54 protein-coding genes and 1 riboswitch are annotated in these 53932 nt (G+C 58.8%); of the genes, 19 read left to right on the top strand and 35 right to left on the bottom strand.

Annotation, left to right across the window (positions count from 1 at the left end; translation table 11 throughout):
• The 3 genes from ACLTXB_RS08840 to ACLTXB_RS08830 all read left to right on the top strand — a co-directional run.
• Window positions 1-467 (top strand): TrkA C-terminal domain-containing protein (locus ACLTXB_RS08840; RefSeq protein WP_428226701.1); only part of this gene is annotated, 467 nt, incomplete at its 5' end.
• Window positions 457-1893 carry a TrkH family potassium uptake protein gene (locus tag ACLTXB_RS08835; RefSeq protein ID WP_428226700.1) on the top strand — a complete coding sequence of 479 codons (1437 nt, stop codon included), beginning with the start codon at window positions 457-459 and terminating at the stop codon, window positions 1891-1893. The genes ACLTXB_RS08840 and ACLTXB_RS08835, both read left to right, overlap by 11 nt.
• Before the next feature lie 193 nt (window positions 1894-2086).
• A complete protein-coding gene (locus tag ACLTXB_RS08830) occupies window positions 2087-4165 on the top strand; it encodes a sodium-translocating pyrophosphatase (protein ID WP_428226699.1) in 2079 nt (692 codons plus the stop codon).
• 33 nt (window positions 4166-4198) lie between these two features.
• Here ACLTXB_RS08830 and ACLTXB_RS08825 read toward each other — a convergent pair whose 3' ends face one another.
• A complete protein-coding gene (locus ACLTXB_RS08825) occupies window positions 4199-5674 on the bottom strand; it encodes a hypothetical protein (RefSeq protein WP_428226698.1) in 1476 nt (491 codons plus the stop codon).
• Complete coding sequence (locus ACLTXB_RS08820; protein WP_428226697.1) at window positions 5667-6212, bottom strand: RNA polymerase sigma factor; 546 nt, start codon at window positions 6210-6212, stop codon at window positions 5667-5669. Before ACLTXB_RS08820 ends, ACLTXB_RS08825 begins: the two co-directional genes overlap by 8 nt.
• Before the next feature lie 212 nt (window positions 6213-6424).
• Between ACLTXB_RS08820 and ACLTXB_RS08815 the strand changes: the two genes are divergently transcribed.
• A complete protein-coding gene (locus tag ACLTXB_RS08815) occupies window positions 6425-7372 on the top strand; it encodes an L-lactate dehydrogenase (protein WP_428226696.1) in 948 nt (315 codons plus the stop codon).
• 45 nt (window positions 7373-7417) lie between these two features.
• Here ACLTXB_RS08815 and ACLTXB_RS08810 read toward each other — a convergent pair whose 3' ends face one another.
• Window positions 7418-8452: a threonine aldolase family protein gene (locus tag ACLTXB_RS08810; protein ID WP_428226695.1), complete on the bottom strand. Its 1035-nt coding sequence runs from the start codon at window positions 8450-8452 to the stop codon at window positions 7418-7420.
• A 266-nt stretch (window positions 8453-8718) separates the two neighbouring features.
• Here ACLTXB_RS08810 and glsA point away from each other — a divergent pair, with 266 nt between their 5' ends.
• On the top strand, window positions 8719-9636 hold the full coding sequence (gene glsA, locus ACLTXB_RS08805) for a glutaminase A (RefSeq protein ID WP_428226694.1): 918 nt from the start codon (window positions 8719-8721) through the stop codon (window positions 9634-9636).
• Window positions 9637-9682: 46 nt separating this feature from the next.
• Here the strand turns inward: glsA and pap are convergent, their stop codons facing one another.
• The 8 genes from pap to ACLTXB_RS08765 all read right to left on the bottom strand — a co-directional run bounded on the left by pap (window position 9683) and on the right by ACLTXB_RS08765 (window position 17336).
• Window positions 9683-11152 carry a polyphosphate:AMP phosphotransferase gene (pap, locus tag ACLTXB_RS08800; RefSeq protein ID WP_428226693.1) on the bottom strand — a complete coding sequence of 490 codons (1470 nt, stop codon included), beginning with the start codon at window positions 11150-11152 and terminating at the stop codon, window positions 9683-9685.
• Between the two features lie 111 nt (window positions 11153-11263).
• Window positions 11264-11962 carry an ABC transporter ATP-binding protein gene (locus ACLTXB_RS08795; protein ID WP_428226703.1) on the bottom strand — a complete coding sequence of 233 codons (699 nt, stop codon included), beginning with the start codon at window positions 11960-11962 and terminating at the stop codon, window positions 11264-11266.
• A gap of 12 nt (window positions 11963-11974) precedes the next feature.
• On the bottom strand, window positions 11975-12826 hold the full coding sequence (locus ACLTXB_RS08790) for an ABC transporter ATP-binding protein (RefSeq protein WP_040649730.1): 852 nt from the start codon (window positions 12824-12826) through the stop codon (window positions 11975-11977).
• Window positions 12823-13881 (bottom strand): branched-chain amino acid ABC transporter permease, encoded by a 1059-nt coding sequence (locus ACLTXB_RS08785; RefSeq protein ID WP_428226692.1) that lies wholly within the window; start codon window positions 13879-13881, stop codon window positions 12823-12825. The genes ACLTXB_RS08790 and ACLTXB_RS08785 overlap by 4 nt, the downstream gene beginning before the upstream one ends.
• 10 nt (window positions 13882-13891) lie before the next feature.
• A complete protein-coding gene (locus ACLTXB_RS08780) occupies window positions 13892-14803 on the bottom strand; it encodes a branched-chain amino acid ABC transporter permease (RefSeq protein ID WP_040649867.1) in 912 nt (303 codons plus the stop codon).
• A 162-nt stretch (window positions 14804-14965) separates the two neighbouring features.
• Entirely contained in the window at window positions 14966-16144 is a 1179-nt protein-coding gene (locus ACLTXB_RS08775; protein ID WP_428226691.1) for an ABC transporter substrate-binding protein, read from the bottom strand.
• Window positions 16145-16233: 89 nt separating this feature from the next.
• A complete protein-coding gene (locus ACLTXB_RS08770) occupies window positions 16234-16494 on the bottom strand; it encodes a hypothetical protein (RefSeq protein WP_428226690.1) in 261 nt (86 codons plus the stop codon).
• A 149-nt stretch (window positions 16495-16643) separates the two neighbouring features.
• The gene (locus tag ACLTXB_RS08765) at window positions 16644-17336 is read right to left on the bottom strand and encodes a hypothetical protein (RefSeq protein ID WP_428226689.1); all 693 of its coding nucleotides are present in this window, start codon (window positions 17334-17336) and stop codon (window positions 16644-16646) included.
• 177 nt (window positions 17337-17513) lie between these two features.
• Between ACLTXB_RS08765 and ACLTXB_RS08760 the strand changes: the two genes are divergently transcribed.
• From ACLTXB_RS08760 to ACLTXB_RS08720, 9 genes are all read left to right on the top strand, one after another.
• Window positions 17514-18374, top strand: coding sequence for a class I SAM-dependent methyltransferase (locus ACLTXB_RS08760; RefSeq protein WP_428226688.1), 861 nt, complete (start codon window positions 17514-17516; stop codon window positions 18372-18374).
• Window positions 18375-18409: 35 nt separating this feature from the next.
• On the top strand, window positions 18410-19258 hold the full coding sequence (locus tag ACLTXB_RS08755; RefSeq protein ID WP_428226687.1) for an energy-coupling factor transporter ATPase: 849 nt from the start codon (window positions 18410-18412) through the stop codon (window positions 19256-19258).
• Window positions 19259-19295: 37 nt separating this feature from the next.
• Window positions 19296-19553: a hypothetical protein gene (locus tag ACLTXB_RS08750; protein ID WP_428226686.1), complete on the top strand. Its 258-nt coding sequence runs from the start codon at window positions 19296-19298 to the stop codon at window positions 19551-19553.
• Window positions 19554-19624: 71 nt separating this feature from the next.
• Window positions 19625-20488: an energy-coupling factor transporter ATPase gene (locus ACLTXB_RS08745; protein ID WP_428226685.1), complete on the top strand. Its 864-nt coding sequence runs from the start codon at window positions 19625-19627 to the stop codon at window positions 20486-20488.
• On the top strand, window positions 20489-21298 hold the full coding sequence (locus tag ACLTXB_RS08740) for an energy-coupling factor transporter transmembrane component T family protein (RefSeq protein WP_428226684.1): 810 nt from the start codon (window positions 20489-20491) through the stop codon (window positions 21296-21298).
• 23 nt (window positions 21299-21321) lie between these two features.
• Entirely contained in the window at window positions 21322-22074 is a 753-nt protein-coding gene (gene truA, locus ACLTXB_RS08735; protein ID WP_008981497.1) for a tRNA pseudouridine(38-40) synthase TruA, read from the top strand.
• Between the two features lie 39 nt (window positions 22075-22113).
• On the top strand, window positions 22114-23280 hold the full coding sequence (locus ACLTXB_RS08730) for a DUF5711 family protein (protein WP_428226683.1): 1167 nt from the start codon (window positions 22114-22116) through the stop codon (window positions 23278-23280).
• A gap of 36 nt (window positions 23281-23316) precedes the next feature.
• Complete coding sequence (locus ACLTXB_RS08725) at window positions 23317-24042, top strand: CvpA family protein (RefSeq protein WP_428226682.1); 726 nt, start codon at window positions 23317-23319, stop codon at window positions 24040-24042.
• An 82-nt stretch (window positions 24043-24124) separates the two neighbouring features.
• Window positions 24125-26431: an AAA family ATPase gene (locus ACLTXB_RS08720; protein WP_428226681.1), complete on the top strand. Its 2307-nt coding sequence runs from the start codon at window positions 24125-24127 to the stop codon at window positions 26429-26431.
• Between the two features lie 98 nt (window positions 26432-26529).
• Here the strand turns inward: ACLTXB_RS08720 and ACLTXB_RS08715 are convergent, their stop codons facing one another.
• The 6 genes from ACLTXB_RS08715 to dinB all read right to left on the bottom strand — a co-directional run bounded on the left by ACLTXB_RS08715 (window position 26530) and on the right by dinB (window position 33572).
• Window positions 26530-28101 carry a copper amine oxidase N-terminal domain-containing protein gene (locus ACLTXB_RS08715; RefSeq protein WP_428226680.1) on the bottom strand — a complete coding sequence of 524 codons (1572 nt, stop codon included), beginning with the start codon at window positions 28099-28101 and terminating at the stop codon, window positions 26530-26532.
• A gap of 131 nt (window positions 28102-28232) precedes the next feature.
• Complete coding sequence (locus ACLTXB_RS08710) at window positions 28233-30794, bottom strand: M56 family metallopeptidase (RefSeq protein ID WP_428226679.1); 2562 nt, start codon at window positions 30792-30794, stop codon at window positions 28233-28235.
• Window positions 30795-31175: a BlaI/MecI/CopY family transcriptional regulator gene (locus tag ACLTXB_RS08705; protein WP_428226678.1), complete on the bottom strand. Its 381-nt coding sequence runs from the start codon at window positions 31173-31175 to the stop codon at window positions 30795-30797. It abuts the gene before it with no gap.
• A gap of 91 nt (window positions 31176-31266) precedes the next feature.
• Window positions 31267-31476 (bottom strand): inorganic phosphate transporter, encoded by a 210-nt coding sequence (locus ACLTXB_RS08700; protein ID WP_428226677.1) that lies wholly within the window; start codon window positions 31474-31476, stop codon window positions 31267-31269.
• A 20-nt stretch (window positions 31477-31496) separates the two neighbouring features.
• Window positions 31497-32297, bottom strand: coding sequence for an anion permease (locus ACLTXB_RS08695; RefSeq protein ID WP_428226676.1), 801 nt, complete (start codon window positions 32295-32297; stop codon window positions 31497-31499).
• A gap of 30 nt (window positions 32298-32327) precedes the next feature.
• On the bottom strand, window positions 32328-33572 hold the full coding sequence (dinB, locus tag ACLTXB_RS08690) for a DNA polymerase IV (protein WP_428226675.1): 1245 nt from the start codon (window positions 33570-33572) through the stop codon (window positions 32328-32330).
• A 221-nt stretch (window positions 33573-33793) separates the two neighbouring features.
• On the opposite strand from dinB, the gene ACLTXB_RS08685 reads away from it, so the two are divergent.
• On the top strand, window positions 33794-34213 hold the full coding sequence (locus tag ACLTXB_RS08685) for a YjdF family protein (RefSeq protein ID WP_110442005.1): 420 nt from the start codon (window positions 33794-33796) through the stop codon (window positions 34211-34213).
• 25 nt (window positions 34214-34238) lie between these two features.
• On the opposite strand, the gene ACLTXB_RS08680 is transcribed toward ACLTXB_RS08685, so the two are convergent.
• Window positions 34239-34928 carry an ECF transporter S component gene (locus tag ACLTXB_RS08680; RefSeq protein WP_020989862.1) on the bottom strand — a complete coding sequence of 230 codons (690 nt, stop codon included), beginning with the start codon at window positions 34926-34928 and terminating at the stop codon, window positions 34239-34241.
• A 113-nt stretch (window positions 34929-35041) separates the two neighbouring features.
• Window positions 35042-35167, bottom strand: a riboswitch (FMN riboswitch).
• A 154-nt stretch (window positions 35168-35321) separates the two neighbouring features.
• Between ACLTXB_RS08680 and ACLTXB_RS08675 the strand changes: the two genes are divergently transcribed.
• A complete protein-coding gene (locus ACLTXB_RS08675) occupies window positions 35322-35834 on the top strand; it encodes an SLOG family protein (RefSeq protein WP_428226674.1) in 513 nt (170 codons plus the stop codon).
• Window positions 35831-36412, top strand: coding sequence for an epoxyqueuosine reductase QueH (locus ACLTXB_RS08670; RefSeq protein ID WP_428226673.1), 582 nt, complete (start codon window positions 35831-35833; stop codon window positions 36410-36412). The genes ACLTXB_RS08675 and ACLTXB_RS08670 overlap by 4 nt, the downstream gene beginning before the upstream one ends.
• Before the next feature lie 80 nt (window positions 36413-36492).
• Here the strand turns inward: ACLTXB_RS08670 and gltS are convergent, their stop codons facing one another.
• The 12 genes from gltS to rimI form a co-directional block, all read right to left on the bottom strand.
• Window positions 36493-37731, bottom strand: a complete 1239-nt coding sequence (gene gltS / locus ACLTXB_RS08665) for a sodium/glutamate symporter (protein WP_428226672.1) — start codon at window positions 37729-37731, stop codon at window positions 36493-36495.
• A 277-nt stretch (window positions 37732-38008) separates the two neighbouring features.
• A complete protein-coding gene (locus tag ACLTXB_RS08660; RefSeq protein WP_008981483.1) occupies window positions 38009-38845 on the bottom strand; it encodes a DNA-binding domain-containing protein in 837 nt (278 codons plus the stop codon).
• Window positions 38842-40146: an ATP-binding protein gene (locus ACLTXB_RS08655; RefSeq protein ID WP_008981482.1), complete on the bottom strand. Its 1305-nt coding sequence runs from the start codon at window positions 40144-40146 to the stop codon at window positions 38842-38844. The genes ACLTXB_RS08660 and ACLTXB_RS08655 overlap by 4 nt, the downstream gene beginning before the upstream one ends.
• 154 nt (window positions 40147-40300) lie before the next feature.
• Window positions 40301-40657, bottom strand: a complete 357-nt coding sequence (gene rplT / locus ACLTXB_RS08650; protein WP_008981481.1) for a 50S ribosomal protein L20 — start codon at window positions 40655-40657, stop codon at window positions 40301-40303.
• A 20-nt stretch (window positions 40658-40677) separates the two neighbouring features.
• Window positions 40678-40887 carry a 50S ribosomal protein L35 gene (rpmI, locus tag ACLTXB_RS08645; RefSeq protein ID WP_008981480.1) on the bottom strand — a complete coding sequence of 70 codons (210 nt, stop codon included), beginning with the start codon at window positions 40885-40887 and terminating at the stop codon, window positions 40678-40680.
• A gap of 21 nt (window positions 40888-40908) precedes the next feature.
• On the bottom strand, window positions 40909-41439 hold the full coding sequence (gene infC, locus ACLTXB_RS08640; RefSeq protein WP_428226702.1) for a translation initiation factor IF-3: 531 nt from the start codon (window positions 41437-41439) through the stop codon (window positions 40909-40911).
• Window positions 41440-41925: 486 nt separating this feature from the next.
• Entirely contained in the window at window positions 41926-42936 is a 1011-nt protein-coding gene (tsaD, locus tag ACLTXB_RS08635) for a tRNA (adenosine(37)-N6)-threonylcarbamoyltransferase complex transferase subunit TsaD (RefSeq protein ID WP_428226671.1), read from the bottom strand.
• A gap of 33 nt (window positions 42937-42969) precedes the next feature.
• On the bottom strand, window positions 42970-43827 hold the full coding sequence (locus ACLTXB_RS08630) for a MurR/RpiR family transcriptional regulator (protein ID WP_428226670.1): 858 nt from the start codon (window positions 43825-43827) through the stop codon (window positions 42970-42972).
• Between the two features lie 139 nt (window positions 43828-43966).
• On the bottom strand, window positions 43967-45163 hold the full coding sequence (locus ACLTXB_RS08625) for a pyridoxal phosphate-dependent aminotransferase (protein ID WP_428226669.1): 1197 nt from the start codon (window positions 45161-45163) through the stop codon (window positions 43967-43969).
• A 40-nt stretch (window positions 45164-45203) separates the two neighbouring features.
• Window positions 45204-46463, bottom strand: coding sequence for a dicarboxylate/amino acid:cation symporter (locus ACLTXB_RS08620; RefSeq protein ID WP_191905346.1), 1260 nt, complete (start codon window positions 46461-46463; stop codon window positions 45204-45206).
• A gap of 75 nt (window positions 46464-46538) precedes the next feature.
• The gene (locus ACLTXB_RS08615; protein WP_008981474.1) at window positions 46539-47237 is read right to left on the bottom strand and encodes an RraA family protein; all 699 of its coding nucleotides are present in this window, start codon (window positions 47235-47237) and stop codon (window positions 46539-46541) included.
• A gap of 185 nt (window positions 47238-47422) precedes the next feature.
• Window positions 47423-47872 carry a ribosomal protein S18-alanine N-acetyltransferase gene (gene rimI / locus ACLTXB_RS08610; protein ID WP_020989855.1) on the bottom strand — a complete coding sequence of 150 codons (450 nt, stop codon included), beginning with the start codon at window positions 47870-47872 and terminating at the stop codon, window positions 47423-47425.
• 296 nt (window positions 47873-48168) lie between these two features.
• On the opposite strand from rimI, the gene ACLTXB_RS08605 reads away from it, so the two are divergent.
• Entirely contained in the window at window positions 48169-49131 is a 963-nt protein-coding gene (locus ACLTXB_RS08605) for an S-layer homology domain-containing protein (protein ID WP_428226668.1), read from the top strand.
• Between the two features lie 55 nt (window positions 49132-49186).
• Here ACLTXB_RS08605 and ACLTXB_RS08600 read toward each other — a convergent pair whose 3' ends face one another.
• On the bottom strand, window positions 49187-50401 hold the full coding sequence (locus ACLTXB_RS08600) for a peptidase U32 family protein (RefSeq protein WP_428226667.1): 1215 nt from the start codon (window positions 50399-50401) through the stop codon (window positions 49187-49189).
• Between the two features lie 54 nt (window positions 50402-50455).
• A complete protein-coding gene (gene mltG / locus ACLTXB_RS08595; RefSeq protein WP_008981470.1) occupies window positions 50456-51583 on the bottom strand; it encodes an endolytic transglycosylase MltG in 1128 nt (375 codons plus the stop codon).
• A 212-nt stretch (window positions 51584-51795) separates the two neighbouring features.
• On the opposite strand from mltG, the gene ACLTXB_RS08590 reads away from it, so the two are divergent.
• Window positions 51796-51939, top strand: coding sequence for a hypothetical protein (locus ACLTXB_RS08590; protein ID WP_302667946.1), 144 nt, complete (start codon window positions 51796-51798; stop codon window positions 51937-51939).
• 53 nt (window positions 51940-51992) lie between these two features.
• Here ACLTXB_RS08590 and ACLTXB_RS08585 read toward each other — a convergent pair whose 3' ends face one another.
• From ACLTXB_RS08585 to ACLTXB_RS08575, 3 genes are read right to left on the bottom strand one after another with little or no spacing between them, the layout of a single operon-like run.
• Window positions 51993-52580 (bottom strand): 5-formyltetrahydrofolate cyclo-ligase, encoded by a 588-nt coding sequence (locus ACLTXB_RS08585; protein ID WP_428226666.1) that lies wholly within the window; start codon window positions 52578-52580, stop codon window positions 51993-51995.
• On the bottom strand, window positions 52555-53100 hold the full coding sequence (locus ACLTXB_RS08580; RefSeq protein ID WP_151076347.1) for a DJ-1 family glyoxalase III: 546 nt from the start codon (window positions 53098-53100) through the stop codon (window positions 52555-52557). The genes ACLTXB_RS08585 and ACLTXB_RS08580 overlap by 26 nt, the downstream gene beginning before the upstream one ends.
• A 35-nt stretch (window positions 53101-53135) precedes the next feature.
• Window positions 53136-53804, bottom strand: coding sequence for a dTMP kinase (locus ACLTXB_RS08575; RefSeq protein WP_428226665.1), 669 nt, complete (start codon window positions 53802-53804; stop codon window positions 53136-53138).
• Between the last annotated feature and the right edge of the window lie 128 nt (window positions 53805-53932).

The following is a 53932-nucleotide window of genomic DNA, read 5'->3' as shown; positions in this document are numbered from 1 at the left end:
CCCTGTACGCCATGCAGCAGGGCATGCACAAGGTGGTCACCAAGTGTAACCGCCAAAACTATACCGGCATTGCCCGGGCCGTGGGTCTGGACAGCGTCATCTCCCCCAAGCTTATCACCGCCGCCCAGATCCTTCAGCTGGTACGCGGCATGCAGAACTCCCAGGGCAGCGTGATGAACACCCTCTACCGCATTGCCGACGGTAAGACTGAGGCCATGGAGTTTACCGTTGGCCCCTCCACCCGTCATCTCAATGTGCCCCTGCGGGATCTGCACCTGCACAAGGGCATCCTCATCGCCGTCATCATGCGGGACGGCGAGATCATCATCCCCGAAGGTTCCTCCTGCATCCAGGAGGGTGATTCGGTCATCATCATCTCCCGTGACCGGCCCATCCAGGATCTCAATGACATCTATGCCGAGGAGGAAGGAAGTTTTCTCCTGACTGGAGGCAAGGATGAACATTAAGCTGGTTTTTAAGCTGCTGGGCCGGATTTTGTCCATGGAGGCCGCCGTGCTAGTGCTGCCCATGGCAGTAGCTCTGCTCTACCACGAAAGCCCCATGCCCTTTGTCTGGAGCATTCTGGTCATTTTGTGCATCAGCCTTCCCCTGTCCTTTCTGCCCGCAGAGCGGCACTTCCACGTGCGGGAGGGCTTTGTGTCGGTGGGACTGCTGTGGCTGCTCACCGGCGTGGTTGGCGGACTTCCCTTCTATTTTTCCGGCTATTTCAACTCCTTTATCGACTGCGTGTTTGAGGCCTCTTCCGGCTTCACCACCACCGGAGCTACCATTCTCACCAACATTGAGGCCCTGCCCTACGGCATCCTCTTCTGGCGCGCCTTCACCCACTGGCTGGGCGGCATGGGCGTGCTGGTGCTGGTCACCGCCATCGTCCCCTCCCTGGGGGTGCGTCCCCACTACCTCACCCAGGCGGAGACCCCCGGTCCGGTCTTTTCCAAGCTGGTGCCCAAGCAGTCTCAGACCTCCAAGATTCTCTATCAGATGTACTTCGCCCTCACGCTGGCAGAGGTCATTTTGCTGAAGATCTGCGGTCTGCCTCTGTATGACGCCCTCATTCACTCCTTCTCCACCGCCGGCACCGGCGGCTTCTCCAACCGCAATCTCAGTGTGGGCGCCTACGGCAATCCCACTGCCGAAATCATCATCGCCATCTTCGCCTTGCTCTTCTCACTGAACTTTGGCCTGTATTTCCTTCTGCTTCAGCGCCGGTTCAAGGAGGCGCTCAAGAGCGATGAGGCCCGGTTCTTCCTGCTGCTGGTGGCGGGCTCTACCGCGCTGATCACCATCAATATCATGCCCATCTATGAGAACGTGTGGGACAGCCTGCGCTACGCCTTCTTCCAGGTGGCGTCCATCATTTCTACCACCGGCTTTGCCACGGCGGACTTTGTGCTCTGGCCCCACTTCTCCCAGATGATTCTGGTAATCCTCATGTTCTGCGGTGCCTGTGCCGGCTCCACCGGCGGCGGCATCAAGTGCTCCCGGGTGGTCATGCTGCTGCGCTCCATCCGCCGGGAGCTGCACCGCATCGCCCATCCCCGCTCGGTGGAAGTGGTGCGTCTGGACGGAAAGCCGGTGGATGAGAGCACTCTGCACTCCGTGCTGGTGTTTATCGGCTTTTACATCATGATTATCCTCACTGCCGCTTTGGTGGTCTCTCTGGATAACGTCCCCTTTGACGTCTCCTTCTCTGCCGCCCTCACCTGCGTGAGCAACGTAGGTCCCGGTTTGGCAACCATCGGCCCCTCCGGCAATTTTGCCGCCTTCTCCCCGCTGAGCAAGGTGGTCCTCTCCCTGTGCATGATCATCGGCCGGTTGGAGATCTTCCCCATCCTGGTTCTGTTCAGCCGCCACACCTGGCGCCGCAATTAGCATTTCGCCTGTTTCTGCCCGCAGTGTTCTGCTGCGGGCATTTTTTATACCTCGAGACTGTGTTTTGCAGAATCCGCCCTTGCATTCTATCCCCGGTATGGTAAAATGATGATAAGGAGCCTGTAATTTTCTATATTTTTTGGTTGTTTCCAACAAGCGCAGGCTTCTATATCCAAAGAAAGGGCGTGTTTTCATGGAGAACCTGTACTGGCTGGGCTTTGCGGGCGCACTGGCTGCCCTCCTTTTTGCTCTGCAGCAAAAGGGGCGGGTCATGTCCTATTCGGAAGGGACCCCCACTATGCAAAAAATTGCCGGGGCTATCCGCTCCGGCGCCAATGCCTACCTCAAGCACCAGTACGCCACGGTGGCCAAGGTCTTTGCTGTGGTCTTTGTTCTGCTTCTGGTCATGGCCTTCGGCACGGGCGGACAGATGCTCTCCCGATTCACTCCCTTTGCCTTTCTGACCGGCGGCATCTGGTCCATGCTGGCCGGTCTGGTGGGCATGAAAATTGCCACCAATGCCAACGCACGCACCGCCCAGGCCGCCAGCGAGAGCCTGAACCGGGGACTGCGGGTGGCCTTCTCCTCGGGCTGTGTCATGGGCTTTACTGTGGTGGGCCTGGGACTGCTGGACATCTCCCTGTGGTTTGTCATCCTGCGCCTGGGGGCCGGGATCGACAACCCGGTGACTCTGGGCAATATCATGGTGATGAACGGCATGGGCGCCTCCTTTATGGCTCTGTTCGCCCGGGTGGGCGGAGGCATCTACACCAAAGCTGCCGACGTAGGCGCTGACCTGGTGGGCAAGGTGGAGGCGGGCATCCCGGAGGACGACCCCCGCAACCCCGCCACCATTGCGGACAACGTGGGCGACAACGTGGGCGACGTGGCCGGCATGGGCGCTGACCTGTACGAGTCCTATGTGGGCTCCATCCTGGCCACTTTCGCTCTGGGCGCCAGCGCCGGCTACGGCTGGAATGGGCTGATTTTGCCCATCCTGCTGGCGGTGTGCGGCATTTTGTGCTCCATCGTGGGCAGCTTCTTTGTCAAGACCGAGGAGAACGCCTCCCAGAAATCCCTGCTGCGCTCCCTGCGCACCGGCACCTATCTGGCCGCTGCTCTCTCCGCCATCGCCGCCGCTCCCCTCACCTATTTCCTGCTGGGCCACTGGGGCGTCTATGTGGCCATTCTGGCCGGACTGGCTGGAGGCTGCGCCATCGGCTACTTTACCGAGTACTACACCTCCGACACCTATAAGCCCACCCAACGGCTGGCTGCCGCCTCCGAGACCGGCGCGGCCACCGTGATCATTGGCGGCATCTCTCTGGGAATGCTGTCCACCATTGCCTCCATCCTGGTGGTGGCTATCGCCATTCTGGTCAGCTTCTACGCCGCCGGGGGAGCCGCCTCCTTTAACCAGGGGCTCTACGGCATCGGCATTGCCGCCGTGGGCATGCTGTCCACCCTGGGCATCACCCTGGCCACCGACGCCTACGGCCCCGTGGCCGACAACGCGGGCGGCATTGCCGAGATGTCCGGCCTGCCCGAGTCGGTTCGGGAGCGCACCGACGCTCTGGACTCCCTGGGCAACACCACCGCCGCCACCGGCAAGGGCTTTGCCATCGGCTCGGCCTCTCTCACCGCCCTGGCCCTGCTGGTGTCCTACGTGAACATCGTGCAGACCAAGACTCCCGAGGTGCTGGACCTCACCCTCACCAACCCTCTGATGCTGGTGGAGCTCTTCATCGGAGCCATGCTCACCTTCGTCTTCTCCGCCCTCACCATGAACGCGGTGCAGACTGCCGCCCAGTCCATTGTGGTGGAGGTACGCCGCCAGTTTAAAGAGATTGCGGGAATCATGGAACACAAGACCGACCCGGACTACGCCTCCTGCGTGGCTCTGTGTACCAAGGGCGCGCTGCGGGAGATGGTGGTCCCCGCCCTGCTGGCCATTGTGGTGCCCATCCTCACCGGCCTTATTCTGGGCCCCATCGGCGTGGTGGGTCTTCTGGGCGGCGTATCGGTGACCGGCTTTGCCATGGCGGTATTCATGTCCAACGCGGGCGGCGCCTGGGACAACGCGAAGAAGTACATCGAGGCGGGCCATCACGGAGGCAAGGGCTCCGACTGCCACAAGGCCGCCGTGGTGGGCGACACGGTGGGCGACCCCTTTAAGGACACCTCCGGTCCCTCCCTGAACATCCTCATCAAGCTGGTGTCCACGGTGTCCATCGTGTTCTCCGGATTGGTGGTGGCCTTTCACATTTTGTAATGTTTCTCCCTGATATCACAAAGAGGACCCGGCTCAGGCCGGGTCCTCTTCTGTTTCCTCACTGATCCAGTTAATGGAGGCCTGGGCTGTCTGGAAACTTCCTGATCTCCAAATTCCAAGCTTTTCATACTCTTCCGCCGTCATCAGGGGGTAGTTCCAAAATCCCACCTGGTGAGTATAATTCATCCAGGACTGCAAAATCTTGTTGTCCTCCCCGGTACTCATGGGATAGGTGAGATAGCCCCGGCAGTTCTCCCCACCCAGCGGGATAGAAAACAGCGCCATGAACAAGTGCTTTTCTGTCGGGCTCCAGAAGATAGAATTTGTAGTGAACACTTCCTCCTCCAGGCGGTAGTAGTCCCCCAGATAGGTCGTTCCATCCTTGTCATAGAGCAGCCGCCCGGTAACGGTTCCCTCCATGTGAACACTCTCTACGCCTGTGTGTGCCGCAGACTTGAGAGCAATGCACTCGGTGGTGCGGTACTTGGGCTGGACCTGCCACTGGAAGTGGTGGATGATCTTCCACTGCCTGCCCGGAAGCTCCACCGCCAGGTTGGTCACCTTCAGCTCTTTTACTACATATTCGCTGTAATAGACCCCCGTGGAGGTGTACATCATCTTCCCATTGTTAAAGGGCGCTTCAGTTACCTCCGCCTCCACTCTCAGGGCCCCCTCCAGGCTGAACAAGTCCTCCGCTGACAGGTCGTCCGCCACCTGCTCCGGCACCCCCAGCTCCACCAGGTGGGAGCGGATCTCCTCCAGGCCCGCCTGCTCCCCCTCCGGCCTTGGCGACCACTCCATGGGATAGCGGCTAAAAAGGAGGGTGGCCGCCGAAATGCACACCAGCAGAGCAGCGAACCAAGTGATCCAGATACTTCGGTCAGACACCCGCACCGGGGCAGGCTGCACCTGATAACCTGCCTCGTCCAGCAGATGGGCAAACTTACTCAGGCTGCGCATGATCAGGATATAGACCACCAGGAGAGCTCCTACAACAATCAGCCCCTGGACATTCAGCAGGGCAAATGCAGCCAACACCAGATAGAACCAGATGAGCGCTCCGGCGGCTCTCGCCTCGGCCGGCTGTCCCGCCCGGCGGCGTACTTCTATGATACCCTGCCACAGGCAGATATACTGGATCAGCGGAAGCATCAGTCCAGAATAGGACAGCCAGCTAAGGGGCTGTTCTGAAACCCAGATGGTGGCATTGAGTATCAAACCAGCAAACTGAAATGCCGCCTGGATCAAACTGATGACCCAGCAGGCAGTAAAGCACCGATTCTCCCGCCGCAATGCCCGAAGCCCCAGCCACAGCAGCACCGTACCCACAGCCAGCATCAGATACTTTACGATCCAAACATTCAAGGTACACGTGGTCAGTCCGATGCCCCAGACAATGCGGTATATTGCCCGCTTCCAGGGCGTGATCGCCTCATCCACCACCGGGGGAGGGGGCAGCTCCCCCGCCTCCTGAGTCAGCAAAACGTCCAGCTTGTCCTCCTCACGCATCAAACTCACCTCCCAGCGCCTTCTGCAGCTTTTTGCGCAGGCGGTACAGCTTGCCCTCCACCGCCCGCTCGCTGGTACCCAGCTCCGCGGCGATCTGCCGGGTGGACTGCAAGTAGTAATATTTCCGGTAAAACAATATCTGCTCCTGGTGGGACAAATTGCGGATCGCCTGCTGAAGCCGCTCCCGCTCCTCGGCTTTCAAAAGCTGCTCCTCCGGGCCGTCCCCGGGGTGGGGCAGCTTCTCATCCCACTCCGCTCGCCCTGCCTCCCGGCGGCGCTGTGCTCTTTTTCGGTTGAGGGCCGCGTTCCGTGCCAGGGTGGTAAGCCAGGTGGTGAAGCTGCCCCGTTTCGCGTCAAACTGTTCCCGTGCCTGCCACACCTGGTGGAGCACGTCGGCCAGGCACTCCTCCCGCTCCTGCTTATCTTCCAGAATGGCAAAAATCACATAGTTCAAAAGCGGTGTATAGGCCGCCGACACCGCATCCAGGGCATCCGGCTCCCCGGCTGCCAGACGGCGTACCGCCTCCTCTCCCTTCATGGCCCTCACCTCCTCCTGTGCGCCTTTATTTTATTATACACGGCCCGCCCGGTTACCCCACGGCGTTTTTCCAAAATATTCGTTTCTCGCCTCCATTTTCTTGGTTCTTTTTCCTCTTGTTATTTTCCTACTAATTTTGTAGGATAATAGTACCGAATGGCACTCCGAAAAACGGGCAACACTACTGCCAACTGGAAAGGAGCGTTTATACTATGATCAACGTACGAAAGGCCGCGGTGATCGGCTGCGGTTTTGTGGGAGCCTCTATCGCTTTCAGTCTGATGCAGAAGGGCATTTTCTCCGAGCTGGTGCTCATCGACGCCAACCGGGAGAAGGCGGAAGGCGAGGCCATGGACCTGAGCCACGGTCTGCCCTACACTGCCTCCATGCGCATCTACGCCGGAGACTACGACGACGTGGCCGACTGCGCCATGGTCATCGTCACCGCCGGAGCCAACCAGAAGCCCGGCGAGACCCGCCTGGACCTGATTGGCAAGAACGTAGCGATTTTGAAAAGCATTATTCCCCAGCTCACCAGCCGGAATTTCAAGGGCATCCTGATGATCGTGTCCAATCCGGTGGATGTGCTCACCTACGCCGCCTGGCGGCTGTCCGGACTGCCTGCCCACCGGGTGATCGGCTCGGGCACTGTGCTGGACACTGCCCGCCTCAAGTATCTGCTCAGCCAGGAGTTGGGGGTAGACAGCCGCAATGTCCACGCCGCCATCATCGGCGAGCACGGGGACAGCGAGCTGGCCGTGTGGAGCAGCGCCAACATTTCCAGCGTGGATCTGGCCCAGTTCTGCACCCTGCGCGGCATCCAGGACCAGGCCGCCCTGCGGGACAAGATCTACCACGAGGTGCGGGACAGCGCCTATGAGATCATCCAGCGCAAGGGTGCCACCTACTACGGCATCGCCATGGCGGTCTCCCGCATCGCCGAGTGTGTGATGAAGGACGAGCACGCCATGCTCCCTGTGTCGGTGCTGCTGGAGGGCCAGTACGGCCTGGACGGCCTGTGCCTGAGCGTTCCCTCCATCGTGGGAGAGAACGGCGTGGAAACCGTGCTGGAGATTCCTCTGGACGAGAAGGAGCACCAGGCCCTTCTGTCCTCCGCCCAGCAGCTCAAAGAGGTCATCGCCACCTTGGACCTGCCCTAATTTTCATCAAAAAGCCGGAGAGCGACGTGCTCTCCGGCTTTTTGATTATAGATTCTGGATGTCCGCCACCAGCGCATCCACATCCTCCTCCCGGGTGGCCCAGCTGGTGCAGAAACGCACCGCTGCCCGGTCCTCGTCCACGCTCTGCCAGAAAGAGAAGGCGTACTTCTCCCCCAGCTTATCCCGCTGGGCCTGGGTCAGGACGGGGAACTGCTGGTTGGTGGGAGATTTATGGAGCATGGAGATGCCCTTTGCCCCAAACGCTGCCGCCAGCTTCTGGGCCAGAGCCACGGTGCGGCGGCCCAACTGTTCATAGAGGCCGTCCTGGAACAGGACCTCAAACTGGATTCCCAGCAGCCGGCCCTTGGCCAGCATACCGCCCATGCGCTTGATCATATAGCGGAAATCTTTCTGAATGGCCGGGTCGGGGATGACCACCGCCTCTCCGAACAAGGCGCCCACCTTGGTGCCGCCGATATAAAACACATTGGCCAGCCGGGCCAAATCGGCCAGGGTCACGTCGTTCTCCGCTGCACCCAGGCCATAGCCGCACCGGGCCCCGTCGATGTACAGGGGCAGGTGGTACTCATCGCAGGCCGCACGGATGTCCTCCAGTTCGGAGCGGGTATAGAGGGTACCCTCCTCGGTGGGCTGGGAGAGATAGACCAGACCGGGCTGGACGATATGCTCATGGGTGGCGTCCTCCCAGTGGTCCCGGCAGGCGCGGCGGATTTCCTGAGCGGTGATTTTCCCCTCCTTGGCAGGCAGAGGCAACACCTTGTGGCCGCTTGCCTCAATGGCTCCCGTCTCGTGGACGTTGATATGTCCCGTCTGGGCGCACAGGGCGCCCTGGTAGGGCCGCAGGATGGCGGCAATCACGGTGGCGTTGGCCTGGGTACCGCCCACCAAAAATTCCACCGCCGCATCCGGGGCCTGGCAGGCCTGGCGGATAAGTTCCCGGGCGTGATCGCAGTGGGGGTCCAGGCCGTAGCCCGCCGTCTGCTCCAGATTGGTCTGGGTCAGGGCCTCCAGAATTTTGGGGTGAGCCCCCTCCCCGTAGTCACATTCAAAGCGTATCATGTTCTTGCTCCCTTCCCGCCCTTTGGAAAGGGCGCTTGTTTTTTCTTATCATACCGCGCCCGCCACAACGGCGCAAGAATCCGCCCCTCATTTTTTGTGATTTTGCATATTTTCTTTGTTCCCTCTTCCTTTTTTGTGGACAATCTGCTACAATAAGGTCAGCAAATTGTATGACAAAAGACACGGGTCCGGACTCTCTGCCCTTCTGTGCGGAGGCCCGGCCTTTCTGCGCCTGAGGCAGAGATACCATCAGAGGAGGAATTACCATGGACGAACTTCTGGAGCAGCTGATCGAGGAGAATCGCCATTATACCAAGGAAGGGCGCTTGGCCAATTACATCCCTGAGCTTGCCAAGGCCAACCAGGATGACCTGGGCATCTACGTAGTCTCCAGCGACGGCAAGACCAGCTTCGCCGGGGACTTTCAGAAGCGGTTTACCATCCAGAGCATTGTAAAGCCGCTCTTTTTACTCCTGGCTCTGATGGACTACGGGGAGGAGATGGTCCGCGCCCACGTGGGTGTGGAGGCCACGGGAAAGCCTTTTGACGCCATCAACTACACCGACCAGGCCCTGCTCAGCGAGCATCTTAACCCCATGGTCAATATGGGCGCCATTCTGCTGTGCACCCTTATCAAGGGTGAGACCTATGAAACGCGCTTTCAGCGTCTGCTGGAACTGACCCGGAAGGTAGCGGGCAACCCGGACATCGACATCAGCCAGGCCGTCTATGAGTCGGAGAAGCGTACCGGCAGCCGCAACCGTGCCCTGGCCTTCCTGCTCAAGAGCCATGGCCTTATCCAGGATGACGTGGAGGAGGTGCTGGACTGCTACTTCAAGGCCTGCTCCATCCTGGTAAACTGCAAGGACCTTGCCAACATCGCCTTCGTCTTTGCCAACCGGGGCCGCCGCCCGGTGTCGGAGGAGCGTGTGTTCTCCAGCCGCTACGCCCACTATGTCAATGCCATCCTCATGACCTGCGGCATGTACAACGGCGCGGGCGACTTTGCCATCAAGGTGGGACTGCCCGCCAAGAGCGGTGTTGGCGGCGGCATTATGGCCGTCTCCCCCACCCGTATGGGTATCGGCATCTACTCCCCCGGCCTGGATGACAAGGGCAACAGCCTGGCTGGAATCCACGTACTGGAGGACCTGAGCCGCAAGCTCTACCTCAGCGTATTTTAACCGCAAAAAATTGCCGCCCATATGGGCGGCAATTTTTTATGCCTCTCTAGTCCAGGGCCTGCTCCAGAGCGTGGATGACGATTTTCATCGCTTTGATGCGGGCGTAGCGCTTGTCCACCGACTCCAGGATATGCCAGGGGGCATTCTCCGTGTTGGTGCGGGCAAGCATCTCGTTGACCGCCACCTGATAGGCATCCCACTTCTCCCGGTTGCGCCAGTCCTCATCGGTGATCTTCCAGCGCTTCTCCGGGGTGTTCTCCCGGGCCTGGAAGCGCTGGAGCTGGGTGTCCTTGTCGATCTGCACCCAGAACTTCAGCACCACCGCGCCTGCGTCGGTGAGCTCCCGCTCAAACTCATTGATCTCATCATAGGCCCGCTGCCAGTCCTCAATCGTACAAAAACCCTCCAGACGCTCCACCATCACTCGGCCGTACCAGCTGCGGTCAAAGATGGCGATGTGGCCCGTCTTGGGCAGCTTGCGCCAGAAGCGCCAGAGATAATGGCGGTGCTTTTCATCCGGGGTTGGGCTGGCGATGGGCACCACTTCATAGCCCCGGGGGTCCAGGGCGGAGGCCAAGCGCTTGATGTTGCCCCCCTTTCCGGCGGCGTCCCATCCCTCGTAGGCGATGACCACGGGAATCTTCTTGCGGTAGAGCTGGTTGTGCAGGTCCTCCAGCTTCTCCCGGCATGCCTCCAGCTCCCGCTGGTACTTCTCCTTATCCAGCGACTTGTCCAGCTTCACCTTCTCCAGGGACTGGATGTCCACCAGAGGCCAGCGGTGCACCGGCGGCTCCGCTGTGGGCGGACAGCGCAGGGCGGCGGTAATCTGCTGGTACAGCCAGTCGGCCGCCGCCAGCTGGGCCCAGGGACCGGAGGTGGCGTCGATCACCTTCCAGGGAGCCCAGTCGGTGTGGGTGGCCTGCATGAAGTCGTCAAAGGCCTCCTGGGTGCGGCGGTAGTTCTTGTTCTGCCGCCAGTCGTTCTCCCCCGCCCGCCAGGCGGTGTCCTTGTGCTTTTCCAGCTTCTCCAGGCGCTTGCGCTGGGTGTCCTGCTCGATGTGCAGAAACAGCTTCACCAGCAGGTAGCCTCCTGCCGCCAGCTGCCGTTCAAAGAGGTTCACACTCTCCAGCCGCCGCTGGTACTCCCCGTCGGACAGGTCGCCCCGCAGCCGCTCCCGCACCGTCTCGTCCATCCACCCGGAGTCCAGTAATAAAATTTTCCCCTGCTCCGGAATAGCCTCAAAGTGGCGCTTGAGGAAGGGCCAGCGCCGCTCCTCCTGGGTGGGCATGGTCACGCTGCGCACCAGAAACCCCCGAGGGTCCAGCTCCCGGATGAGGGAGCGGATCATGCTGCCCTTGCCGGAGGCCCCCCAGCCCTCGATGAGCACGATCACCGGCAGGCCCGCCCCCTTGATGGGCTGCTGCAAACCGGCCAGATCCAGCCGCCGGGCCTTCAGACGGACTTTGCACTCCGCCTCGTCCAACTTTTTCCAGTCAAATTTCCACTCCTCAAGCATAAAAAGCGCCCCCTTTTGTTTTTTCTTTAGTGTATACGCACAGGCTGAAAATTACAATGAAAAAACGCGTCAAAAAGAGGTGATTTTCCTCTTTTTGACGCGCAGCTGGGCTTAGCCGCCCAGATAGGCTTTTTTGATCTCGGGGCTGCGGATGAGCTCCTCGCCGGTACCGGTGGTGACGATCTTTCCCGTCTCCAGTACATAGCCGCGGTGAGCCACGGACAGAGCCATCTGGGCGTTCTGCTCCACCAGCAGAATGGTGGAGCCCTGCTTATTCAGGTTCTTGATGATCTCAAAGATCTGCTCCACCAGCAGGGGGGCAAGGCCCATGGAGGGCTCGTCCAGCATCAGCAGCTTGGGGTGGGACATCATAGCCCGGCCCATGGCCAGCATCTGCTGCTCGCCGCCGGACAGGGTGCCCGCCACCTGGTTGCGCCGCTCCTTCAGCCGGGGGAACAGCTCAAAGACCATCTCCAGATCCTTGGGCACTCCGGCCTGAGGCTGGTAGGCTCCCATCTCCAGGTTCTCCTGCACCGACATCTGCAAAAAGACCCGCCGTCCCTCGGGAACCTGAGCCAGGCCCCGGGAGACCAGCTTGTCCGCCCGGATGTTGGTGATGTTCTGGCCCTGGAAGGTAATGCTTCCGGTGCGGGTATGCAGCAGGCCGGAAATGGTCTGCAAGGTGGTGGTCTTGCCCGCGCCGTTGGCGCCGATCAGGGTGACGATCTCCCCCTGATTTACCTCAAAGGAGATGTCCTTGATGGCGTGGATGGCGCCGTAGTAGACGTTGATCCCCTCAACTTTCAAAATGGTCTCCATGGATCACGCCTCCTTCTGCTTGCCCAGGTAGGCCTCAATGACCACCGGGTCGTTCTTGATCTCGTCAGGGGTGCCCTTGGCGATGATCTGGCCGAAGTTGAGTACCGCGATACCCTCACAGATGCCCATGACCAGGTTCATATCGTGCTCGATGAGCAGGATGGCGATGCCGAAGGTGTCCCGGATCTTGACGATGTTCTCCATCAGCTCCGCCGTCTCAGAGGGGTTCATGCCGGCCGCCGGCTCGTCCAGCAGCAGCAGGCTGGGGTTGGTGGCCAGGGCGCGGACGATCTCCAGGCGGCGCTGGGCGCCGTAGGGCAGGGAGCCCGCCTTGTACTTGGCCAGATAGCCCATATCAAAGATGGACAGCAGCTCCATGGCCCGGTCGTGGGCCACCTTCTCCTCTTTCCAGTAGTTGGGCAGACGGAAGATGCCGCTCCACATCCCGTAGTTGATGTGGTTATGAAGGCCCAGCTTTACGTTGTCCTCCACGGTGAGGTTGTCAAACAGGCGGATATTCTGGAAGGTACGGGCGATGCCCGCCTTGTTCACCTGGACGGTATTCATGTTGTGGGTGTCCACACCGTCCACCAGGATGGTGCCACGGGTGGGCTGGTACACCTTGGTGAGCAGGTTGAAGACGGTTGTCTTGCCCGCGCCGTTGGGGCCGATGAGGCCGGCAATCTCGGTGCGGCCGATGGCCATGTTGAAGTCCTTTACCGCGGCCAAACCGCCAAAGTCGATGCCCAGGTGGCGGCACTCCAGAATGGGGCTTTTATCAATATCACGCTCGGGAATCTTGTTGGTGCTGGGCACCTCTACAAGCTTCACCGGCTCTTTGGGAATTCGGCTCATTGTGCCCCTCCTTTCTTCTCCGCCGCGCGGCTGCGCAGCCGGGCAAAGAAGCCCTGAATACTGGGGTTATTGGTGGCCAGCATGACCAGAATGAGGACGATGGCGTACACCAGCATGCGGTAGTCAGCAAACTGGCGCAGGGCCTCGGGCAGGATGGTCAGCGCGGCGGCAGCGATCACCGAGCCCCACATATTGCCCAGACCACCCAGAACCACGAACACCAGGATCAGGATGGAGGTGTTGAAGTCAAACTTGGTGGCGGTGAAGGTAACCTGGCTGCATCCATACAGAGTACCGGCGGCACCGGCCAGAGCAGCAGAGGTAACAAAGGCAATCATCTTGTACTTGGTCACGCTGATGCCCACGCTCTCGGCAGCGATGCGGTTGTCCCGGGCGGCCATGATGGCCCGGCCGGTGCGGCTGTTGACCAGATTGAAAATAATGATCAGGGTGATCATCACCAGGATAAAACCAGCAATAAAGGAGGAAATCCGGGCGGTGTTCATCACGCCCATGGGACCCTTAATGAGCTGGATGCCGCCCTCGCCCAGGGTGTTCTTATCGCTGAGGAAGCTGAACTGGAAGCCGTCCTTATCCACACCCAGATAGACGTTGGTCAGCAGGCTCTTGATGATCTCGCCGAAGGCCAGGGTAACAATAGCCAGATAGTCGCCGTTGAGGCGCAGCACGGGGATACCGATAAGGAAGCCGAAGAAACCGGCCAGGGCGGCGCCCACCAGCATGGCCACGGCCAGGCGCAGGGGAGTAAAGGGAATCACACCTGCCAGAGCGCTGGCAGCGGAGCAGCCCATAAAGGCACCGATGCTCATAAATCCGGCGTGGCCCAGGCTCAGCTCGCCGGACACGCCAACCACCAGGTTCAGGGCCAGAGCCATGGTGACGTAGGCACAGATGGGGATCAGCTGTCCCTCCAGCACAGAGCCGATGCCAACGGTACCCCGCAGCACCTGGATGATCAGGAAGGCCACAATGACCAGAGCATAGGTAAACAGGCTGGACCGGGTGGTCTTGTTCATATTCGCAAGTCGAATCATTCCTACCACCTCACACTTTCTCGCGCACGGTCTTGCCCAGCAGACCAGCGGGCTTGACCAGCAGCACCACGATCAGCACACCGAACACCACGGCGGTGGACAGCTGGGTGGAGATATAGGCGCTGGCAAAGATCTCGATGATGCCCAGCAGCAGACCGCCCAGCAGAGCGCCGGGGATGGAGCCGATGCCGCCGAAGACGGCCGCGGTGAAGGCCTTGATACCAGGCATGGAACCGGTGGTGGGGGTCAGGGTGGGATAGGCGGAGCACAGCAGCACGCCGGCAATGGCCGCCAGAGCGGAACCAATGGCAAAGGTCATGGAGATGGTGCGGTTGACGTTGATGCCCATGAGCTGAGCCGCGCCCTTGTCCTCAGACACGGCGCGCATGGCCTTGCCCATCTTGGTCTTGCCGGTGAACAGGGTCAGGCACACCATGATCACGATACAGGCCACAATGGTCACCAAAGTCACGTAGGAGATGTTCAGCGGGCCTACCTGGAGCTGTCCGCTGCCTACAATGGGGGAGAAGATCTTGGGGCTGGAGGACCAAAGCAGCAGGGCGGCGTTCTGCAAAAAGTAGCTCACGCCGATGGCGGTAATCAGCACGGCCAGGGAGGGCGCCTGACGCAGGGGCTTGTAGGCCAGCCCCTCAATGACCACGCCCAGGGCGGTACACACTACCATGGACAGCACCACGCCAGCCAGGGCGGGAACCACCATGGCAGCCACGCTGCCCTCCTCAAACATGGGGCTCATGCCCGTCACCGTAAAGAAGCAGGCGTAGGCGCCTACCATGATCACGTCTCCGTGGGCAAAGTTGAGCATTTTTGCAATGCCATACACCATGGTGTAGCCCAGGGCGATGATGGCATAGATGCTGCCCAGACTCAGCCCTCGGATCAGATAATCCAACAGGGTCAAGAAATCCATAATTCACTCACCTTTTCTCTCTTTTTGGGCGCATGGGAAAATTGCCGGGCCCTTCCGGCCCCTTTCCCATGCGTCCCCTTCTCACTTCAGAAATGGGTATCCCAGGGGGCTGCCGCGCAGCCCCCTGGGGATCGCTTTACGTTTTGACTGGGCTTAGTCCATGCCGACGTAAGCGCCGTCCCTGATGACCATGCCCTTGGGGCTCTTGGACACCGCACCAGTGGAATCCCAGGTGATGCCCGCGCCGTCGCCGGTCAGGCCGGTGAAGGTGATGGTGGGGAAGGTCTCCTTCAGCTTGGCATTGATATCAGCCGCGCTCATATCGGGGGTGCAGCCAGCAGTCTCCAGAGCCTGCTTGTAGGCGTAGACGCAGTCGTAGGCGTCAGCGGCAAACTGGATGGGAGTCTCGTTGTACTTCTCCTGATAAGCCTTGACAAAGTGCTGGGTGGCCTCATCCTCGTCATCGGCGTTGAAGGGGGTCAGCAGCATGACGCCCTCGGCCAGGGAGGTATCAAAATTCGCCTGGGTCAGGATACCGTCCATGCCGTCCACGCCGAAGAACTTGGGGGCATAGCCCATGGCGTTGGCCTGGGTCAGGATCAGGGAAGCAGCATCATAGTAGATGGGCAGGAACAGCAGGTCGGCCCCGGCCTGCTTGGCCTGGGTCAGCTGCACGGTAAAATCGTTCTTGCTGTCCGCGGTGAAGGTCGCATTGCCCACTACGTTCAGGCCAAGAGTCTCAGCCTCAGCCACAAACTTATCCTTGATGCCGGTGGAGTAGTTGTCGTCGCTCTTCCAGATGATAAAGACCTTCTCGCCCAGCTTCTGCTCGGAGATGTATTTGGCGGAAGCGGTGCCCTGGTTGGGGTCGGAGAAGCACATCTGATAGACGTTATCCTTGCCGGAGATGACGTCGGGGGAGGAGGCGGAGGGGGTCAGAGCAAAGATGCTGTCGGCAAAGTTGTAGCTGGAGGTAGCGATACAGGGCTGGGTGGTAACGGAGCCCAGGGAGATCTGCATGCCCCACTCCTTCAGTGCGTTGTAGGCGTTGACAGCCTTCTCAGGGTCGTTGACGTCGTCCTCGTACTTCAGCTCGAACTGGATAGCGCCGCCCTCGGCGTTGATCTCATCCACAGCGATCTGAGCGCCGCGCTGGGCAGCCAGGCCGTAGATGGAGGCGTCGCCGGTCAGGGGGCCGGTGCCGCCCAGCTTGAACGCGGCGCTGCCGGAGCCGTCAGCGCTGGTATTGGAGCCGGAACTGGAACCGCCGCCGCAGGCAGCCAGAGACAGCGTCATCGCTGCCGCCATGGTGAAGGCAAGAAACTTTTTCATAACAATCTCTCCTTACAGTTGGATTTCATATTGCGTATGATATATAAAAAGCGGCTTCGTTCCTGGGAACGCAGCCGCTTTTTAACCCGTTACACCCCACCTGATGGTGGAGAAAGCTGCGTTCGCTGAACCATCACGCCCAGAATGACCAATACCGCCAGCAGGGCGGCCAGAATAATTCGAGTGCTGAGCAGTACGGTTACACCCAGCAAAATAGCAAAAATGGACACCAGCAGAATGGTGTCCATCATGGCGTGATTCAGGAAAAAGCGCGCAAAGGAACCAGCCTCACGCTGGGGAGCAGCGTGGGACATGCACTGATATCGAGCTGCATAGCACTGCATCATCATGATCACGCACTCCTTTCCTTTCGCACTTCATCCGGATAAATCATTTTCCTTATTTTATGACAGCCCCGCACGTTCGTCAATGGGGCTTTCGTACAGAAACAGCACAGGTATCACTGTATATCCTGTCTCTTATGCACAACTTTCGACTCTTAAGCTTCTTCCAGGGGCACCGGGGCGGGTACCTTCTCCGGGTCGCTGTCCAAATACTCCTGGGATACGGCTTCCAGAGCCACCTCCTGCTCCCCGAGCATCTGGTTAAGCTGGTCCAAGCACCGGCCCGCTTTGCTCAGCTCATCGGCGGCGTGGGAGACGGTGGATTCCACCTGGCTGCGCAGCTGCTCATACTCCTGCTGCACCTGGCGCAGCCACTGCTCCATCTGCCGGCGGACCTGGCGGGCCTGCTGATCGGCCTGCTCCTGCACCGCGTGAGCCCGGCAGTGGGCCTGCAGCTCCATGCCCGCGGTGCGGTCCTTCACCGCCGCATAGGCGGCGGCATCGGGCTCCAGTGCAGCCACCCGGGCACGCAGACGGTCCCGTTCCTGGCGCAGCTGGGTCAGCTCCTCACTCTGGGCCTTTTCCCGCTGCCGGATGTCCTGAAGCACCCCCTTGGTCTGCTCCAGCTCCCGGGACATGCTTTCCCGCTCCCGGCTGAAGATGGCCTCCCGCTCCTCCAGCTCGCCGGAGCGGCGGCGCAGCTGCTCCAGTTCCTGCTTCTGCTGTTCCAGCTGCTTTTCCAGCTCCTGCTGCTTCTGCGCATTCTCCGCGGCGGTCTTTTCCAAATAATCCAGCACGTCCTGGCGGTTAAATCCGCCTACGGCGGCACTTCGGAAGGGATGATCCATGGGGCACCTCGTCTCTGCCCCAAAATCCGGGGCGTTTTGTCAGTTTCCGTGTTATTCTACCACACTTCCAAAAGAATTACAATTCTTTCTGTCCTTTTGCCCGTTGCTTTTCATTGACGGCCCAAATTCGGGATGGTATACTATATTAGTTTTAAATGAAACGAGAGGGGTAACTTTATGTGGGTTTCCGACCAATGGAAGGACTATGAGCTCATTGACTGCGGGCGCGGCGAAAAGCTGGAGCGCTGGGGGGAGCAGCTGCTGGTGCGGCCCGATCCTCAGGCCATCTGGAACACGCCCCGCACCCACCGCGGCTGGAAGGTGAATGCCGGGCGGTATGCCCGCTCCTCCACCGGAGGCGGCCAGTGGCAGAACAAGTCCATGCCCCAGCGCTGGACCGTGTCCTACCGGGACCTTACCTTTAATATTAAGCCCATGAACTTCAAGCACACTGGCCTGTTTCCGGAGCAGGCGGCCAACTGGGACTGGGCCCGGGAGCAAATTCAGAAAGCGGGCCGTCCCATCAGCGTGCTGAACCTGTTTGCTTACACCGGCGGAGCCACCGTGGCCTGCGCGGCGGCGGGCGCCAAGGTGTGCCACGTGGACGCGGCCAAGGGCATGGTCCAGTGGGCCCGGGAAAACGCCAAGAGCTCCGGGCTGGAGGACGCCCCCATCCGCTGGATCGTGGACGACTGCGGCAAGTTTGTAGAGCGGGAGATCCGTCGGGGCCGGAAGTATGACGCCATCATCATGGACCCCCCCTCTTACGGCCGGGGTCCCACCGGCGAGGTGTGGAAGCTGGAGGAGAACCTCTACCCCTTTGTGGAGCTGGTGAGCGGGGTACTCTCCGATGATCCCCTGTTCATTATCCTCAATTCCTACACCACCGGCCTGGCTCCCAGCGTGGTCACCTACATTCTGGAGACCGTGGTCTCCAAAAAATTCGGCGGCCACACCGTCAGCGACGAGCTGGGCCTGCCTGTCACCCAGACGGGCCTGGTGCTGCCCTGCGGCGCCACCGGCCGCTGGAGCAAGTAAGATTCCATCCTTGATCTCACAAGTGAGGTATTGCTATGAGCGAACCCATCATTTCCGCCCAGGATGTGCGCTTCTCCTACGTCACCGCTGAAGGAGTGGCCCCCATTGTGCTGGGCGGCGTCAGTCTGGATATTGAGAAAGGCTCCTTTGTGGCCGTTCTGGGCCACAATGGCAGCGGAAAGTCCACCCTGGCCAAGCATATGAACGCCATCCTGCTGCCCACCGGGGGCAAGGTGTACGTCAGCGGCATGGACACCAGCGAGGACCAGCTGCTGCTGGATATCCGGCGCACCGTGGGCATGGTATTCCAGAACCCGGACAACCAGATCGTAGCCAACGTGGTGGAGGAGGATGTGGCCTTTGCCCCGGAAAATTTAGGCGTTCCCTCCGACGAGATCCGCCGCCGGGTGGATGACGCCCTGAAGGCCGTAGGTATGTATGAATACCGGGAGCACGCCCCCCACCTTCTCTCCGGCGGCCAGAAGCAGCGCATTGCCATCGCGGGCGTCATCGCCATGCAGCCCCGGTGCATCGTGCTGGATGAGCCCACCGCCATGCTGGACCCCATCGGCCGTGCCGACGTGCTGCGCACCATCAAGACCCTGAACCGGGAGCGCGGTGTCACGGTGGTCCTTATCACCCACCACATGGACGAGGCCGCCCAGGCCGACCGCCTGGTGGTCATGGCCAAGGGCAAGGTCATTGCCGACGGCACCCCCAAGGAGGTCTTTCAGGACGTGGAGGGACTCAAGGCAGTAGGCCTCACCGTCCCCGACACCACGGAGCTTCTCTGGCAGCTGCGCCAGGATGGGCTGGACCTGCCTCTGGACGCTCTGAGCGATGAGGAGTGTGCCCAGGCTCTCTATCAGCTGCTGAAAACTTAACAAGAGAAAACCAGACTCACAGAAGGGAGACTTCGCTATGAGCAATTCAGAAGGAAGCGCCCGGGTCTTTGCGGGCATCGCCACGTTTTTCGTCGTTTTCTTTCTTCCCAAACTAATCGTGCCCATTTTTGAAGAAAGCTCTCTCACCGTACTGTGGGGTCTGGTTGCTCTGGCCGCCGCATGGGTGGCCGTGTGTCTGGTCTCCCTGAAACAGCGGGTCAAACGGCTGGAGATGCAGACCTATTATCTCCAAACCCAGTTGGAAAAACTGGACAAACACTCTGACGAACCGTAAGTACCGCGTTTTCTCTTTCGGGCGTGATCCCAGCGGGACATGCACCACTCTGCCATAAGGATGGTACCACAATGGAAGCGATCATCGAAACAAAACATCTCACCCACACCTACTCGGCGGGCACTCCCTTTGAGCGCTCCGCCCTGCTGGATGTGGACTTTTCCACCTATAAGGGGGAGTACCTGGGCATCATCGGCCACACCGGCTCGGGAAAATCCACCCTCATTCAGCACCTCAACGGCCTGCTGAAACCCACCTCCGGCCAGGTGCTCTTTCAGGGGGAGGACATCTGGTCCGATCCCAAGCGCACCCGGATGACCCGGTTTCAGGTAGGTCTGGTGTTCCAGTATCCGGAGTATCAGCTGTTTGAGGAGACGGTATATAAAGACATCGCCTTTGGCCCCACAAACATGGGCCTGGACGAGAAGGAGATCGACCGGCGGGTGCGCTCGGCGGCCTACTTTGTTGGCCTGCGGGACGACCAGCTGGACAAGTCCCCCTTTGAGCTCTCCGGCGGCCAGAAGCGCCGGGTGGCCATTGCGGGCGTCATCGCCATGGAGCCCAAGGTGCTCATTCTGGACGAGCCCACCGCCGGACTGGACCCGGTGGGCGTGGAGTCCATTCTGGGCAACATCCGGGACTACCACAAGGCTCAGAACGCCACCATTATCCTGGTGTCCCACTCCATGGAGGAGGTGGCCCGGTCGGTGGACCGCCTGGTGGTGGTCAACGACGGAAAGATCCCCTTCCAGGGTGCACCCCGGGAGGTCTTTGCCCACGGAGATGAGCTGGAGGCCATGGGTCTGGGCGTGCCTCAGATGACCCGGGTGTTCCACCGCCTGCGCCAGATGGGCGTGGACATCGACCCGTCGGTGTACACCATTGACCAGGCCAGACAGGCCATTCTGGCCAAGCTGGGAAAGGCGGTGAAGTAAATGGCACTGAAAGACATTACCCTGGGCCAGTACTTCCCCGGCCACTCCTTTGTCCACAAGCTGGACCCCCGCACCAAGCTGCTGGCGGTGGTGCTGTATATCGTGGCCCTGTTCCTGGCCAAGAGCTTTCTTACCTACGGCATCATGTTCCTGCTGCTGGCGGTGTCCATCGCCATCTCCAAGGTGCCTCTGAAATTCATTGTCCGCGGACTGAAGCCTGTGGTGTTCATTGTGGTGTTTACCGCAATTTTGAACCTGTTTTATACACCCGGTGATCACGTGCTGGCCAAAGTTTGGATTTTGACCATCACGCTGGAGGGTGTGTTCAACGCATTTTTCATGGTGGTGCGTATTCTGATGCTCATTGCGGGCACTTTCCTGCTCACCTACACCACCTCCCCCATTCTTCTTACCGACGCCCTGGAATCTCTGCTGGGACCGCTGAAGAAGATCAAGGTGCCGGTGCATGAGCTGGCCATGATCATGTCCATTGCCCTGCGCTTTATCCCCACCCTCATTGAGGAGACCGACAAGATCATGTCCGCCCAGCGTGCCAGGGGTGCCGACTTTGAAAGCGGCAATCTCATCCAGCGGGCCAAGGCTCTCATTCCCCTGCTGGTGCCTCTGTTTATTTCCGCCTTCCGCCGTGCCGACGAGCTGGCGGTGGCCATGGAGTGCCGCTGCTACCACGGCGGCGAGGGCCGTACCCGTCTGCGTCAGCTCCACTACGTGGGCCGGGACTATTTTGTGCTGGCGCTGTTTGTGGTGCTCACCGTGCTGGTGGGCGTGCTGGGTCGTATGGGCCTTTAAAATCTCACTTGTTTGGTGATTCAATGGAACGAAATATTGCCCTGAAACTGATGTACAACGGCACCGCCTACCACGGCTGGCAGGTGCAGAAAAACGCTATTTCTGTGGCGGAAACTCTGGAAAAGGCCCTGTCTACCGTAGTGTGCCACCCGGTAAAGTGTACCGGCGCCGGCCGCACCGACGCCGGGGTCCACGCCGAGGTATATATCGCCAACTTCCGCACCACCTCCACCATCCCCTGCGACCGCATCCCCTTGGCGGTGAACACCCGCCTGCCCCGGGATATCGTGGTGGTGAAAGCCACGGAGGTGCCCATGGAGTTCAACGCCATCGGCTCCTGCCACCGCAAGGAGTACACCTACCGCATCTATAACTCCCGCCTGGGCAACCCCTTCTATGTGGACCGGGCCTGGTTTTACCCCAAGTACCTGGACGAGAAGATCATGCAGCAGGCGGCCGACCAGTTTGTGGGTACCCACGACTTCCGGGCGGTGCGGTCGGTGGGCACGGAGACCCGCACCACCGTGCGCACTGTGTACTACTTTGACGTGACGCGGCACGACCAGCTCATCGAGTGCAAGGTGTGCGCCAACGGCTTTCTCTACAACATGGTCCGGGCTATGACCGGCACCATCGTCTACGCCGCCGAGGGCAAGCTGTCCCCTCAGGACATCCCGGCCATTCTGGAGTCGGGCAACCGCACGCTGGCCGGACCCACCGTACCCCCCGGAGGACTGTACATGACAAAGCTGTGGTACGACGAGGACGTGCTGTAACCGCTGTCCTGTCTCCACCCCAACAAGAAAGGGTTTTCTATGAGCGAGATGGAATCGAAACCCAAAAAGCCGAATATCTTGGTTCGTGTGCTGGCCCTTCTGGTCACAGCCGCCCTGCTCATCGGGGCGGTATTTCTGGTGGCCAACCGGGACAAATTCAATCTGGACGCTCTGAAGCGCTGGTTTGAATACCGGGACCTGAAAACCAGCGACACCGGCGAGGCCACCCCCTTCTCCCACGCGGGAGGAGACCAGGCCACCTTCGCCTATCTGGAGGACGGCATCCTGCTCTCCTCCACCTCCGGTGTGCGCTACTACTCCTTCTCGGGCGAGACCTACGCCCAAGAGGTACTCACCCTGGAGCCCCCCACCCTCTCCACCGCCGGAGCCACCGGCGTGGCCTACGATGTGGGCGGTCAGAACCTGTTTGTCTTCCGCAACACCCAGGAGGCCTTCCGCCTCACTCTGGACGACGGAAACAGCCTGCTCTCCGCCCGGGTCAACGAGGCGGGCTGGCTGGCTGTCACCGCCCAGCAGAGCGGCTATAAGGGCAGCGTCACGGTGTACAACAGTACCTTCGACAAGACGGTCATTCAGATCAATCTCTCCAGCACCTTTATCATGGACGCCGTTCTCTCCCCCGACTGCAAAACAGTGGCCATTCTAACCTTGGGGCAGTCGGGCGGCTCCTATGAAAGCCAGGTCCGCTTCTACCCCGTGGACCAGAAGGATCCCTCTGCGGTGGTCTCTCTGGGCAACCTGGTTCCCCTGGACCTGGACTACGAGAACGGAGCCCTGTGGGTGCTGGGCGAGGACGAGGTGGTCATTGTCTCCCCCAACGGAAAGGAGACCGCCACCTACTCTCTGGGCGGCAACTATCTAAAGGGCTGTGACCTGGGCGGCGACGGCTTTGCCGTGCTGCTGCTGGGCCGCTACCGGGCGGGCTCGGCCAACCAGATCGTTACCGTGGATTCCAATGGGGAGGAGATCGCCACTCAGTCTCTCACCTCCTCCGTGCTCTCCTTTGACGCGGCAGGGCGGTATTTCTCCCTGCTCACCGGCGATACCCTCACCATCTACACCTCTGATATGACAACATATAGTATTCTGGAGCATACGCAAAACGCCCGGTATACGGCGCTGTCCTCCTCCGGGGCCGCCGTGCTGGCCAATGCCCAGCAGGCTTGGCTGTACCTGCCCAACTAAGAAGCGCCCCCCACGTGGGGAAATAAGGAGATTCCCATGAGCTATCTTTTCTTTGACCTGATCCTTGCCGTTGTCCTGGCCGTTACTGTATTTCAAGGCTACCGCAAGGGCTTTGTCCTGACCCTGTGCGGCTTTCTGGCTGTGTTCGTGGCTTTTATCGGGGCCTCCGTTCTCTCTGACGCTCTGGCAGAGCCGGTCAGCCAGATGGTCCGCCCCGCTATTGAACTCAACATCAACTCCGCTCTGGAGGAAAGCCTCCAGGAGCAGGGCGTGACCCTGCCCGAGGGAAGCACTTCCTCTTCGGACAGCTCCGGCCTGGACGGCCTGGGTGACGACTTCTCCCTGGAGCAGATCCTGGAGCTGGTGGGCGACTCCGCTCTGGTACAGTATTTCTCGGACGCCATTCACGGCGCGGTGAGCCAGGGCGTGCTGGCGGTGACCTCCAATGTGGTGGAGTCCATTGCCGGATACATTGCCCTGCAAATCGCCCAGGGCGTGCTGTTTATCATCTGCTTTGTCCTGGTGCTGGTGGCCTGGCACTTCCTCAGCCAGGCTCTGAATCTGGCCTTCAAGCTGCCGGTACTGTCCACCCTCAACCACTGGGCGGGCGCGGGCATGGGTTTCATCAAGGGAGCCGCCCTGCTGTTTATCGCCTGCTGGCTGCTGCGCAGCATGATCCCCCAGGAGGCGGTGGACGGCACCATGCTGCTCCACTTCTTCTGCACCACCAATCCCTTTGCCCTGATGGCCAGCTTTCTGTAATTCATGACCAGTTCATAATTGTGGTGTATGATACCCCGTAACTTGGAGCGTAACACGTTCACTCCGGAAAGGAGCGCAATATATGCAGCCTACTTTATGCAGCCGCTGCAATAAAAACGTAGCGGTTATTTTTATTACCAAGCTGGAGGGCGGACAGACCAAAAATGAGGGTCTGTGCCTGAAATGTGCCCGGGAGCTTGGCATCAAGCCCATCGACGACATGATGAAGAAAATGGGCATTACCGACGAGGAGCTTGACAACCTCACCAATGAGATGATGTCCGCCTTCGGCGGCGCCGAGGGTATGGAAGGCCTGATGCCCCAGCCCGACGGGGACAGCGACGGCGAGGACGACGGCCGCACCGCCACCTTCCCCTTCCTCAACCAGCTCTTTGGCGGCAACGGCAACGCCCCCGCCGCCGGAGAGACTCCCCGCAGCGAGAAATCCGCGCCCAACCCCAAGGGGGAGCGCCCCGCTAAGCGGAAATTTTTGGAGAATTACTGCATCTCTCTGACCAAGAAGGCCCAGGAGGGCAAGCTGGACAAACTCATCGGCCGGGACCGGGAGCTGGAGCGCGTCATCCAGATCCTCAACCGCCGTCAGAAGAATAACCCCTGTCTCATCGGCGAGCCCGGCGTGGGCAAGACCGCCATTGCCGAGGGTCTGGCCATGAAAATCGCCAAGGGTCAGGTGCCCTACAAGCTGCTGGACAAGGAGGTCTATCTTCTGGACCTCACCGCCCTGGTGGCGGGCACCCAGTTCCGCGGCCAGTTTGAGAGCCGCATGAAGGGCCTCATTGAGGAGATCCGCAAGCTGGGCAATATCATCCTGGTCATCGACGAGGTCCACAACATTGTGGGCGCCGGCGATGCCGAGGGCAGCATGAACGCCGCCAACATCCTGAAACCCGCCCTCTCCCGGGGGGAGCTCCAGGTCATTGGCGCCACCACCCTCAACGAGTACCGCAAGCACATCGAGAAGGACACCGCCCTGGAGCGCCGCTTCCAGCCCGTCATTGTGGAGGAGCCCTCCATCGAGGAGAGCGTCAAGATCATTGAGGGCATCGCCCCCTACTATGAGGCCTACCACCAGGTGTCCATCTCCCCGGAGATGTGCCGTCTGGCGGTGACCATGAGTGAGCGGTACATCACCGACCGCTATCTGCCTGACAAGGCCATCGACCTCATCGACGAGGCCTGTTCCAACGTCAACCTGAAAAACACCACCCTGGCCCGTCAGGCCGCTATCACCAAGGAGCTGGCCGACCTGAACAAGGAAAAAGAGGTCATGATGGCCGCCGACACCGAGGAGGCCTATGCCCGTCTGGCCAATATCCGCAGCCAGGAGCTGCGCCTGGAGGCCGAGCAGCACCAGCTGGAGGCCCAGTCGGTGCCCGCTCTGGAAGTGGAACATCTGGCCAACGTGATCGAGCTTTGGACCAACATCCCCGCCAGCCAGATCCGGGAGCAAGAGTATGAACAGCTCTCCAAGCTGGAGGAGCGCCTGAAAAAGCACATCATCGGCCAGGACGAGGCGGTAAAGGCAGTCGCCGCCGCCATCCGCCGTGGTCGTGTGGGCATCAGCCCCAAGCATAAGCCGGTATCCTTTATCTTCGTGGGCTCCACCGGCGTGGGTAAGACCGAGCTGGTCAAGCAGCTGGCCCAGGACCTGTTCCACGCCCCGGAATCTCTCATCCGTCTGGATATGTCCGAGTTTATGGAGAAGTACGCCGTCTCCCGCATCATCGGCTCTCCCCCGGGCTATGTGGGCTATGACGAGGCGGGCCAGCTCACCGAGAAGATTCGGAGAAAACCCTACTCCGTGGTCCTCTTTGATGAGATCGAGAAGGCCCACCCCGATGTACTCAATATTCTCCTGCAGATTCTGGACGATGGCCATATCACCGACGCCCACGGCCGCAAGGTGAACTTTGAGAACACCGTCATCGTCATGACCTCCAACGCAGGCAGCAACTCCAAGGTGGGCAGCGTGGGCTTTGACCGCACCGCCGAGGAGCAGGGCAAGGAGCGGGCCATGAAGGCCCTGCAGGACTTCCTGCGGCCCGAGTTTATTAACCGCGTGGACGAGATCGTCTACTTCCACCAGCTCACCGAGGACAACTTCAAGGATATTGCAGCGCTCATGCTTCAGGAATTGAAGGACTCCCTGGCTGAGAAGCACATCACCCTCACCTGGGACGAGAGCCTGCTCAGCTATCTGGTCAAAAAGTCCTACTCCGCCGCCTACGGTGCCCGGAACCTGCGCCGGTGCATCCAGAAGGAGCTGGAGGACGTGATCGCCCAGCGCATCATTGACAGCTGGCAGAACCCGGTCACCCATCTGAATGTATTGGCTGATGAGGATAAGATCCAGCTGATCTCTCTGTAACAAAATACAAAACCGCTTTTGCGGCATAAACCAGTGGGCCAGTCCAAACGGACTGGCCCACTGGTTTTCTTTTGATTAAAAATTCGTTTTCGTTGTACTTAGGGCATGGTCGGCTCAGTGGGGATGAGAGAGCCCAGCAGCTCCATCAGGTCCACAACGGAAGCGCCTGCGGGAGGCTCCGTCGCGGGCTGGGTGCTGGTGGTCTGATAGGTCCCGTCCATCATCATATCCAAAGTCATATCCACCTGATAGAGGGTTCCGCTGCCCTCCTGGCCCTCACCCTGAGAGGCCTCCATATTCATGGCCAGCTCCATTTTGGAGCCCTTCATGGAGGTGGTAATGGACAGCTCTCCGCCTGCCACATCGGGATCGGCTTTCAGCTCCATGGCGTAGCCGTTCACCTTGCCGCCGCTGGTGTAGAGGGTGAAGGTGCCCTGGATCCCGCCCTCATTGAGGAAGGTATTCACATAGCTGGAGCCGGACTTGACAAAGTGGCTGTCGCCGCAGATGGTGTTGAGCAGCTCCAGATAGTCCGTGGTGGTAAAGGCTACGCTGTTAAGGGGCATATCCTTCAGCATCTGGGGCAGCAGCTGGGAGAAGCTCTCGTCCAGAGAGGCGTTGGACAGCTCCATAAGCTGGGCATAGGTCATGCCGGTCTGCTCAGACATGGCATCATAAAACGCGGCCATATCCATCTTATACCAGCTCTCGGTATCCCAGCCATTGAGGTTCCCCAGCTGTTTGGAATCCAGCTTGAAGTAGAAGATTCCGTCGGTGGTATCACCCCGCATGGAGAAGCCCAGATCCATGGGGAACAGAGGCTCCCCTTCCGGAGAGGTCATCGCGCCGATCAGATCCAACCCGCCTGTTACCATCGAGGCATCCATGGTCATATCGGTATCAAATTCAAACGCAGTGGTGCCGCCGGTGATCATATCGTAGTCGCCCTTGGCCGTAAACGAGAGATCGCTGTTGGTCTCCTGGATCTTCTGCTTCATGGTCAGGTCCATGGAATAGCTGCCGGTGACCTTCTGGTTTTTCTCCACAAAGGTGCGGTTATAGGCCTGATACTCATCCATCCGATCATAGGTCTCGGTGTTGGCGGCCAGAATGGCATCTACGTCATCGATGATGACCGCTGCCACCTCGCCGTCCCAGCCTACATTGTAGCTCAGCGCATCGGCCAGCAGGCCGAAGGGAATATAGGTGCGGTTCTGGTAGACATAGGGGGCCACTTCACTCTGGATGTGCTCCACAACCTGGGCCTGATGCCCATGGGGGTCTGCCGTGGTATTTCCCTCATACCAGTAAGTAATGTCGTTGGAGCCAATGGTGAGCTCGACGGTCAAATCTCCCTGTTTGGTATTCCCCTGAAAGGCGGTATAAGACACATCGGGCTTGACGGCGGTGACCGTACCGGTGGCGCCATCCCAGGTCATATCCTCCTCTGCAAAGCCCAGCTGCTCAAACACAGCCACAAAGGGCAGGCAGGAGCGGTTCTCCCGGATCTGAGGCACTGCATCGGGGAAGGTGACGTACTCTCCATTGACCATCACATAGAAGTCCCCCTGCTTGGCGGGGAGGGTATCGTTGTCCGCAGCCAGAGCGGGCAGCGTCAAAAGGGCGGCAGTTACGCCGGTGCACAGCAGCAGGCGAAGATACTTTTTCATACAAGGCTCCTTTCTCAGATAGAGGATTGGTACCTTAATTATATATTTCAGAAAATTTTAAGTCAATTAAGATCGTCTTAGTTTTTTGATATAACGAATCTTTTCTGCTGCTCCGAGAAAAACGAATCTCCTTACTCTAAATTAAACCAGCAATAAAAACGGACACTGTACCCCTCATCCAGCACCAGACGGAACGTCCATGTTTTCCCAGCGCTGTCTCCGTTCATGGCGGCGTTGTCCGAGAGCGTAAACTCAATTCCCTCAAAGCCCTTCTCCACACGGTCTGTGATGGTAAAGGAGCTCCAGCTCCAGTCAGTGTACATGCCATCTATTTTCTCACCGCAGGGTACGTCATCCCGGAAATAGAGCGCTCCCTCATAGAACAGGAAGGGGGCATCGGGCCCGGAGAGCATTTCATCCACCATACGCTGCGCCAAGGCATCGGAGAAGTAGAACTGGAACGCTCCCAGCAGTTCGTTCCGGTTCTGTGGGTATCCTCCGCCCCGCACCAGCTTCCACTGTTCGGGCAGGGTCTGGGCCTGGTAGCCCGCCTGGGCCAGCTCTTCCCGGGAAAAGGCGCACTCCCCGGTCCCGCCGATATAGCCCTGGTACAGCTGCATCCATTCTTCCGCCCCGGCATAGGCCACCTGAGCCATAGCCTGCCATTTCTCCTCCTCCGACAGGTCGGGCAGTTCATACCAAAACAGGGGGTACTCCGGAGAAATATCAGAAATTCTTAGCCCCACAATGCTCCCGTTGCGGACGATCAAATAGGCCGTCATAGAGTAATCCCGCAGCCAGCCCTCCTCATCCAGCTCCATGCCTCCGGCAACCACCACGTTTTCCGGGTGGTCCACCAAAAAGCGGTACTCAATCTCATATACCGCGTATCCCAGCTCCATTCTCTGGAAGGACAGGCACTGGACGCGGCCGTCCAGGTAGTCATAGCCCTGGGTCCCTTCCGGCGGCCCCTGCTTCACTCGATCCTCCAGCCACTCCTGGACCAGGGCGTGGATGCTGTCCAGCTGGAAGCTGTCCAGCAGTTCGTCCACCCGCTCATACAGGGCATTGTACCGCTCCATCTCCCCGGGAACGGTTTCGTCATAGCGCACGTCGCTGGGACCAATAGCATACAAAACCCCTTGGGCTGTCTGGCCCAGGAAACGCTGTCCATGGGGACAGCCCGCATCGGCAATGCCCTGCCAATCGGTTGGGTCGGTCAAGTAAATACCTACCAGCCAGCCCGCTCCATCCCAGTCTCCCGCGCTCTTCATGTAGAAGTCCACGCCGCCGTCCATTTCCTGGATGTCCACGCCCTCTGCCCAGCCTTCGGGCAGGGTAAGGGTAAAGCCATAGTCGTAGTTGTGGTAGTACGGGTAGGGCTTGGAATATTCCCTCACATGGGGCAGCAGATCCACCGTGTACGACTGTCCCTCCAGATCAATGTACATGGACAGCTCGGTGATATCACCAACAGATTCCCCGTCCAGGTCAAAGGAGTAGGTCTCCCCCGGGGTCCAGGCCGTCTCGTCCAGGTAGTGCAGGCTCATGCCGCCCAGCCATTCGACCTCGGCCCGCCCCGCAATGTGCAGACTCCAGTCCCGCTTCCCCTCCGGCAGGGTAAAGGAGACGGTCTGCCCGTCATAGGTGATGGTGTTTTCCAGCTCCTCCACCGCCTGGTCCGGCCCGCCGTTCTGGGTCTGCTCACAGGCCACCAGACCACCTACCAGCACGGCGCAGGCCAGCGCCAGACATACCAGCGCACGGCCCCGCTTTTTTACCACAAACAGGTTGGTGAGCCGGGCCTTCAGCTCCTCCTTGCTGCTGCCAAAGCGGCTGGAGAGAACGGGCCCTGCCCCTTCCGCCGCGCACTCCAGCAGCAGCCGACCATACCGATGGCGGAAGGCAGAATTTTCTTTGCCCGCTACGTCCTCGTCACAGCACAGCTCCAGATTCCGACCTGCCACCCGGCTCATCCACCACACCAGAGGGTTGAACCAGTGCAGCCAGCAGGCTGCCATCATCAGGCCCTTGTACTCCAGGTCCCGGCGGCGCAGGTGGTTAAGCTCATGGAGGACCACCAGAGGGTCGCACTCCTCCTGAGGGATCAGCAGCACCGGACGCAGCACGCCCAGCACCATGGCAGTGCGTACCCGGTCACTGCGCCGCACCTGGAAGGTCCGTTTCAGTCCCAGCCGCAGAGCCAAATATTGAATCTGCTCCCGGGTCTCGGGGGATACCGGACGCGCCCAGCGCAGCAGAGCCCGCCGGGTGACCAGGTAGCTGCTGATTTGGATGAGGGCGATGGCAAACACACCGGTCAGCCATAACGTCCCTAATACCACCGCCACCGGTACCTCGGTTTGGGCGGTCAGGTCAGGCTCTTGCTCCATTTGGGGAAGGGATGGTTCCACATTGGGCTCCACCGGAGAGAGTTGATCGTTCGGCAGCTCTTCCGAGGGACGATTCGTGGGGATGGTCACCTCATACTGGGGCACCTGCACTGTCACCGCAGGCTTGGGCAGAGTGATCTCCACCGGTACCACTAGCCGAACGGCCAGCAGCAGCCACAGGATGTACAAGCTCTTGGCCTTTACCCGGCTTTGCAGCCACCGGGAGGCCAGCAGCAGAGGCAGCAGCACCGCCGACACGGTGGCCGACAGCCAGACCACGCGCAAAAACAGGGTCTCCATTTACATGCCCCCCTTTTCCTCCAGCTCATCCAGATAGGCCCGCAGCTCCTCCACCTCGCTTTGGTCTAACGCTCCGCCGTCGTGGAGGGCGGCGGCAAAGCGCTTGAGGGACCCCTCGTACAGCTTTCCCAGGATGGCGCGTCCCTCCTGGCGGCGATAGGCCTCCCGCTCCACCAGCGGGGTGTAGCGGTTCGTTTTCCCCTCCTTGCGGCAGGCCAGATAGCCCTTCTCCTCCAGGCGCTTGAGGTAGCTGTGCAGGGCGCTGGCGGTAAGGGGCCGTTCAAGCCGCTCCAAAATAGCGGGCGCGGTGGCCTCCTTCAGCTCCCACACCACCAGCATAATGTCCAGCTCCGACTCGGGCAGACGGGGATAGTCCTTCATGGAGCACTCCTCCTTTCTATTTCTGCATTTGCAGATCTTTCAATAATATTCTACATTTGCAGAAATTGATTGTCAAGAAGTTTTCCCCAATTTATTTCCAAATGTGCAAAAAGAACCGCGCCATGCTCCACCCCAGGACCACGCAGCCGGGGAAGGTGAGCCCCCAGGCCAGGGTAATGGTACCCGCCACCCTCCAGTCCGCCTTCTTTCCCCCGGCACAGCCCACTCCCAGCAGAGCGGCGGTGCGGGTATGGGTGGTGGAAACGGGCAGGCCCAGCACCTGGGCCCAACAGGGCAGCACCACCTGCCACGTCGCAGAAGCTACCCCATCCAGGGGTTGAGGGTCACCATCTCCGGCCTACGGTATCGATGATCCGCCGTCCCCATTCCGGTGCCCAGCGCCATTCCCACCGCGCAGAACACCAGCAGCCAAAGAGGCACTACAAAGGTCTGCTCGTCCTGCCGTCCCTGGACCAGAGCCGTCCCCAGCAGAAACACCCCCAGAAACTTCTGGCCGTCCTGCGCTCCGTGGAAAAAGGCGGTGGCCGCCGCTCCGGGAAGCTGAAGGCAGCAAAAGAGGCGGTCCGATCCCTTCCATGTTCCGGCCCACCGTCCCATCTGCCGCCCACACCAAAATCCGGCTGCGGTGGACAGCAGGAGGCCCAGCAGCACTTTCCCCCAGCTCTCCCAGCGCACACAGTTCCAGCTTCCCTCCAGGGCCACCGCCGCCCCGGTGATCCCCGCCACTAAGGCGTGGCTCTCGCTGGTAGGGATACCCCACCGCCAGCACACCACTGCCCAAATCACTACCCCTGCCATTCCTGCGCTCAGAGCAATGGAGGCCGCCCGTGGGCCGCCGGAAAAGGCGGCGATGGAGTAGACCGTCTCGGCCACCGAGGCGTTTACCGCCGTCACGCAGCACACTCCGGCAAAGTTGCACACCGCCGCCAGAATTACCGCCCGGCGAAAGGGCAGCGCTCCCGTGACCACCGCTCCGGCAATGGCGTTGGGAGCATCGGTCCAGCCGTTGACCAGCAACACCCCCAGGGTAAGCAGCGTAAACAGGGCCAGAGCCGGGGTTTCTCCCAACTGCTGCAAAAAGGCAAAAAAAGAGTGGGACATGAACTCACCTCCATGTCCCACGGTATGTCCCTATTTTGGATGATATGCGCCCCCCGGCGGCGGAGCGTGCCGCTCCCGGTCCATCCCCTTGGGGGTGGACGCCCGGCCAATGGCCCCCTTGCCGTACTTGTCCCGGATGGCGTCCATGGCCCGGTCCAGCTGCTCCAGTCGCTGACGCTTTTCTTCCTCCGCCTCGGCAAACAGGTCCTGCTGAGCCACGGCCTCGTCCTCAGCCACCAGATAGATGGCGGTAACGGTGAGCGCCCGCACCGGCAGGCTCATATTCCACAGCTGGTCGGCCAGATCCATGGCCTCCCGGGCCAGCTCCCGACTGAGATTGGTCGGGTGGTCCAGCTGCTTCTGGCGGCTCACATCCCGAAAATCCGGGTCCCGAACGGTGAGAGCCACACCGCCGCACTTCATACCATGGCGGCGCAGGCGGGCGGCTACTTGGTCGGAGAGCATGGCAATGCCGGAGGCGATCTCCTCCCGTCCCTGGAGGTTTTTAGGAAAGGTCAGCCCGTTGCCCACCGACTTGGGGGGCGCGTGCTCCCCCGCCGGAGCCACCGGAGCGCGGTCCAGGCCGTTGGCGTAGTCGTGGAGCTGGGCTCCCGGCCGCCCCAACAGCTGATAGAGGGCCTCCCGGTCAAACCGGGCCAGCTCACCAATGGTGCGCACCCCAAACTTCTCCAACGTGCGCCCCGCCGCCCGGCCCACAAACAGCAGGTCAGTCACCGGGAGAGGCCAAACGATGGTTTTGAAATTTTCGGGAGTGATACAGGTGGTGGCGTCGGGCTTTTTGTAGTCGCTGCCCAGCTTGGCAAACACCTTGTTGAAGGACACCCCCACCGAGATGGTCAGCCCCAGCTCTCCCCGCATCCGCTCCCGCAGGCGATCGGCCAGGGCTGCCGCTTCCCCTCCGAAGAGATGGAGGGTGCCGGTGACATCCAGCCAGCTCTCGTCGATACCAAAGGGCTCCACCAGATCGGTGTACTCCTGGTAGAGCTCATTGACCCGCCGGGAGTATTCCCGGTACCGGTCATGGTGGGCGGGCAGCAACACCAGATCCGGGCACTTTTTCCGGGCCTGCCAGATGGTCTCGGCAGTCTTTACCCCGAACCGCTTGGCTGGCTCATTTTTGGCCAGGATGATGCCGTGGCGGCTCTCCGGGTCGCCGCACACCGCCACGGGCAGGTGGCGCAGCTCCGGGTGGCTCAGCAGCTCCACCGAGGCGTAAAAGCTATTCAGATCACAGTGGAAAATCACCCGCTCCACGGCCCCACCCCCTTTTCTTTATCATAGCGCGTCCGCCCATTTATGTCAAACAAACGTTCTGTTTTCTCCATTGACATCCGCTTCTCTCCCCGATACAATGGGGCTGGAGATAAAAACACAGGGCGGTTGGTAGTCCGTCCGCGGGCCGCGCTCCCGTCAGTAGCCTTCCCTCCCGGGTCGTCCCTTCTCCATATTCACATTTTTATGGGAGGAAACTGAATATGGAACGGAACATCAGCCAGTTCACTGTGTTGTTCCAGCCCCCCTTCTGGGTAGGCATTGCCGAACGCTGGAGTCAGGACGGCTACCAGGCCGCCCGGGTGGTTTTTGGGGCGGAGCCCACCGACGCCCAGTTGTACCAGTGGCTCCAGAGAGAGTGGCCCCGGCTGCCCTTTGGCCCTGTCTTACCAGAGACGGCCCCCCGGCCAGCCTTGGCTAATCCAAAGCGGATGCAGCGGGAAGCCGCCAAAGCCACCCAGCCAAAGGGACTGGGTACCAAAGCCCAGGAGGCCCTCGCCCGTCAGCGGGAGGCCGTTGGTTTGGAGCGACAGGCCCGCCGGGCCGCCCAAAAACGGCAGACACAGGAGGAACGCTTCCGGCTCCGTCAGGAAAAAAAGCGCGAAAAGCGGCGCGGGCATTAAGCCCGCGCCGCTTTATTTTATCAAATCAGATTACACCGGCCAGCACCAGAGCAAACACCACAAAGGTGGCCAGCAGAGCCAGAGAGAACAGCACGAAACCAGCGCTGATCTTCTTGGCCTGGGTGCTCTGAGAGGGAGGCACCACGCCGGCACCCCGCAGGGCAGCCACCACAGGGGGATAAATGAGCAGGGTAGCAGCCATGTTCATGCCGCCCTTCGCCAGGTTAAAGGGCAGGAACAGGGTGGGCAGCATGGCTGCCACATCCGCCCGGGAGAAACCAGTCATGTACAGGGGGGTGATGAGGTAGTTCCACAGCAGCATCACCGCGGTCAGGGCGACTACACCGCAGGCCAGGCCCAGCACAGCGCCCTTCTTGGTGTGCATCTTTTTGTAAATGAAGGATGCGGTGCAGCAGAAGGCACAGGTAGCCAGGGCGTTCATGATAAAGCCAATGGGACCGGTGGTGCTGATGGTGATCATCTCGATAAACGCCACCAGAATAGAGATGATGGCGGCAGCCATAGGACCAAAGGTGAAGCCGCCGATGCAGATGATTACATCTTTGAAGTCAAAATCCAGGAACATGACGCTGGGCATCAGCTTGGAGGCCAGCATCACAATGTAGGCGATTCCGGTAAGCATGGCCATGCTCACCATCACTTTGGTATTCATTCTGGAGCGGGCGGAGGTGCTGGTCATGGAAGGTGCGGACATAAAAAAACACTCCTTTTTGTTTGATACATCTGAAAGAGCATGTCTTCCAGGTGTAAAACAATCAGGGAGGTGCGCTTTATGCATGCCGGAACGGCATACACTATTGTTTTGACACACATCTTCTTCCATCCGGACTATACCGTTGGTCCCAGAGTTTCACCGGGTCAGCGGACCTGCTTGCAGGTCCGGTCGCGGACTATACCGCCAGTGGGGAATTTCACCCCGCCCTGAAGACATATCATTCAGTTGTCCATGTCTTATTATACACGGCGCAAAGAAAATTGCAACCCCCCGTTTTTTGGCAAATTAGAACAAATATTCGACTCTCCGTTGACTTTCCCTGTCCGCTATATTACAATGATTCCAAATCCCTGTCGGAGAGGAGGACCTGCCATGGACAAGAGCACCACCTGCTGCTTTACCGGCCACCGCCCGGACAAGCTGCCCTGGGGCACCCACGAGGATGATCCACGCTGCATGGCGCTGAAGCAGCGGCTGGACGCTGCCCTGATGCAGGTCTATGACGGAGGCGTCCGCCATTTTATCTGCGGCATGGCCTGGGGAGCTGATCTCTACTTTGCCGAGGCGGTACTCGCTCTGCGGGAGCGTCGGCCCGGAGTCACCCTGGAGTGTGCCCGCCCCTGCGAGAGTCAGGCCCACAGCTGGCCCAAGAAAGAGCAGGAGCGCTATCAGTCCATTCTGGACCAGTGCGACTATGAGACTCTGGTACAGCACCGCTACGACCGCTTCTGCATGATGCGCCGCAACCGCTACATGGTGGACCACGCCGCCCATATTCTCACCGTCTACAACGGCGTGCCCCAGGGGGGCACGGCCCAAACTTTGTTATATGCCATTCGGAAGGGCCTGCTGGTCCATCCGGTACCACTGGAGGAAGAAACATGAACACGCTCATGCACATCTGCTGCGCCCCCTGCGCCAACCGCCCCATCGCCCAGCTGCGGGAGGAGGGACACTCTGTCACCGGCTTCTGGTTTAACCCCAACATCCACCCCTATACCGAGTACCAGGCCCGGAAGGCCACCCTGGAGGGCTACGCCAAGGAGATCGGCATGAAGCTGATCATCGGCGGCCGGTATGACCCGCGCTCCTTTATTACCAACGTAGCCGACAACATCGACGGCCGCTGCGCCTACTGCTACCGGGTGCGCATGGAGGAGACCGCCAAATACGCCGCCGAGCACGGGTTTGACTCCTTCACCACTTCCCTGCTCATCTCCCCCTACCAAAAACACGATGCTATCGCTGCCATTGCCCGGGAGATGGGACAGCAATATGGAGTAGAATTCCTCTACCGGGACTTCCGCCCCCTGTTTCGTGAGGGACAGGACTTTGCCCGGGAGCACGGCTTTTACATGCAGAAGTACTGCGGCTGCATCTTCAGCGAGGAGGAGCGCTACATGGCCGCCAAGTGGAAGAAGGAGGCCAAGCGCCGGGAGCAGGAAAACGCCGGCCTGACTTGATGCTGCTTTTTCTTTTGAATATAAAAAAGCCAGTCCCGATTGGGACTGGCTTTTTCGTTTGGCTGGGAAACTTTCTGAACTTAGCCGAAGATGGGCAGGATGTTCAGGAAGCCGGTGATGATCAGGCCGTTGAAGAAGTCGATGAACAGGGAGCCGACCAGAGGCACTACGAAGTAGGCCTGAGGAGCGGGACCATAGCGCTTGGTAACAGCCTGCATGTTGGCCATGGCGTTGGGGGTAGCGCCCATGCCGAAGCCACAGAAGGCAGCGGTCATAACAGCGGCCTCGTAGTCGCGGCCCATGATGTTGTACACCACGAAGCGGGCGTAGAAGTACATCAGGATGGTCTGAGCAGCCAGCATGGCGATCATGGCAACGGCGACGCTGGCCAGCTGCCACAGAGCCACGGACATCAGAGCGATGGCCAGGAAGATGGACAGAGAAACATTGCCCCACAGGTCCAGAGCGCGGGAAGGCATCACGATGTGCTTGGCATCGCAGAAGTTACGGATAACAGCAGCGATGAGCATGGCGCCGATGTAAGTGGGGAAGGTGAAGCTGAAGTGGAAGTTGCCGATGTTGATCTGGATGCCGTTCAGAGCGGCGGTGAGCAGGGTGCCCAGGCCGGCGGCAACGATCAGCAGGATAGCGGCGTTGGTGAAGGAGTCCACGTCCACGCGCTCAGCCTTCTCACGGTCGGCCTCGCTCATGTCGTTCAACTCCACACCGGTCTCGCTCTCGGTGGACTTCAGGTTGTACTTGTTGATGATGCCGCGGGCAGTGGGGCCACCCATCAGGGAGCCGGCCACCAGACCATAGGTAGCGGCAGCAATGGCAATGACGTTGGCGCTCTCAATGCCCATGTCCTCCATCAGAGGACCATAGGAGCCAGCAGTGCCGTGGCCGCCAACCATGGGGATGGAGCCGGTGCACAGGCCCAGGCGCAGATCCCAACCGAAGACGCCGGCCAGGATGGAGCTGAGCACGTTCTGCAGGCACACCATCACGATGGCCACCAGCAGGAAGGTGATAACCTTCTTGCCGCCCTTCTTCAGCAGGCGGAAGCAAGCGGTGTAACCGACGCTGGTGAAGAACAGGGTCATGAAGAAGTCCTTGACGTTAGAGTCAAAGGTGAACTCCACGATACCGCCCATGTACAGGCACAGGTGGACGATAGCGAAGATCAGGCCGCCCACCACGGGGGCAGGGATACAACACTTTCTCAGGAATTCAACGCGGTTGGTCAGGAATCGTCCCAGGACAAACAGCATCATGGCGATGGCTGCAGTCTGGTACATATTCAGAGCAATCTGGGGCATGTTTTCCTCTCTCCTTTTCTATGTACTAATTGGTTTCCCAGTTCCTACATGAGGGGATTTTACACAGCTTCCTTCAAATTGCTTCAAAATCCTACGGCGTAAAAATTTTTTCCCCAAATTTCACAATTTTTCGTTTTTCATTTTGGGGCATCTGACCACTTATTTACGATATTTTCCTGTTTCTTCCTCCTGATTTGTATTATCCTACCCTTTGACTTCCAAGATGGAAGATTATCGCAGAAATAGGTCAAGATATGCAAACTTACAGGTCAATGGGTCAATCTTCCTCCGCCAGCACCAACATACCATCCAAAAAGCATTTCAGGTTAGCCTTGCCCTTACTGCCCTTGCCCTGGATAAAGGCCATCTCCGCGCGCACCTCCTGGAATGGGAACAGCCGGGAGGCATACTGAGTAAAGACCTCGTTTCCATAGTCGTCCAGTCCCAGGCTGGCCAGATGGTTGAGCCCACGCTCTACCGCCCGGCGTGCCCGCTGCTCCATAGACTTGGGACTGTCGCTGAGCTGGGCACACAGGGCGCCCACCCCCACCTGGCACACCTGCTGGTGCCGGTCCAGCAGGTACATGCACATATCCATAATATCCTTTGCCCCTTTCTCTCCAGCCATGCCCAGCTGGCTCAGGGCATATTGAATCCGCTTGCGCTGCACATCAGAGCGAGACTGCCGCTCCACCACGGGAGTCTGCTTGATGGTAAATACACTTTGAATGGTGTTCAGATCCCGCTCATTTTCCATCTGCTGACGGATATTACGAATCACCTGACGCACTTCAATGAGGTTGATAGGCTTGTTGATAAAGAAATCCACTCCGGCCAGGTAGGCCTTGGCTACCATCTCTTTGCTACTGACCTGGGAGATCATGATAAATTTTGCCAGACAGCCCCGCTCCTTCAGCTCCCGGACCACCTGTATCCCGTCCTTGCCGGGCATCAGCAGGTCCACCAACACCAGGTCCGGTGCCAGTGCCAGGATCTTATCCAGGTCCAGTCCGCTTCCGCTGTCTCCGCACACGGTCCCCAGGTCGTTGCTCTCTACAATATCCTCTAAAATGCTGATGACTGAGATATCGTCTTCTACAATATAGATTCTCATGCTTCTCCTCCCCTCAGTGCATCCATGGGAATGGTCACCTGAAAACAGGCTCCCTCCCCCTCACTGCTGGTCACCTCAATGGTTCCATCCAGCTCCTCTACCAAAAACCGTACCGCCGGCAGGCCTACGCCCCGGTTGATGTTTCCGGTCTGGGGATCAAATTTGGTGGAATAGCCCACCTGGAACAGGTTCTGCATGGCCCGCTTGGAAATGCCAGGCCCGGTATCCCGCACGGTCAGCACCATCTGCTCCCGGACCACCCGTTCCTCCACCAGGATCATCCCTGAACCCCGTCCGCTTTGAATGGCTTCCGCGGCGTTCATCACCAGATTTTTCAGTACCGACATAAGCCGGTAGTGCTCCGCAGTGGCAAAATCCGTCTCACACCGACATTCCAGCAGCACATCATTCTGACGTTCTCCCAAGATATGCCGCATGGTATCCCGCAAAATATGCAGCAGATCGGACATGCGCATAGTCTCATCGTTGTAGGCGTCGGCTACCTCACCCTCAATGCCCCGGATAATACTGAGATTGTCCTTTTTTACCTCGTGCACGTCCCGGGCGATGGACAGGGCAAGCTGACGCAGAGGCTCAGGATAGTCCTCCGCTCCCAGCTGCTCGTAGAGCTGATAGGCCCGGGTCATGATCCCTTCAATGTTTTCTGCGTCTTTTTTTAAAAAATACAGTTCATTTTTCAAATTGGCGGTAAGCAGGAACAAACGCTGATAGCGCCGCTCGTGTTCCTCCTCCATCAGCAGGCGCTGATAGCGCCGCATCCCCCACAGAATACCCGCAGCCAGCAGAGAGCGTGCCAGTCCCAGCAGCACCAGGGTCACAATGGCCGGCGCATCCGGCAACGCCATCCGGGACAAGGTCAGGTCCTCCATATTGGAGAGCATATCGCAGATCCAGAAGCTGCGCCACAGCGTGGTAAGGGATGCCTCATACCGGTTTGGCACCTGGAGACACAGCAGGCAGTCGTAGCAGAGATAGAACAAGGCTCCCGGGTACTCCTGGCAGGCCACGAACATCAAATCTTCGCCCCCGGCCACTCCAATGATACACCGCACCACCAGAACCGTCAGCGCAGTCAGCACTCCGGTATCGGGCTTGCGGCTATCCTGCATCAGGGTAAGCAGAAGCACAGGGTAGAGTACCACAGCCGCTGAGATACGGAAATTTTCCGCCCAGATGTTGAAGAACAGCTCCGCGCTTAAAGCCGTGCCCAGAGCCGCCAGCATCTTGCGTTCCCATCGGCTGGCCCGCCATCGAATGAGTTGTCTCTTTTTTCCCTCCAAACCTATGTCCTCCTTCGTATACCGCCCAGGGGGGCAACCGGTCTTATTATACCACGTCTTTGTTCTTTTGCCTAGAAACACACTGCTCCACCAGCTTGTTTATGGTATAAAAAAACGTCTGCGCGGAACGCGCAGACGTTTGAAAGGATAAAACTTAGGCCAGGGCCTTCTTGGCAGTCTCAGTGAGCTGAGCGAAAGCGGCCTTATCGTTCACAGCCAGCTCGGAGAGCATCTTGCGGTTGATCACGATGCCAGCCTTCTTCAGGCCGTTCATGAAGGTGGAATAGTTCATGCCGTTCATCTTGCAGGCGGCATTGATGCGGGTGATCCACAGCTGACGGAAGTCACGCTTCTTCAGCTTACGGCCGGTGTAGGCGTAAGAGCCGGACTTCATCACGGCCTGGTTGGCCATCTTGAAGTGCTTGGACTTAGCACCCCAGTAGCCCTTGGCCATCTTCAGGATCTTATTTCTTCTCTTGCGCGTCATCATCGCGCCCTTAACTCTTGCCATTGTTCGTTCCCTCCCTCTTCTTACTTGTACAGGATCATGCGCTTGATGGCGGCCTCATTGGTCTTGTCGGCATAAGTGGTGCCGCGCAGAGCCCGCTTGAGCTTGGTGGTCTTGCCGTGACCGTTGAGCAGGTGACGCTTCTTGGTCATGGCGCGCTTGACCTTGCCGGACTTCGTGAGGGAAAAGCGCTTCTTAGCGCCGCTATGAGTCTTGATCTTGATCTTCGGCATAACAGAAAACTCCTTTGCTTCTTACTTTTTGGCGTCCTTGGCAGACTTGGGGGACAGGAAGATGGACATGTGGCGTCCCTCCAACTTCGGACTTTTATCCATCACGGCGGTCTCGCCGCAGGACTCGGCAAACTTCAGCAGCAGATCCTGACCGATGTTGGTGTGGGCCATCTCACGGCCGCGGAACCGCACGGTCACCTTGCAGCGGTTGCCCTCAGACAGGAACTTCTGGGCGTTGCGCAGCTTAACATTGAAGTCGTTGACGTCAATGCTGGGGGACATGCGAATCTCTTTGATCTCCACTACCCGCTGGTTTTTACGGGCTTCCTTTTCGCGCTTGGTCTGCTCGAACCGGTACTTGCCGTAGTCCATCAGCTTGCATACCGGGGGCACAGCGTTGGGAGAGATCTTGACCAGGTCCAGGTTCTGCTCCTCAGCCATGCGCAGCGCCTCCTGAGAGGACATGATGCCAAGCTGCTCACCGGTCTCAGAGATCAGGCGGACCTCCTTGTCCCGGATTTCTTCGTTGGTTTGATGACCTGTGTTAGCGATGGGAAAGCACCTCCAAACAAAAAAATAAACGCGGCTGCCGGAATGGCGCCCACGTCACAAAAATCCCCGCCAAGTCTCCCTGGCGAAGAAGTGAAACCTTGTTAACCCTTTGGCTCTGACCTGGGGTGAGGTACGGGGCACCGTTCCTGCTTTCTTTTGCTCATACATTTTATCAGTGTGTCTCGCCCTTGTCAAGTATTATTTTATCTTTTTCCGTCTTTCCTTCCATCCCCGCAAATATTTACATAACCTTCTTTTTTTGCCCTGCTTCTACAAAAAGTTTTACACACTTTCCACACTACTTTCCACATTTTATTGTTATTTCCTGCACATTGTTCTAAATCTTCTTGTTTTCTCCCTTCCATTTTCTTCTTGATTCCATCTTGTAAGGTTACATAATGCGTAAAATTGCTTTTTTATTTGAAAAGAATAAGCCCTCCCCCGACGGTATTGTTCCCGCAGAGGAGGGCTTGAAAATTTCGATGTTTAACCCAGGGAAATATCCCGGGTCGCGTAGGCGTTCAGATCTAGGCCGGCCACATGCCCGGCCTGGTACTCATAAAATCCCTGGCAGCCGATCATGGCGGCGTTGTCGCCGCAGTACTTCAGCTCCGGCAGGTAAAGCTTGTCCCCGCTCTTGGCGCAGGCGGCTTGCAGGTCGGCGCGGATGCGGCTGTTGGCCGCCACGCCTCCGGCCACCGCCAGTCGGCCGTAGCCCTTCATTCGGGCGGCCGCCATGGCCCGGGGCACCAGCGAGTCGCTCACCGCCCGGCCAAAGCTGGCGGCAAAGTCGGGCAGGGATAACTCCTCCCCCTTCTGCTGGGTGTTGTGGATAAGGTTGAGACTGGCCGTCTTCAAGCCGGAGAAGGACATATCCAGCTCATGGCCAGCCACATGGGCGCGGGGCAGCTCGTACCGGCTGTCATCTCCACCCTGAGCCAAGCGGTCCATGGGGCCGCCGCCAGGGTAACCGATATCCAGCACCCGGGCCACCTTGTCAAAGCACTCCCCTGCTGCATCGTCACGGGTGCCGCCCAGCACCTCCATCTCGGTATAGGACTTCACATCCACAATGGCAGTTGTGCCGCCGGAGACGCATAGGCAGACAAAAGGGGGCTCCAGATCAGGGTGGGTGAGGTAATTTGCCGCAATATGGCCCCGCACATGGTGGACTGGGATCAGGGGCAGATCCAGGGCCATGGACGCGCCCTTGGCAAAGTTCACTCCCACCAGCACCGCGCCGATGAGACCAGGCGCATAGGTCACAGCGATGGCATCCAGGTCGCCCCGGGTCATCCCCGCCTGCTCCAAAGCCTGGTCGGCCAGACCGGTCACCGCCTCCACATGCTTGCGGGAGGCGATCTCGGGTACTACGCCGCCGTAAATGGTGTGCATCTCGATCTGAGAGGCCACACAGTTTGACAGTACCGTCCGCCCGTCTTTGACAACTGCGGCGGCGGTCTCGTCGCAGGAGGATTCAATGGCTAAAATATTCATACTGCTCCTTCTTCCAGTTTGCAGGAAACAAAGTTAATATAGTTTTTCTTTCTCCATAACCGCATCGATTCGGCTAAAGCGTTCGGTGCTGGTCACATCCCGCTGTCCACTGATGGCCAGCAGGAACACCTCCGACAGACTGAGCGGAGCCACATAGGAGTTGGTAAATCCCAGTCCTTCCACCTGTGCCACCACCACCACATCCGCCTTACTGGCCAGAGGGCAGGTACGCCGGTCTGTCATCAAAATAATTTTTGCCCCGTTCTCCCGGGCAATGTCCATCAGCACACCACAGATCTCAGAATAGCGCGGGAAGCTGTACAGAAACAGACAGTCCTTATCGGTAATATCCAATACATTTTCCACTGCCGTGGCATCTGCATGGGTTACCGGAACCACGTGCGGGGTCAAAAACAGCAGCTTGCTGGCCATATATTGGGCGCAGCAGGCCGTTCCGCGAAATCCCACAATATACTTGCGGTCACTGCTGAGCAGGATGTCCACCACTTGGTCCACCGTTCCCTGATCCAGCTGGGCAAAGCTCTTTTGCAGATTCTCTAAGGTATAGCCCCCCACATCACTGATCAGGCTGTCCTGCTTGAGCTGCGCTCTGCTGCGGGCATACTTCTCTCCGGGAGACAAGTCCTGCTGAACCTGATTGATCTGTCTGGCCGCCCTCGCGTTCATCTCTCCCCGGAAGTCTGCATAACCTTTGAACCCGAGTTTGCGGATAAAGCGGATCACCGACGTGTCGCTGACTCCGATGGCTTCTGCAAGGGAGGTGGAGGTCTGAAACCCAATGGTATTCAGATTGGCTAAAATATACTCCGCAATCTCCGCGTCGGTGCGTGTCAGGGACATTCCCTGTATCTTTTTCACCAAATCATCCATGTTACCCTCTCCTCACTGATACAGGGAAAGGATACCACAGTTTGCCATTGTGGTCAATCTCCAGCCAATTGCAGCGGGCGGCATGGACACGCCATACCGCCCGCTGCAAGAAGGGAAAACATCATTGATTTATCTTTGTTTACTTCAACTGGGCCAATGCATGCTCCAGTCGATCCAGCGCCTTTTCCAGATTCTCCATGGAATTGGAATAGGAGATTCGGATCTTCCCGGGGACATTGTACGCCTCACCGGGCACTGTGGAGATCAGCGCCTCATCCAGAAGATACTGGCACAGGTCTACAGCGTTCTCGATCATCTTATCTCCAAACCGCTTACCGAGATAGGGCTGCACATCCGGATATACATAGAACGCGCCCTTTACATCCGGACATGTAATCCCTTCTATGGCATTGAGCCGCTGCACCACATAGTCTTTTCTCCGCTTGAACTCTTCCACCATAACCTGCATGTCATGCTGAGAGCCCTGCAGAGCCGCTAGAGCCGCCTTCTGGGAAATCGCGCTGGTGGCAGAGGTAGTCTGGCTCTGCACCGCCATGATTCCCTTGATCACATCCGCCCGGGCCGCAGCATAACCGATACGCCAGCCCGTCATGGCGTAAGCCTTGGAAAAACCATTGACCGTAATGGTCCGCTCCCACACCTCCCGAGAGATGGAGGCCACACTGAAGTGCTTTGCGCCGTCATAGACCATTTTTTCATAGATCTCATCAGCCACGATAAAGAAATCGTGCTTGACCGCCAGATCGGCCAGCTCCCGCAGGCTCTTCTCGCTGTACACCGCACCGGTGGGATTGTTGGGGGTGCAGATGACGATAGCCTTGGTGCGCGGGGTGATAGCTGCCCGGATGGCATCCAGGTCCAGCTCATAATTGTCCTGCCGCACCGGCACAAACACCGGAGTAGCACCCGCCAGACGAATCATCTCCGTGTAGCTGACCCAACAAGGAATGGGGAGCAGTACCTCATCGCCAGGCCCTGCAATCACCATCATGGCACTGGCAATGGCCTGCTTGGCTCCCACCGCGGTGGTCACCTCATTGACTGTATAGTCCAAACCATTGTCCTCTTTCAGCTTCTTTATAATGGCCTGGCGAAGCTCCAGAATACCGTTGCCGGGGGTATATTTGGTGAAATTATCCGCGATGGCCTTCATGCCAGCCACCTTGATGTAATCGGGAGTTCCAAAATCCGGTTCCCCTACGTTAAGGGAAATAATATCTTTCCCCTGCCGCTTCAGCTCTGCCACCTTGGCGATCAGAGCCGAGGTGGGGGAACCGCTAAACTTACTCATTCGTTCCGCAAGTGTGGTTGCCATACTCATTCTCCTCTAAAAATCATATTCTTCGTCGTCATACTCACTTGCTTACCATTGTCTTATTGTAATCTTCACCTGTCCACAGATGTTCGTTTTTAGCCACCAACATAGTACCCAGTACATCACCGGAAACATTGACCGTAGTGTGAGACATATCGATCAAACGATACATACCGGAAATGGGCCCCATAAGATCCATGGGCAGGCCCAGCAATTCCAGGAAGATGGCGCCAGTCACGATTCCTCCGCCAGGAATACCAGGCGCTGCAATAGACATCAGTGTAGAAATGGTAATAACCATGATAATCTGAGACATGGTCAACTGCAGACCGTAAATCTGAGCTACAAAGAAAGCCAAAACCGTCTTGTACAAAGCTGCACCTGTCAGGTTGATGGTAGCGCCCAATGGAATGGAGAAGGAAGCAATGCTGTTCGGAATCTGAAGCCGCCGAGTAGCCTCCATGGTGATGGGAATAGTACCGGAGCTGGAGTTTGTCGCCACGGTATTGACCCAAATGGGAATCATCTCTTTACACATTCCGCGGTAATTAATCTTCGTATAGGCCTTGGTGATCAAACTATAAATCAGCCAGATCAGCAAGCATCCAGTCCAGTCGGTAGCCACAAACTTTGCCAAGTTGCCAAACAGCTGCGGTCCATACACTGCAGTAACATTAGCCATCAATGCAAAGATACCAATAGGAGAATAGATCATTACAATATCCAGCATTTTGTAGGTAAGTGTTGCGCCCGCATTCATAAAATCAGTAAATGGCTTTACTTTATCGCCCAAGAGCACTAATGCAACACCCAAAATTACGGTAAAGAACACCAGCTTCATAATGTCCTGGTCGGCCATAGCTGCAACAATATTGGTAGGAATCATATCCATCAGGAAGGCCGAGAAGGAAGGCGTCGTCACTTCCGAGGCATCAAAGGCTGTAAGACCAGTCGTATCGAAACCTACACCCGGATTAAAAACATGTACTACGGCAATACCGATCAAGCAGGCCCCGACGGTCATGACTACATAAACCAGCAGCACCTTTAATCCAACGCGCTTCAGCTTATTTACGTCACCAATGGCTGCAATGCCACTGGCAATACTGAAAAGAACTACCGGTACGATCAACATTTTGATCAAATTCATAAAAGCGGTTCCAAATGGTTCCACCCAAACAGCAAAATCATAAAACAGAAGGCCAGCAACAATACCAAGAACCAGTGCAATCATTGAGCGGTGGGGTAGATACTTTTTACCAAACAAGTATTCTTTCATTTCCTTCACCTCAAAATCCATTTCTCCCAAAGGCTCTGCCTTTGTTTACTCAATACTTTTCCTGCTTCTCCTCATTTAAATGCCATTTGATAATTTTTATTCTCCATACGCTCCATCAATAAACTCAGTATTCTTTGCCTGCAGGGTCTTCATCACCCAGGCACGGTTGGAGGTTCCATTTTTGGCCGCCTCCACCTTGGCCTCATCCTGCTGATGGAACTTCTTCGCCGCCTCCAGCACAGCCGGGGCGTCTTTCAGCGGAATCACAATAATGCCGTCGGCGTCAGCCACAATGATGTCGCCCGGATTCACACTCACTCCGCCGCAGGCAATGGGCACATTGATCTCCCCGGGTCCCTCTTTATGGGGGCCGCCAGGGGTAGAACCGTTGGCATAGACCGGCAGATCCATCTGCCGCACCGCGTCCACATCCCGAATGGGGCCATCCAGCACCAGCCCGCCCAGCTTACGCTGGTACTTGGCATAGGTAAACATGATCTCACCCATCAAAGACCGGGTCTGATCCTCATCGTTGGACACCACAATGATGTCACCCGGCTGAGCCATGTCCAGCGCCTGATGGAGAAACAGGTTGTCGCCCGCTCTGGCTTTTACCGTCAGCGCCGGACCCACCATGATCCCCTGAAAGCCGCTCATAAGCTTGATTCTGGGATTCATGGCGCAGGAGCGCCCCATGGTATCGGCAATGTTTGCCGCGGGCAGCCCTGCAAAGCCATCCAACAGTTCCTGGCTTGGCATGGGCCGCTTTAAAAACACACGATTTCCAACTGCCATTTCTGCCTTCCTTTCTGTATGTACCGGTTGGGTGTTGTTCTGCATTCATTTTAGCTTTCTGTTGTTTATTTGTCAACATTTTATCTTGCAAGTGAATATTTTTCTGCATAATAAACAACACAAAAATTCCCGCCTGTGGTTTTTCAACCATTTTCAGGCGGGAATCCATCCAATATTTTTATTTTTTACTGTTTTTCAAAATATCTGGTCATAAGAACCGCATCTTCCCTGGGCTTGTCATAGTAGTTTTTCCGCAGTCCTGCCTGAGTAAATCCGTGCTTCTCATACAGAGCGATAGCCGCCTGGTTGGAAGCACGCACCTCCAGGGTGAGGAAAGCCAGGTTTACCTCGCCAAAGCGGCAGAACACGTCCAGAAGGGCGCTGGCTACCCCGTGGCGGCGAGCGTCGGGTTCCACCGCCACGTTGTCAATGTACCCCTCATCTACAATGACGTGCAGGCCCGCGTAGCCCAGCACGTTGCCCTCCTCATCCTCGGCCACGATAAAGCTGGCCTGAGTATCAAACAGGGCGTCGGCCAGCATGTTCTCCGTCCAGGGACTGGAGAAGCAGGCCTGCTCCAGCCGGGCGATCTGCTCAATGTGACTGCGGTCCATGGGAACGATCTGATAATACATATAAAACAATCTCCTAAACCCTTTTTTCAGGCTCCTGCCGGAATTATTGTTTTAATCATACACCATCCGCTTTCCTGTGTAAAGCGGCACAACTGCACCGGCAGATTTCACAATTTCATTGCCTGATTTTCGTGAAAGCTACGATTTTTCTTTTCCTGTCAAAATGTTGAAACCTTTTCCTGTGTATCCCCGTCTATATAAATAAGGTTATTATTTTGTCTCTATTTCCAGCCGACCACGCAAGCCCTTCCACCCCGGGGCGCTCTGCGCGCTCCCCCATCAGAAAGGAAATGACCATGCTTCGACGTGCCCTCTCCCTCCTGCTTACCGCCTGCGCTCTGTGCGCTCTGCTGGTTCCAAGCAGTCTGGCCGCCACCATCCAGAGCAATCAGGCCGTTTACCATCTCTCCCAGGACCCGGACGGGACAGAGAGCTTTCTCTACTCCCCCACCCTGTCCCACACCTTGACGCTGCTGCCTCCCGGCACTGTCGTGCGCAGTGACCTTGGCAATCAGATCATCGTGGAGCGCTTTACCTACCGCTCCTCCTCCGGCTACTGGGAGCTGGAAAATACCCTCACCTCCCAGGAGCACCTGACTGTGCGGGACCACAACTATATCTACCATGTCATCACTCAGGATCCCCACTCCAATCAGGCCATGGACGCCGGGGTTTGGGTGCGCGCATCGGGAAGCGGCGGGCTCAACACCACCACCATTACCGGGGAGCCGGTGGATGAGTGGGCAGTGGATCTGGTCAACGAGGCCATTGCCATGAATCTGATGCCGGCGCGCCTTAAGGGCCAGGACCTGTGCGGCTCCATCAGCCGGCTGCAGTTTGCCTCCCTGGCAGTGCGGCTGTATGAGGCCATGGGCGGAGAGGCCATCTCTGCCCCCAGCCACACTCCCTTCACCGACACCTCCGACCCGGAGGCAGGCAAGGCCTGGGCACTGGGGCTGACTGCCGGCACCTCTGCCACCACCTTCTCTCCCTCCCAGTCCATCTCCCGGGAGCAGGCAGCCACCATGCTCGCCGCCGTCTACCGCAAGCTGGGCGGCAGCGTGGAGGGACAGTCCGGCTCCTTTGCCGATGACAGTTCCATTGCCTCCTGGGCCAAGAGCAGCGTGTACTTTATGGCTCGCCACAACATTATCGTGGGTACCGGAAACAACCGCTTTTCTCCTCAGCGCAGCGCCCAGCGTCAGTCCTGCCTTATCATGGCCCTGCGCATGTTCCAAACTCTGAACCCTGCCGATTGACACGGACAAAACTGCCCCCGCCGGCTGAATGAACTGCCGGCGGGGGCTTTCTTGTTTAAGGGGTCAGCTCTGCCTGACGGCGCAAGAGGGACAGAGGAGGCACCGGCTGAGGCAGCTTCATGCGGAAGACCATCTGGGGCTTGCACACCTGCTCCAAAGCTTCTCCCGCCTCGTCCCACAGTCCCTCCACGGTGAGGGTCTGGGGCCGTACGTCGGGACCTACCAGCTCCAGAGTATCCCCCACAGAGAACTTATTGTTCAGCGTGAGGGTGGCGTTGCCCTGTTCGTCACAGGACTGCACCTTGGCCACGATCTTCCAGTCCCGGACATAGCGGGAGTTTTCGGTATACTGGCCCGGCTGGCCAAAATAGAAGCCGGTGGAGTAATGCCGGTGGCTGATGTGCTCCACCTCATCCCGCCATACCGGGTCCAGAGGCTGTCCCGCCGCCGCCGCGTCGATGGCATGGCGGTAAGCGCCGGTGACAATGGCGGCATAGTAGGCGCTCTTGGCCCGGCCCTCCAGCTTCAGAGAGTCCAGACCCGCCTCCATCAGCTCGGCCACGTGGTCGATCATGCACATATCCTTGGAGTTCATAATGTAGGTCTCCCCATTCTCCTCAAAGACGGGGAAATACTCGCCGGGCCGCTTCTCCTCCATCAGGGCGTACTGGTAGCGGCAGGGCTGGGCGCAGGCTCCCCGGTTGGAGTCCCGGCCCGTCATGTAGTTGGACAGCAGGCACCGTCCAGAATAGCTTACGCACATAGCCCCGTGAGCGAAGGCCTCGATCTCCAGTTCTTTGGGGGTCTTGAGGCGGATCTCCCGGATCTCATCAAGGCTCAGCTCCCGGGCCAGGATCACCCGGCTGGCTCCCAGGTCGTGCCAAGCGGTGGCAGACTGGTAGTTGACGATGCTGGCCTGGGTAGAAATGTGGCACTGGACGTGGGGGGCGTGGCGCTTGGCCAGAGCCAGGGTACCCACATCGGCCAGGATGATGGCATCCACTCCCACGCTGTCCAGATACTCCAGCCACTCCGGGAGCCGGGCCACCTCCTCATTGCGGGGCATGGTGTTGCAGGTCACATGGACCCGCACTCCCTTGCTGTGGCACAGTTCCACGGCGGTTTTCAGCTCTTCGGGGGTAAAATTGCCCGCAAAGGAGCGCATACCAAACATGGTACCCGCCAGATAGACCGCGTCCGCTCCGTAGGCCAGTGCCATCTGAAGCCGCTCCATATCTCCTGCCGGAGCCAGCAGTTCCGGTTTTTTCATATCGGTTCTCCCTCCAGAGTACAGGCCCCGGAGTAGCTCCGGGGCCTGCTTTTGTTATTTGTTGTAAAGTTCCTGAGTAGCAATAAAGTTCTGCTGCTCCCGCAAGGTCTTGAAAAAGTGGTGTACTCCGTCGTCGCCCAGGGCGTAGTAGTAGTACGAAGTGCTGTTGGGATTCATAGCTGCCTTGATGGACTCCAGACCGGGGTTGGAGATGGGTCCGGCGGGCAGTCCCTTGTAGAGGTAGGTGTTGTAGGGGGAATCAATGGACTTGTCCGCCTCCGTGGGCACCTTGCCGCCGTTAATATAGGCCAGGGTGGCGTCGATCTGCAGATATCCCTGGGTTCCGCCGCTGGGGTTATTCAGGCGGTTGTAGATGACCGAGGCGATATCGGCCCGGTCATTGCCGTCTGTCTCCTTCTCGATCATGGATGCAATAGTGATGATCTCATGGATGGTACGGCCGCTGTCTGCCACCTCCTGGCGCATTGCGTCGGTAAACTGCTCGTCAAAGCGCACCAGCATCTTGTTGATGACATACAGGGGGTTCTGGGGGGTGGTAAATTCGTAGGTGTCCGGGTAGAGATAGCCCTCCAGGCGGTGATAGTCCCCCAGCTCCAAATCCTGAAGGAAGGAGAAGGCGTAGTCGTGGTTGGCCGCCATATCCTGCAGGTCCTCCACGCTGGCCACACCCTTCTCCTCCAACAGCGTGAAGATCTGATCCACGGTGTAGCCCTCGGGAATGGTCACGGTGACGGTGGCCCGGGTGGCCGAGTTGGCACTCATGCCGGACAGCAGGGCCCGGTAGTCCATATCGGTGTTCAGGGTAAAGGTGCCTGCCACCACGTCATCCTTGCTGCGGGTGAAGGTGGCAAAGAGATTGAAGAGGAACTTATATTCGATGAGTCCCTCGTCCTTGAGCTTTTCAGCCACATCACCAAAGCTGTCGTCATTGGTAATGGTAATGGTAGCGGTCTTCTCTGGTTTGTTCAGAGCCAGCACGTCGTTGGCAGCCACCCAGCCGATGCAGGCCAGCAGCGCGGACACGCCGATGACAAAAATCGCATAGATGGCCGCTCCGCTCAGGCCAGAGCGCTTTTTCCGGCGCCGTGTGTTGGATGAGCGCTGCGTCTCCTCCCGCCGCCGCGGCTGTCTGGAGGAGGAAGATTGATAATCCTGTGCCATAGAGTCAGCTCCTAAATCAAATCTGCCGGATGGACCGGGCCTTGGCTCCGGCTCCGTCGGCTCCGGTCCTTGGGCCGGTCCAATGGTTGGGTTGGGAACGGCGCCCGCCCGCAAGAAAATTTTCTTTGCCAGGGAACCTGGGACAGGGGGCTGCCATAGACTATACCAGAACGCCGGGAAAACCCCGGCGGGGTAAGTGAGGTGAAACAACAATGTGCTTTGGCAATAACGGCTTTGGCGGCAACGGCTGCCTGTGGATCATCCTGCTGATCATCGTCCTGTGCTGCTGCTGCGGCAACAACGGTGCCAGCGAGAACAGCAACGGCTGCGGCTGCAACAACGGCTGCGGCTGCTGACCCTACACTAGGCCCCGGCGCGGGGCAAAGCGGGACTTCAAGTCCCGCTTTTTTTATGTCTGTATCCAGATGGCCTCCTGCTCGGTGAGTACCACCTCCACCCGGGCGTCGTGACCCTCGATGGGAACCTGCTCCTGAAGAAGGACACCCCGGCACAGACCTGCCGTCCGGCCGGAAAAATCCTCCAGCCACCGGTCGTAGTAGCCGCCCCCAAAGCCCAGCCGGTACCCCCGGCGGTCATAGCTTACGGCGGGAACAAGGGCCAGCGCAATGTCTTTTTTCTCCAGCAGCGGAGCTTCTTCCGATGGCTCCCAGATGCCGAAGGCGGCCTGCTTCATTGGGATGCGGGGATCAAACTGCCGCACCTCCATCTGGTGTCCGGGCAGCATCCGGGGAAGGCCTACCCGCTTGCCCTGCCGGGTCAGCTCCCGCACCAGCCGCTCCGTCTCCGGCTCCCGTCCCGGGATACCCCAGAACAAAAACAGCGTGTCCGCCGCCTGTACCTGAGGCAGGGACAAAAAGCGGTCAAACAGGGCCCGGTCGCTCTCCAGACACTCCTGCGGCGTCAGGGCAGCGATCGCCTGCCGCACCCGGGCGCGTAACGCCTTTTTGGCCTCAGCGATAGTAGAAGATACGTCCATTGATCTCGTCAGCAACCTCTTTGCCACGCAGTACCTCCACCAGCTTCAGACCGAAGTCGAAGGAGGAGCCGCAGGCGTGGCCGGTAACAAACTTGCCGTCTGCCACGGCCCGCTCCTGGGGCAGCACCTCTGCCTTGCCCAGCTGGTCGTGGCGGGTGGGATAGGAGGTGGCCTTTCGGCCGTCCAGCAGACCCCAGCGGGCCAGCAGCACGGGGCCGGCGCACAGGGCGGCCAGCCAGATATTCCGCTTGGCGGCCTCCTGGATGAGCTGGGAAACCGCTTCACTGTTCCACAGGTTCTCCACGCCCACGCCGCCGCCGGGCAGCACGATCATCTCCGCCTGGTCCAGATCCACCTGGGACAGCTCCAGGTCGGCCTGGACGGTAATGTTGTGTCCCCCGGTGACGGTGGGGCCGGACAGAGAGACCAGCGCGGTCTCCAGCCCGCCCTGCCGCAGCAGATCGGTGGGGACAATGGCCTCGGACTCCTCAAAGCCGGGGGCCAGCAGTACATATACCATGGATAACCCTCCTTGTTGTCCTGTTGTCCGGTCTCTTACAGCACAGGGGCTGCCAGGGACCAGATCTCCTCATGAATCTCCTCCACGCTGCGCACCTCGCCCTGGGCGTTAACGCAGGGAATCACCTTCCAGCCCAGCAGCTGGGCGGCCTGCAGGGCACTGTCCCGGCAGGCAGCAAGGTATCCGGTGTCCAGCTCGTGGATGTCGGCCTTGGTGTGGGTGGCGGCCTCCCGATGGCGCAGCAGTTCTACGGCCCGCTCGGTGGGCATATCCAGATAGAGCACCAGGTCGGGCTGGGGCAGGCCCAGCTTGTCGTGCTCAAAGTCGTCCAGCCAGCGCAGGAAGGCCTCCCGCTCCTGGGGGGCACACTTCACCGCCTGGTGTACCGCGTTGGAGGTGGTGTACCGGTCGGTGAGCACCAGTCCACCCTGCTCATAGTACTCCCCCCACACCTTTTTCAGGGAGGCGTACCGGTCCACCGCATAGAAGGCGGAGGCGGCGTAGGGGTTTACATCCTGGGGATGGGTGCCGAATTCCCCCGCCAGATACATGCGGATGAGGGCGGAGGAGGGCTCTTTATACTGGGGAAAAACCAGCTTCTGGTAGTCCCGGCCGCTCTGGGTCACCCGGCGGCACAGGGCCTGAAACTGGGTGGACTTGCCGGAGCCGTCGGTACCCTCGAATACAATCAGCCGTCCCGCCATCACAGAACCCCCGGACGGCGGTGGCCGGTGACGCGCTGCCCGGCGGCCTTCACCAGCACCAGGGGCAGCTTGGCCATGCGGCCAAAGCGCTTGGGCTCACGGCTGAGGCGGTACGCCCACTCCATGCC

The sequence above is a fragment of the Flintibacter sp. genome (assembly GCF_046973065.1).
The sequence above is the reverse complement of the archived record's forward strand: the minus strand, read 5'-3'. Positions and strand labels throughout refer to the sequence as shown.

Coding starts and splice junctions, on each gene's coding strand:
- ACLTXB_RS08755 (WP_428226687.1), top strand. CDS start 18,410: ATGAGCGAACCCATCATTTCCGCCCAGGATGTGCGCTTCTCCTACGTC.
- ACLTXB_RS08600 (WP_428226667.1), bottom strand. CDS start 50,401: ATGAAAAAACCGGAACTGCTGGCTCCGGCAGGAGATATGGAGCGGCTT.
- gltS (WP_428226672.1), bottom strand. CDS start 37,731: ATGCCCCAGATTGCTCTGAATATGTACCAGACTGCAGCCATCGCCATG.
- ACLTXB_RS08815 (WP_428226696.1), top strand. CDS start 6,425: ATGATCAACGTACGAAAGGCCGCGGTGATCGGCTGCGGTTTTGTGGGA.
- ACLTXB_RS08725 (WP_428226682.1), top strand. CDS start 23,317: ATGAGCTATCTTTTCTTTGACCTGATCCTTGCCGTTGTCCTGGCCGTT.
- ACLTXB_RS08785 (WP_428226692.1), bottom strand. CDS start 13,881: ATGATTCGACTTGCGAATATGAACAAGACCACCCGGTCCAGCCTGTTT.
- ACLTXB_RS08720 (WP_428226681.1), top strand. CDS start 24,125: ATGCAGCCTACTTTATGCAGCCGCTGCAATAAAAACGTAGCGGTTATT.
- rplT (WP_008981481.1), bottom strand. CDS start 40,657: ATGGCAAGAGTTAAGGGCGCGATGATGACGCGCAAGAGAAGAAATAAG.
- rpmI (WP_008981480.1), bottom strand. CDS start 40,887: ATGCCGAAGATCAAGATCAAGACTCATAGCGGCGCTAAGAAGCGCTTT.
- ACLTXB_RS08585 (WP_428226666.1), bottom strand. CDS start 52,580: ATGGACGTATCTTCTACTATCGCTGAGGCCAAAAAGGCGTTACGCGCC.
- ACLTXB_RS08770 (WP_428226690.1), bottom strand. CDS start 16,494: ATGATGATGCAGTGCTATGCAGCTCGATATCAGTGCATGTCCCACGCT.
- glsA (WP_428226694.1), top strand. CDS start 8,719: ATGGACGAACTTCTGGAGCAGCTGATCGAGGAGAATCGCCATTATACC.
- ACLTXB_RS08710 (WP_428226679.1), bottom strand. CDS start 30,794: ATGGAGACCCTGTTTTTGCGCGTGGTCTGGCTGTCGGCCACCGTGTCG.
- ACLTXB_RS08680 (WP_020989862.1), bottom strand. CDS start 34,928: ATGTCCGCACCTTCCATGACCAGCACCTCCGCCCGCTCCAGAATGAAT.
- ACLTXB_RS08620 (WP_191905346.1), bottom strand. CDS start 46,463: ATGGATTTTGAGGTGAAGGAAATGAAAGAATACTTGTTTGGTAAAAAG.
- ACLTXB_RS08820 (WP_428226697.1), bottom strand. CDS start 6,212: ATGAAGGGAGAGGAGGCGGTACGCCGTCTGGCAGCCGGGGAGCCGGAT.
- ACLTXB_RS08615 (WP_008981474.1), bottom strand. CDS start 47,237: ATGGCAGTTGGAAATCGTGTGTTTTTAAAGCGGCCCATGCCAAGCCAG.
- ACLTXB_RS08835 (WP_428226700.1), top strand. CDS start 457: ATGAACATTAAGCTGGTTTTTAAGCTGCTGGGCCGGATTTTGTCCATG.
- ACLTXB_RS08750 (WP_428226686.1), top strand. CDS start 19,296: ATGAGCAATTCAGAAGGAAGCGCCCGGGTCTTTGCGGGCATCGCCACG.
- ACLTXB_RS08745 (WP_428226685.1), top strand. CDS start 19,625: ATGGAAGCGATCATCGAAACAAAACATCTCACCCACACCTACTCGGCG.
- ACLTXB_RS08670 (WP_428226673.1), top strand. CDS start 35,831: ATGAACACGCTCATGCACATCTGCTGCGCCCCCTGCGCCAACCGCCCC.
- pap (WP_428226693.1), bottom strand. CDS start 11,152: ATGCTTGAGGAGTGGAAATTTGACTGGAAAAAGTTGGACGAGGCGGAG.
- truA (WP_008981497.1), top strand. CDS start 21,322: ATGGAACGAAATATTGCCCTGAAACTGATGTACAACGGCACCGCCTAC.
- tsaD (WP_428226671.1), bottom strand. CDS start 42,936: ATGAATATTTTAGCCATTGAATCCTCCTGCGACGAGACCGCCGCCGCA.
- ACLTXB_RS08765 (WP_428226689.1), bottom strand. CDS start 17,336: ATGGATCATCCCTTCCGAAGTGCCGCCGTAGGCGGATTTAACCGCCAG.
- ACLTXB_RS08660 (WP_008981483.1), bottom strand. CDS start 38,845: ATGAGAATCTATATTGTAGAAGACGATATCTCAGTCATCAGCATTTTA.
- ACLTXB_RS08830 (WP_428226699.1), top strand. CDS start 2,087: ATGGAGAACCTGTACTGGCTGGGCTTTGCGGGCGCACTGGCTGCCCTC.
- ACLTXB_RS08675 (WP_428226674.1), top strand. CDS start 35,322: ATGGACAAGAGCACCACCTGCTGCTTTACCGGCCACCGCCCGGACAAG.
- ACLTXB_RS08590 (WP_302667946.1), top strand. CDS start 51,796: ATGTGCTTTGGCAATAACGGCTTTGGCGGCAACGGCTGCCTGTGGATC.
- ACLTXB_RS08825 (WP_428226698.1), bottom strand. CDS start 5,674: ATGCGTGAGGAGGACAAGCTGGACGTTTTGCTGACTCAGGAGGCGGGG.
- ACLTXB_RS08760 (WP_428226688.1), top strand. CDS start 17,514: ATGTGGGTTTCCGACCAATGGAAGGACTATGAGCTCATTGACTGCGGG.
- ACLTXB_RS08775 (WP_428226691.1), bottom strand. CDS start 16,144: ATGAAAAAGTTTCTTGCCTTCACCATGGCGGCAGCGATGACGCTGTCT.
- ACLTXB_RS08695 (WP_428226676.1), bottom strand. CDS start 32,297: ATGTCCCACTCTTTTTTTGCCTTTTTGCAGCAGTTGGGAGAAACCCCG.
- rimI (WP_020989855.1), bottom strand. CDS start 47,872: ATGTATTATCAGATCGTTCCCATGGACCGCAGTCACATTGAGCAGATC.
- ACLTXB_RS08625 (WP_428226669.1), bottom strand. CDS start 45,163: ATGGCAACCACACTTGCGGAACGAATGAGTAAGTTTAGCGGTTCCCCC.
- ACLTXB_RS08810 (WP_428226695.1), bottom strand. CDS start 8,452: ATGATACGCTTTGAATGTGACTACGGGGAGGGGGCTCACCCCAAAATT.
- ACLTXB_RS08630 (WP_428226670.1), bottom strand. CDS start 43,827: ATGGATGATTTGGTGAAAAAGATACAGGGAATGTCCCTGACACGCACC.
- ACLTXB_RS08715 (WP_428226680.1), bottom strand. CDS start 28,101: ATGAAAAAGTATCTTCGCCTGCTGCTGTGCACCGGCGTAACTGCCGCC.
- ACLTXB_RS08685 (WP_110442005.1), top strand. CDS start 33,794: ATGGAACGGAACATCAGCCAGTTCACTGTGTTGTTCCAGCCCCCCTTC.
- ACLTXB_RS08605 (WP_428226668.1), top strand. CDS start 48,169: ATGCTTCGACGTGCCCTCTCCCTCCTGCTTACCGCCTGCGCTCTGTGC.
- ACLTXB_RS08705 (WP_428226678.1), bottom strand. CDS start 31,175: ATGAAGGACTATCCCCGTCTGCCCGAGTCGGAGCTGGACATTATGCTG.
- mltG (WP_008981470.1), bottom strand. CDS start 51,583: ATGGCACAGGATTATCAATCTTCCTCCTCCAGACAGCCGCGGCGGCGG.
- ACLTXB_RS08730 (WP_428226683.1), top strand. CDS start 22,114: ATGAGCGAGATGGAATCGAAACCCAAAAAGCCGAATATCTTGGTTCGT.
- ACLTXB_RS08790 (WP_040649730.1), bottom strand. CDS start 12,826: ATGAGCCGAATTCCCAAAGAGCCGGTGAAGCTTGTAGAGGTGCCCAGC.
- ACLTXB_RS08740 (WP_428226684.1), top strand. CDS start 20,489: ATGGCACTGAAAGACATTACCCTGGGCCAGTACTTCCCCGGCCACTCC.
- ACLTXB_RS08580 (WP_151076347.1), bottom strand. CDS start 53,100: ATGGTATATGTACTGCTGGCCCCCGGCTTTGAGGAGTCCGAGGCCATT.
- ACLTXB_RS08575 (WP_428226665.1), bottom strand. CDS start 53,804: ATGGCGGGACGGCTGATTGTATTCGAGGGTACCGACGGCTCCGGCAAG.